Annotated in this window: 56 protein-coding genes, 1 tRNA gene and 4 pseudogenes (2 of these 61 running past the window's edge); 24 read left to right on the forward strand and 37 right to left on the reverse strand. The window is 63.2% G+C overall.

Annotated elements, in window-relative coordinates; all coding sequences use genetic code 11:
- On the forward strand, positions 1-286 hold the 3' end of the coding sequence (locus tag FJ953_RS22840; protein ID WP_181173473.1) for a TetR/AcrR family transcriptional regulator C-terminal domain-containing protein. 392 nt of this gene lie to the left of the window's left edge; 286 of the gene's 678 nt are visible here — the last part of the coding sequence; the start codon falls outside the window, past its left edge; it ends in the stop codon at positions 284-286.
- On the forward strand, positions 283-1,530 hold the full coding sequence (kynU, locus tag FJ953_RS22845) for a kynureninase (protein WP_140525230.1): 1,248 nt from the start codon (positions 283-285) through the stop codon (positions 1,528-1,530). Before FJ953_RS22840 ends, kynU begins: the two co-directional genes overlap by 4 nt.
- A 63-nt stretch (positions 1,531-1,593) precedes the next feature.
- On the opposite strand, the gene kynA is transcribed toward kynU, so the two are convergent.
- Together kynA and FJ953_RS22855 are read right to left on the reverse strand one after the other, a co-directional pair.
- Positions 1,594-2,430: a tryptophan 2,3-dioxygenase gene (kynA, locus tag FJ953_RS22850; protein WP_140498668.1), complete on the reverse strand. Its 837-nt coding sequence runs from the start codon at positions 2,428-2,430 to the stop codon at positions 1,594-1,596.
- Positions 2,427-4,052: an AMP-binding protein gene (locus FJ953_RS22855; RefSeq protein WP_140515363.1), complete on the reverse strand. Its 1,626-nt coding sequence runs from the start codon at positions 4,050-4,052 to the stop codon at positions 2,427-2,429. The genes kynA and FJ953_RS22855 overlap by 4 nt, the downstream gene beginning before the upstream one ends.
- Positions 4,053-4,218: 166 nt before the next feature.
- Here FJ953_RS22855 and FJ953_RS22860 point away from each other — a divergent pair, with 166 nt between their 5' ends.
- Complete coding sequence (locus FJ953_RS22860; RefSeq protein ID WP_140625115.1) at positions 4,219-5,049, forward strand: alpha/beta hydrolase; 831 nt, start codon at positions 4,219-4,221, stop codon at positions 5,047-5,049.
- 15 nt (positions 5,050-5,064) lie between these two features.
- On the opposite strand, the gene glp is transcribed toward FJ953_RS22860, so the two are convergent.
- Genes glp through FJ953_RS22885 form a run of 5 tightly spaced genes read right to left on the reverse strand, consistent with a single transcriptional unit; the run spans position 5,065 to position 10,489 of the window.
- Complete coding sequence (glp, locus tag FJ953_RS22865) at positions 5,065-6,270, reverse strand: gephyrin-like molybdotransferase Glp (protein WP_140498662.1); 1,206 nt, start codon at positions 6,268-6,270, stop codon at positions 5,065-5,067.
- Positions 6,270-6,770, reverse strand: coding sequence for a cyclic pyranopterin monophosphate synthase MoaC (gene moaC, locus FJ953_RS22870; protein WP_140498660.1), 501 nt, complete (start codon positions 6,768-6,770; stop codon positions 6,270-6,272). The genes glp and moaC overlap by 1 nt, the downstream gene beginning before the upstream one ends.
- A 2-nt stretch (positions 6,771-6,772) precedes the next feature.
- Positions 6,773-7,585, reverse strand: a complete 813-nt coding sequence (gene trpC / locus FJ953_RS22875; protein WP_140498658.1) for an indole-3-glycerol phosphate synthase TrpC — start codon at positions 7,583-7,585, stop codon at positions 6,773-6,775.
- A gap of 4 nt (positions 7,586-7,589) precedes the next feature.
- The gene (gene trpD, locus FJ953_RS22880; protein WP_140625116.1) at positions 7,590-8,600 is read right to left on the reverse strand and encodes an anthranilate phosphoribosyltransferase; all 1,011 of its coding nucleotides are present in this window, start codon (positions 8,598-8,600) and stop codon (positions 7,590-7,592) included.
- A complete protein-coding gene (locus FJ953_RS22885; RefSeq protein WP_140625117.1) occupies positions 8,597-10,489 on the reverse strand; it encodes a SurA N-terminal domain-containing protein in 1,893 nt (630 codons plus the stop codon). The genes trpD and FJ953_RS22885 overlap by 4 nt, the downstream gene beginning before the upstream one ends.
- A gap of 143 nt (positions 10,490-10,632) precedes the next feature.
- Here FJ953_RS22885 and tpiA point away from each other — a divergent pair, with 143 nt between their 5' ends.
- The 5 genes from tpiA to FJ953_RS22910 all read left to right on the forward strand — a co-directional run bounded on the left by tpiA (position 10,633) and on the right by FJ953_RS22910 (position 15,927).
- A complete protein-coding gene (tpiA, locus tag FJ953_RS22890) occupies positions 10,633-11,400 on the forward strand; it encodes a triose-phosphate isomerase (protein WP_140498652.1) in 768 nt (255 codons plus the stop codon).
- A gap of 171 nt (positions 11,401-11,571) precedes the next feature.
- Positions 11,572-12,048, forward strand: a complete 477-nt coding sequence (gene secG / locus FJ953_RS22895; protein ID WP_140525224.1) for a preprotein translocase subunit SecG — start codon at positions 11,572-11,574, stop codon at positions 12,046-12,048.
- Between the two features lie 330 nt (positions 12,049-12,378).
- Entirely contained in the window at positions 12,379-13,503 is a 1,125-nt protein-coding gene (locus FJ953_RS22900) for a L,D-transpeptidase (RefSeq protein WP_140560957.1), read from the forward strand.
- A gap of 208 nt (positions 13,504-13,711) precedes the next feature.
- Complete coding sequence (locus tag FJ953_RS22905; RefSeq protein ID WP_140625118.1) at positions 13,712-15,349, forward strand: CTP synthase; 1,638 nt, start codon at positions 13,712-13,714, stop codon at positions 15,347-15,349.
- A 26-nt stretch (positions 15,350-15,375) separates the two neighbouring features.
- Positions 15,376-15,927: a DUF1697 domain-containing protein gene (locus FJ953_RS22910; RefSeq protein WP_140625119.1), complete on the forward strand. Its 552-nt coding sequence runs from the start codon at positions 15,376-15,378 to the stop codon at positions 15,925-15,927.
- A 60-nt stretch (positions 15,928-15,987) separates the two neighbouring features.
- Here FJ953_RS22910 and FJ953_RS22915 read toward each other — a convergent pair whose 3' ends face one another.
- Entirely contained in the window at positions 15,988-17,445 is a 1,458-nt protein-coding gene (locus FJ953_RS22915) for an NCS1 family nucleobase:cation symporter-1 (RefSeq protein ID WP_140498646.1), read from the reverse strand.
- A 328-nt stretch (positions 17,446-17,773) separates the two neighbouring features.
- On the opposite strand from FJ953_RS22915, the gene FJ953_RS22920 reads away from it, so the two are divergent.
- Together FJ953_RS22920 and dusA are read left to right on the forward strand one after the other, a co-directional pair.
- On the forward strand, positions 17,774-18,076 hold the full coding sequence (locus FJ953_RS22920; protein ID WP_140625120.1) for a DUF982 domain-containing protein: 303 nt from the start codon (positions 17,774-17,776) through the stop codon (positions 18,074-18,076).
- A gap of 455 nt (positions 18,077-18,531) precedes the next feature.
- The gene (gene dusA / locus FJ953_RS22925; RefSeq protein WP_140625121.1) at positions 18,532-19,530 is read left to right on the forward strand and encodes a tRNA dihydrouridine(20/20a) synthase DusA; all 999 of its coding nucleotides are present in this window, start codon (positions 18,532-18,534) and stop codon (positions 19,528-19,530) included.
- A gap of 17 nt (positions 19,531-19,547) precedes the next feature.
- Here dusA and FJ953_RS22930 read toward each other — a convergent pair whose 3' ends face one another.
- The gene (locus FJ953_RS22930; protein WP_140625122.1) at positions 19,548-20,252 is read right to left on the reverse strand and encodes a TIGR02281 family clan AA aspartic protease; all 705 of its coding nucleotides are present in this window, start codon (positions 20,250-20,252) and stop codon (positions 19,548-19,550) included.
- 13 nt (positions 20,253-20,265) lie between these two features.
- A complete protein-coding gene (locus FJ953_RS22935) occupies positions 20,266-20,499 on the reverse strand; it encodes a DUF1289 domain-containing protein (RefSeq protein WP_140515375.1) in 234 nt (77 codons plus the stop codon).
- A 160-nt stretch (positions 20,500-20,659) separates the two neighbouring features.
- Here FJ953_RS22935 and FJ953_RS22940 point away from each other — a divergent pair, with 160 nt between their 5' ends.
- A complete protein-coding gene (locus tag FJ953_RS22940; protein ID WP_140625177.1) occupies positions 20,660-21,658 on the forward strand; it encodes a nicotinate-nucleotide--dimethylbenzimidazole phosphoribosyltransferase in 999 nt (332 codons plus the stop codon).
- A 37-nt stretch (positions 21,659-21,695) separates the two neighbouring features.
- Here the strand turns inward: FJ953_RS22940 and FJ953_RS22945 are convergent, their stop codons facing one another.
- Positions 21,696-23,216, reverse strand: a complete 1,521-nt coding sequence (locus tag FJ953_RS22945) for a HAMP domain-containing sensor histidine kinase (RefSeq protein ID WP_140625123.1) — start codon at positions 23,214-23,216, stop codon at positions 21,696-21,698.
- A gap of 74 nt (positions 23,217-23,290) precedes the next feature.
- On the opposite strand from FJ953_RS22945, the gene FJ953_RS22950 reads away from it, so the two are divergent.
- The 4 genes from FJ953_RS22950 (at position 23,291) to FJ953_RS22965 (ending at position 25,795) form a co-directional block, all read left to right on the forward strand.
- Positions 23,291-23,914, forward strand: coding sequence for a thermonuclease family protein (locus tag FJ953_RS22950; RefSeq protein WP_140625124.1), 624 nt, complete (start codon positions 23,291-23,293; stop codon positions 23,912-23,914).
- Positions 23,915-23,963: 49 nt separating this feature from the next.
- Complete coding sequence (locus FJ953_RS22955; protein WP_140625125.1) at positions 23,964-24,575, forward strand: glutathione S-transferase; 612 nt, start codon at positions 23,964-23,966, stop codon at positions 24,573-24,575.
- A 2-nt stretch (positions 24,576-24,577) separates the two neighbouring features.
- The gene (locus FJ953_RS22960) at positions 24,578-25,195 is read left to right on the forward strand and encodes a uracil-DNA glycosylase family protein (RefSeq protein WP_246674873.1); all 618 of its coding nucleotides are present in this window, start codon (positions 24,578-24,580) and stop codon (positions 25,193-25,195) included.
- A gap of 108 nt (positions 25,196-25,303) precedes the next feature.
- A complete protein-coding gene (locus tag FJ953_RS22965; RefSeq protein WP_006205209.1) occupies positions 25,304-25,795 on the forward strand; it encodes an Lrp/AsnC family transcriptional regulator in 492 nt (163 codons plus the stop codon).
- Positions 25,796-25,841: 46 nt separating this feature from the next.
- On the opposite strand, the gene FJ953_RS22970 is transcribed toward FJ953_RS22965, so the two are convergent.
- From FJ953_RS22970 to moaA, 13 genes and pseudogenes are all read right to left on the reverse strand, one after another.
- Positions 25,842-26,411: a DUF3299 domain-containing protein gene (locus FJ953_RS22970; RefSeq protein WP_140625127.1), complete on the reverse strand. Its 570-nt coding sequence runs from the start codon at positions 26,409-26,411 to the stop codon at positions 25,842-25,844.
- A 47-nt stretch (positions 26,412-26,458) separates the two neighbouring features.
- Positions 26,459-26,899 (reverse strand): GNAT family N-acetyltransferase, encoded by a 441-nt coding sequence (locus FJ953_RS22975; protein WP_246674875.1) that lies wholly within the window; start codon positions 26,897-26,899, stop codon positions 26,459-26,461.
- A 97-nt stretch (positions 26,900-26,996) separates the two neighbouring features.
- On the reverse strand, positions 26,997-27,701 hold the full coding sequence (locus FJ953_RS22980; RefSeq protein WP_140625129.1) for a DNA alkylation repair protein: 705 nt from the start codon (positions 27,699-27,701) through the stop codon (positions 26,997-26,999).
- A 7-nt stretch (positions 27,702-27,708) separates the two neighbouring features.
- Complete coding sequence (locus FJ953_RS22985) at positions 27,709-28,578, reverse strand: NAD(P)-dependent oxidoreductase (RefSeq protein ID WP_140498634.1); 870 nt, start codon at positions 28,576-28,578, stop codon at positions 27,709-27,711.
- 110 nt (positions 28,579-28,688) lie between these two features.
- Positions 28,689-29,513, reverse strand: a complete 825-nt coding sequence (locus FJ953_RS22990) for an ABC transporter permease (RefSeq protein WP_140498633.1) — start codon at positions 29,511-29,513, stop codon at positions 28,689-28,691.
- Positions 29,510-30,226, reverse strand: a complete 717-nt coding sequence (locus FJ953_RS22995; RefSeq protein ID WP_140498632.1) for an ABC transporter permease — start codon at positions 30,224-30,226, stop codon at positions 29,510-29,512. Before FJ953_RS22995 ends, FJ953_RS22990 begins: the two co-directional genes overlap by 4 nt.
- Positions 30,227-30,300: 74 nt before the next feature.
- The gene (locus tag FJ953_RS23000) at positions 30,301-31,086 is read right to left on the reverse strand and encodes an ABC transporter substrate-binding protein (protein WP_140498631.1); all 786 of its coding nucleotides are present in this window, start codon (positions 31,084-31,086) and stop codon (positions 30,301-30,303) included.
- 159 nt (positions 31,087-31,245) lie between these two features.
- Positions 31,246-31,755: a molybdopterin-guanine dinucleotide biosynthesis protein B gene (mobB, locus tag FJ953_RS23005; RefSeq protein ID WP_140498630.1), complete on the reverse strand. Its 510-nt coding sequence runs from the start codon at positions 31,753-31,755 to the stop codon at positions 31,246-31,248.
- Between the two features lie 50 nt (positions 31,756-31,805).
- Positions 31,806-31,895, reverse strand: a pseudogene (locus FJ953_RS31210) (molybdenum cofactor guanylyltransferase MobA); the annotation flags it as partial.
- Positions 31,896-31,945: 50 nt separating this feature from the next.
- Positions 31,946-32,866: a DMT family transporter gene (locus FJ953_RS23015; RefSeq protein ID WP_140625130.1), complete on the reverse strand. Its 921-nt coding sequence runs from the start codon at positions 32,864-32,866 to the stop codon at positions 31,946-31,948.
- Positions 32,867-32,985: 119 nt separating this feature from the next.
- Positions 32,986-33,346 (reverse strand): annotated as a pseudogene (locus tag FJ953_RS23020) (hypothetical protein).
- Positions 33,347-33,465: 119 nt separating this feature from the next.
- On the reverse strand, positions 33,466-33,939 hold the full coding sequence (locus tag FJ953_RS23025) for a hypothetical protein (protein ID WP_140625131.1): 474 nt from the start codon (positions 33,937-33,939) through the stop codon (positions 33,466-33,468).
- Between the two features lie 54 nt (positions 33,940-33,993).
- Complete coding sequence (gene moaA / locus FJ953_RS23030) at positions 33,994-34,989, reverse strand: GTP 3',8-cyclase MoaA (RefSeq protein WP_140515385.1); 996 nt, start codon at positions 34,987-34,989, stop codon at positions 33,994-33,996.
- A gap of 197 nt (positions 34,990-35,186) precedes the next feature.
- Here moaA and FJ953_RS23035 point away from each other — a divergent pair, with 197 nt between their 5' ends.
- Together FJ953_RS23035 and FJ953_RS23040 are read left to right on the forward strand one after the other, a co-directional pair.
- Complete coding sequence (locus tag FJ953_RS23035) at positions 35,187-35,540, forward strand: DUF971 domain-containing protein (protein WP_140498625.1); 354 nt, start codon at positions 35,187-35,189, stop codon at positions 35,538-35,540.
- A gap of 63 nt (positions 35,541-35,603) precedes the next feature.
- Positions 35,604-36,185: a pyridoxamine 5'-phosphate oxidase family protein gene (locus FJ953_RS23040; RefSeq protein WP_140625132.1), complete on the forward strand. Its 582-nt coding sequence runs from the start codon at positions 35,604-35,606 to the stop codon at positions 36,183-36,185.
- Between the two features lie 51 nt (positions 36,186-36,236).
- Here FJ953_RS23040 and FJ953_RS23045 read toward each other — a convergent pair whose 3' ends face one another.
- Positions 36,237-36,689, reverse strand: coding sequence for a MarR family transcriptional regulator (locus FJ953_RS23045; RefSeq protein WP_140515387.1), 453 nt, complete (start codon positions 36,687-36,689; stop codon positions 36,237-36,239).
- Between the two features lie 47 nt (positions 36,690-36,736).
- Between FJ953_RS23045 and FJ953_RS23050 the strand changes: the two genes are divergently transcribed.
- Positions 36,737-37,648, forward strand: coding sequence for an alpha/beta fold hydrolase (locus FJ953_RS23050; RefSeq protein ID WP_140498622.1), 912 nt, complete (start codon positions 36,737-36,739; stop codon positions 37,646-37,648).
- 7 nt (positions 37,649-37,655) lie between these two features.
- Here the strand turns inward: FJ953_RS23050 and FJ953_RS23055 are convergent, their stop codons facing one another.
- Complete coding sequence (locus FJ953_RS23055) at positions 37,656-38,057, reverse strand: rhodanese-like domain-containing protein (RefSeq protein ID WP_140498621.1); 402 nt, start codon at positions 38,055-38,057, stop codon at positions 37,656-37,658.
- Between the two features lie 72 nt (positions 38,058-38,129).
- Positions 38,130-38,309 (reverse strand): annotated as a pseudogene (locus FJ953_RS23060) (TetR/AcrR family transcriptional regulator); the annotation flags it as partial.
- 224 nt (positions 38,310-38,533) lie between these two features.
- On the opposite strand from FJ953_RS23060, the gene FJ953_RS23065 reads away from it, so the two are divergent.
- The gene (locus tag FJ953_RS23065) at positions 38,534-40,429 is read left to right on the forward strand and encodes a murein L,D-transpeptidase (protein ID WP_140625133.1); all 1,896 of its coding nucleotides are present in this window, start codon (positions 38,534-38,536) and stop codon (positions 40,427-40,429) included.
- A 4-nt stretch (positions 40,430-40,433) separates the two neighbouring features.
- Here FJ953_RS23065 and FJ953_RS23070 read toward each other — a convergent pair whose 3' ends face one another.
- Together FJ953_RS23070 and FJ953_RS23075 are read right to left on the reverse strand one after the other, a co-directional pair.
- On the reverse strand, positions 40,434-40,910 hold the full coding sequence (locus tag FJ953_RS23070; protein ID WP_140625134.1) for a hypothetical protein: 477 nt from the start codon (positions 40,908-40,910) through the stop codon (positions 40,434-40,436).
- 166 nt (positions 40,911-41,076) lie between these two features.
- Positions 41,077-41,334: a PepSY domain-containing protein gene (locus FJ953_RS23075; RefSeq protein ID WP_140515390.1), complete on the reverse strand. Its 258-nt coding sequence runs from the start codon at positions 41,332-41,334 to the stop codon at positions 41,077-41,079.
- A 114-nt stretch (positions 41,335-41,448) separates the two neighbouring features.
- Between FJ953_RS23075 and FJ953_RS23080 the strand changes: the two are divergent.
- Positions 41,449-41,609 (forward strand): annotated as a pseudogene (locus FJ953_RS23080) (glutathione S-transferase N-terminal domain-containing protein); the annotation flags it as partial.
- Positions 41,610-41,639: 30 nt separating this feature from the next.
- On the opposite strand, the gene FJ953_RS30600 reads toward FJ953_RS23080, so the two are convergent.
- The 3 genes from FJ953_RS30600 to FJ953_RS23090 form a co-directional block, all read right to left on the reverse strand.
- Positions 41,640-41,813 (reverse strand): hypothetical protein, encoded by a 174-nt coding sequence (locus tag FJ953_RS30600; protein ID WP_181165341.1) that lies wholly within the window; start codon positions 41,811-41,813, stop codon positions 41,640-41,642.
- A 196-nt stretch (positions 41,814-42,009) separates the two neighbouring features.
- Positions 42,010-42,084, reverse strand: a tRNA-Val gene (locus FJ953_RS23085).
- Between the two features lie 374 nt (positions 42,085-42,458).
- A complete protein-coding gene (locus FJ953_RS23090; RefSeq protein ID WP_140498617.1) occupies positions 42,459-43,142 on the reverse strand; it encodes a phosphoglycolate phosphatase in 684 nt (227 codons plus the stop codon).
- A gap of 387 nt (positions 43,143-43,529) precedes the next feature.
- On the opposite strand from FJ953_RS23090, the gene rpiA reads away from it, so the two are divergent.
- The 3 genes from rpiA to gor all read left to right on the forward strand — a co-directional run bounded on the left by rpiA (position 43,530) and on the right by gor (position 46,354).
- Complete coding sequence (gene rpiA / locus FJ953_RS23095) at positions 43,530-44,225, forward strand: ribose-5-phosphate isomerase RpiA (RefSeq protein ID WP_140625135.1); 696 nt, start codon at positions 43,530-43,532, stop codon at positions 44,223-44,225.
- A gap of 22 nt (positions 44,226-44,247) precedes the next feature.
- Positions 44,248-44,844 carry a DUF2059 domain-containing protein gene (locus tag FJ953_RS23100; protein WP_140625136.1) on the forward strand — a complete coding sequence of 199 codons (597 nt, stop codon included), beginning with the start codon at positions 44,248-44,250 and terminating at the stop codon, positions 44,842-44,844.
- A 118-nt stretch (positions 44,845-44,962) separates the two neighbouring features.
- A complete protein-coding gene (gor, locus tag FJ953_RS23105) occupies positions 44,963-46,354 on the forward strand; it encodes a glutathione-disulfide reductase (RefSeq protein ID WP_140625137.1) in 1,392 nt (463 codons plus the stop codon).
- Between the two features lie 52 nt (positions 46,355-46,406).
- On the opposite strand, the gene mgtE is transcribed toward gor, so the two are convergent.
- The 5 genes from mgtE to FJ953_RS23130 all read right to left on the reverse strand — a co-directional run bounded on the left by mgtE (position 46,407) and on the right by FJ953_RS23130 (position 53,145).
- A complete protein-coding gene (gene mgtE, locus FJ953_RS23110) occupies positions 46,407-47,771 on the reverse strand; it encodes a magnesium transporter (RefSeq protein ID WP_140625138.1) in 1,365 nt (454 codons plus the stop codon).
- A 290-nt stretch (positions 47,772-48,061) separates the two neighbouring features.
- Positions 48,062-49,966, reverse strand: a complete 1,905-nt coding sequence (locus FJ953_RS23115) for an ABC transporter ATP-binding protein/permease (protein WP_181170926.1) — start codon at positions 49,964-49,966, stop codon at positions 48,062-48,064.
- Positions 49,967-50,338: 372 nt separating this feature from the next.
- Positions 50,339-50,608, reverse strand: a complete 270-nt coding sequence (locus tag FJ953_RS23120) for a hypothetical protein (RefSeq protein WP_140498611.1) — start codon at positions 50,606-50,608, stop codon at positions 50,339-50,341.
- Positions 50,583-51,263, reverse strand: a complete 681-nt coding sequence (locus tag FJ953_RS23125; RefSeq protein WP_140498610.1) for a DsbA family protein — start codon at positions 51,261-51,263, stop codon at positions 50,583-50,585. Before FJ953_RS23125 ends, FJ953_RS23120 begins: the two co-directional genes overlap by 26 nt.
- A gap of 61 nt (positions 51,264-51,324) precedes the next feature.
- Positions 51,325-53,145 (reverse strand): extracellular solute-binding protein, encoded by a 1,821-nt coding sequence (locus FJ953_RS23130; protein ID WP_140625139.1) that lies wholly within the window; start codon positions 53,143-53,145, stop codon positions 51,325-51,327.
- A gap of 225 nt (positions 53,146-53,370) precedes the next feature.
- On the opposite strand from FJ953_RS23130, the gene FJ953_RS23135 reads away from it, so the two are divergent.
- On the forward strand, positions 53,371-53,967 hold the 5' portion of the coding sequence (locus FJ953_RS23135; RefSeq protein ID WP_140498608.1) for an invasion associated locus B family protein. 33 nt of this gene lie beyond the right edge of the window; the window shows 597 of its 630 coding nt (coding positions 1-597); it begins with the start codon at positions 53,371-53,373; its stop codon lies off the right edge, out of view.

The raw sequence follows: 53,967 nt of genomic DNA on the forward strand, positions 1-53,967 counted from the left end.
GCCGCTTGTTGGTGACCTGCTTCGAACCGCAAGTCGGGCCGGCCTGATCGCCTGTGACGATCCTGCCGAAGCCGCCGACATCTACATCAGTCTTTTGATCGGCGATCTCCAGGTTCGCCGGATCGTTGGGGTGCTCGAGGAATTGCCTCGGGCGGAAATCGAGCAAAGATCGAACCGGGCGTTCACCCTGTTCTTGCGCCTCTATGCGGCCAGCCCTTGCCCGGGCGGCAAAACAGCCGGCCCGTTTCCAGGGCGCTCTTCTCACCGAGGAACATCGCGACCATGAGCAAAATTCCCGATCTCGCAGCGATCGAGGCAATGGACACCGCGGATCCGCTGCGTGCCATGCGTGACCGCTTCACCTTGCCCCAGGGGGTGATCTATCTCGACGGCAATTCGCTGGGCGCCGCTTCGCCCGCCGTGTTCGGCGAGCTGCAGAAGGCCGCCACGCAGGAGTGGGCGCAGGATCTCATCCGCGCCTGGAACACCGCCGGCTGGTTCGACATGCCGGTCGAACTCGGCGACCAACTCGGGCGCCTGATCGGGGCCGCCGCCGGCCAGACGGTGGTCTGCGATACCACCTCGATCAACATCTACAAGGTGCTGCATGCGGCACTCGGGATGCGGCCGGACAGGTCAGTCATCGTCGCCGAGGGGGACAGCTTTCCGACCGATCTCTATATGGCCGAAGGCGTTGCCTCGACGCGGCCGGGCACGGTGCTGCGGCTCGAGGGTGTCGATGCGCCGACCATAGAAGAACTGATCGACGAGCGGGTCGCGGTCATCCTGGTCAACCACGTCAACTACAAATCCGGGCAGTTGCGCGACATGGCCGCGCTGACGCGGACGGCACATGATGCCGGCGCGCTGATCGTCTGGGATCTCTGCCATACCGCCGGCGCCTTGCCGGTCGAGCTCGACCGTTCGAACGCCGATTTCGCCGTCGGCTGCACCTACAAATATCTCAATGGAGGCCCAGGTGCCCCGGCCTTCATCTACGCGGCCGAGCGCCACCATGGCGATGTCCGCCAGCCGCTCAGCGGCTGGTGGGGCCATGCGCGGCCTTTCGCCTTCGAACAGGGTTTTGCTGCCGGCACAGGCATCCGCCGGTTTCTCTGCGGCACGCAGCCTGTGCTGTCGATGCGCGCGCTCAAAGGGGCCCTCGATGTCTGGAACGACGTCGACATGGCAGAGGTGCGCAGGAAGAGCATCGCATTGACCGATCTGTTCATCCAGCTCGTCGAGGCAAAATGCGGCGCCTACGGCCTCGAACTCGAAGGCCCGCGCGACGGCAATGAGCGCGGTAGCCAGGTGTCGTTCCTCCACCCGCATGGCTATCAGGTGATGCGGGCCTTGATCGAGCGCGGCGTGATCGGCGATTTCCGCGCGCCATCCACGATTCGCTTCGGCTTTACGCCGCTTTATGTCGGCTATGTCGATGTCTGGCAGGCTGTCGAGGTGCTGGAAGACATTTTGCGCACGGACGCGTGGCAGGAGGCGCGTTTCGCCGTCAAGGCGGCGGTGACTTAAGAGCCTGTCGCTCAGAAAAGCGCAGTGGGTTCGGGATAACGATATGCAGTCGGCAAAGCTACGTCAGAGCCGGGTGCGGACCTTCCACAGCTCCGGGAACAACTCCACCTCCAGCATCTTCTTCAGGTAGGACGCGCCCGATGTGCCGCCGGTGCCGCGCTTCATACCGATGATGCGCTCGACCGTGGTGACGTGGTTGAAGCGCCAACGGCGGAAATAATCCTCGAAATCGACCAGCTTCTCGGCGAGTTCGTAGAACATCCAGTAGCGCTGCGGGTCGCGGTAGATGATCTGCCAGGCGACAAGGACCTCTTCGTTCTCGGTCCGCGTTTCGCGCCAGTCCGTACGCCTTGCGTCGGCACCGATGTCGAAGCCGTTACGGGCGAGCAGCAGCAGCGCCTCGTCGTAGAGCGACGGTTGCGCCAGGATCGCCTCCAGTTTCTCGCTGAGGTCCGGCCGGTGCTTGTGCGGTCCGAGCATTGCGAGATTGCGGTTGCCGGCCATGAACTCGATGGCACGGTACTGCCACGACTGGAAGCCCGAGGACTGGCCAAGCGCGTCGCGGAACTCGGTGTATTCGCTGGGCGTCATCGTGCGCAGCACGTCCCAGGCATTGTTGAGCTGCTCGAAGATGCGGGCGACGCGCGAAAGCATCTTGAAGCTCGGTTCGAGACGGTCGGCGCGGATGGAGCGGATTGCGGCGCCGATTTCGTGCAGCGCGAGCTTCATCCAGAGTTCCGATGTCTGGTGCTGGATGATGAACAGCATCTCGTCATGGGCTGACGAAAGCGGCTCCTGCGCCTCGAGCACCTTTTCCAGATGCAGATAGTCGCTGTAGGACATGCGCTCCTTGAACGACATTTCCGCGCCCTCGGCGGACGGGTCGTAGGGCTTGCTCAATTGATCTTCTCCGCGCGCAGCCGGAAGCGCTGGATCTTGCCGGTCTGCGTCTTGGGCAAAGCGGCGATGAATTTTACCGAGCGCGGATATTTGTAGGGCGCGATCGTGGCCTTGACGTGATCCTGCAGACGCTTGACGGTCATTGCGTCTGGCGCCACGCCTTGCACGAGCACCACATGAGCCTCGACGATCTGGCCGCGCTCGGCATCCTCGGCGCCGACCACCGCGCATTCGGCGACATCGGCATGCGCCAGCAGCGCCGCTTCGACCTCTGGGCCGGCGATGTTGTAGCCGGCACTGACGATCATGTCGTCGGAGCGCGCTGCGAAGTGGAAAAAACCGTCCTCGTCCTGCCAGAACGTGTCGCCGGTGAGGTTCCACCCGTCGCGGACATAGTCGCTCTGCCTGGCATCGGCCATGTAGCGGCAGCCGGTCGGTCCCCGCACCGCGAGCCTGCCCGCGGTGCCGCGCGGCACTTCACGCATTTCGTCGTCGACGACGCGCGCCTGATAGCCGCCAACGGCCTTGCCGGTGGAGGCAGGCTTCATGTCATCGAAGCGGTTGGAGATGAAAATATGCAGCATTTCCGTGGCGCCGATGCCGTCAAGGATCGGCTTTCCGGTTTTCTCAGTCCATTCCTCGAACACCGGCGCCGGCAAGGTTTCGCCGGCCGAAACGGCGACGCGCAGCGACGATAAATCGGCCCCTTCGTCCATGGCCTTGAGCATTGCGCGATAGGCGGTGGGCGCGGTGAAGGAGATCGTCGCTTTGTAGGTTTCGATGATGTGGACCATGTTGGGCGGCGTTGCCTGTTCCAGCAGCGTCGCCGCGGCGCCGAAACGCAGCGGGAAGATGGCGAGCCCGCCAAGGCCAAAGGTGAAGGCCAGGGGCGGCGAGCCGACGAAGATGTCGTCAGGCGTCACCTGCAGGATCTCGCGGGCGTAGGCGTCGGCGATGATCAGGAGGTCGCGGTGAAAATGCATCGTCGCCTTCGGCACGCCTGTCGTGCCTGAGGTGAAGCCGAGCAGGGCGACGTCGTCACGCCCGGTCTGCACCGCGGTAAACGTCACGGGCTTGTCGAGGGCGGCGCGATCGAGTTCGGCGTCGTGGTTGGCGGTGCCGTCGAAGCCGATGACCTGCTTGAGGAACGCGCTGTCCTTGGCGCAGGCGGTCATCTCGTCCATCAGCCTGGTGTCGCACAGCGCTGTGGTGATTTCGGCCTTGTCGACGATCTTGGCGAGTTCGCCGGCGCGCAGCATCGGCATCGTGTTGACCACGACGGCGCCGACCTTGGTGGCGGCCAGCCAGCAGGCCACCATTGCGGGGTTGTTGGCCGAGCGGATCAGCACCCGGTTGCCTGGCTTGACGCCGTAATTCTCGACCAGCGCATGCGCCAGCCTGTTCGTCCAGTCGGATAATTCCTTGTAGGTGCGGCGGCGGCCGTTGCCGATCAGCGCGGTGTGGTCGCCCAACCCTTTCTCGACCAGCCTGTCGGTCAGTTCGACGCCGGCATTGAGCCGTTCGGGATAGTCGAAGCCGTCGAGCAGGAAGTCCGGCCATTGATCCGGCGGCGGCAGGTTATCGCGCGTGAACGTGTCGATATGCGCTGATGGCCCAAGCATTTTCGGCTGCCCCTGTCTGCCTCACGCCCATCGCTGAACAAAGCACAGGATCGCACCAGTCGAAATTTGTTTCAAGCCTAAAATGTTTTGCCTTGGAGCATTGACGTTGCCGCTGTCGATCGCCATTGCTAGCGGCTGAAACGATGCCGTCCGGGGGAGGGTGCCGATGCTCGAACATCGCATTGCCGATTGGGACAATGCCTACGCCAACGGCGCCAACATCGCCGGCAGCGATCGCTGGCCGGCCGCATGGGTCGAACCGGCGCAGGCATTTCGCGATGCGCTTGCGGCAAAGGGCAGGGCTCAGCTCGACATCGCCTATGGCGACAGGCCGCGCAACCGGCTCGATCTCTTCCTTCCCGCCGCCAAGCCCAAAGGGCTCGTCGTGTTCATCCATGGCGGCTACTGGCTGGAGTCCGACAAGGATAGCTGGTCGCATCTCGCCAAGGGCTCGGTTGACAGCGGCTTTGCCGTGGCGATGCCGTCCTATACGCTCTGCCCCGCCATACGCATCGCCGGCATCTCCCACGAGATCGGCGCGGCGATCGGCAAGGCGGCGGCGATGGTCGGGGGACCGCTTATGCTGACCGGGCATTCGGCCGGCGGCCATCTCGCCAGCCGCATGGCGACGACATCAACGCCCCTGGCGGCCGGCGTGGCAAGGCGCGTACGCCACGTCGTTTCGATTTCGGGCCTGCATGACCTGCGTCCGCTTATGCGCACCGGCATGAACGCGGCGCTGAAAATCGATGAAGCCGAGGCGCTGACGGAAAGCCCGGCGCTGCTGCGGCCCATGGATGGCGCTCGCGTCACGTGCTGGGCCGGAGGCGGCGAGCGGTCCGAGTTCTTGCGCCAGAACGCCTTGCTGGCCAATATCTGGACAGGGCTTGGTGCCGTCACGAGCGCGGTGGTCGAGCCGGACCGACATCATTACGACATTGTCGAAGGCCTGGCTGATCCGGTCCATCCGCTGACACGAACTTTGCTTGCGGAGTAGAAAAACGGCGAAACTTCACCTCAGCATTATAACGCTGCAGGCATTTCCTACAGCCGCGGCGGACGCAGACGGTTCGCGCACGATCAGTCCGTTGGCGTCGGCCAGTATCCTCAGCATCGAGGAATCCTGGATGCTGAAAGGGGTTGCCACCAGCATGCCGGCCTCTTGCCTGACCACCGCCCGCACATAGTCCTGGCGCAGATCATTGGCCTGCATGGCGGCGCCCAGCCTTGCCTGACGAATATCTTGCCGGAAATCGCGGCCGCCGAGGCGTGCCAGGAGCGGTTTCAGGAACAGTTGCGAGCAGACGAGGCTCGCCACCGGATTGCCGGGCAGGCCGATGCACCTGATGTCGCCGAGGCGGCCGAACATCAGCGGCTTGCCGGGACGCATGGCGATCTTCCAGAAACCGAGCGTCATGCCTTCGCCGGTCAGCACGTCATGGATCAGATCGTGGTCGCCGACCGAGGCGCCGCCAAGCGTGACGACGACATCAGCGCCGGCCGCGACCGCTTTCCTGACCAGCGCCGCGATGGCTTCCTCGCGATCAGCGGCAATGCCGAGATCAAGCGCATGCGCGCCGACCGATTGCGCGGCGGCGGCGACGCCATAGGCGTTTGACGAAATGATCTGGTCGGGGCCGAGTTCGCTGCCGGGCGGCAGCAGCTCGTCGCCGGTGGCGATGATGGCAACCAGCGGCCGCTTTACGACGCCCACCCGGGGATGGTTGGCCGAGGCGACAAGCGACAGTGCTGCCGGATCGAGCACGCGGCCTTTTTCCAGCAGGATGTCGCCCTCGGAGAAATCGAGCCCGAAGCGGCGGATGTTGCGCCCCTCGGCCGTCGGTTCGACCACCTCGATGCTGCCGCCGCCGAGGTCACGAACGTTTTCCTGGATGACGATGGTGTCTGCGCCTTGCGGCAGCGGAGCACCGGTGAAGATGCGCACGGCCTGCGCCTTGCCGACGGCGCCGTCAAAGCCGCGCCCGGCCGCCGCCACGCCCATCACCGAAAGCCGGGACGGCACGGACGCGACATCGACAGCGCGGACCGCGTATCCGTCCATGGCAGAGGCGTTGAAGGGCGGTTGGGTGCGCAACGCCACCACCGGTTCCGCGAGAACGCGATCCACGGCCTCGAGGAGCGAAACGCTTTCGCTCGCAAGCGGCGCAGCACCCTCCAGCAGGCGTTCGAGCGCTGCTGCGACCGGAAGCAGCGCCATCAGGCGACCGCCCCATCTTCGCCAGCGGCTTTGTAGTCGCCCGACTTGCCGCCGGTCTTTTCGACCAACCGGATGCCGGTGATGACCATGGCACGGTCGACCGCCTTGGCCATGTCGTAAATGGTCAGGCAGGCAACCGAAGCCGCGGTGAGCGCTTCCATCTCGACGCCGGTCTTGCCGGTGACGCGCGCCAGCGCAACGATCTTCAGTCCGGGCAGGGCAGGATCGGGCTCAATGTCGACGGAGACCTTGGTCAAGAGCAGCGGATGGCAGAGCGGGATCAGCTCATGCGTCTTCTTCGCTGCCATGATGCCGGCTATGCGCGCGGTGCCCAGCACATCGCCTTTCTTGGCATTGCCGGCCAGGATCATCTTCAGCGTCTCGGGCCGCATCGAGACGAAACCCTCGGCGACAGCGGTGCGCGTCGTTTCGTCCTTGCCGCCGACATCGACCATGTTGGCCTGGCCCTGCGGGCCGAGATGGGTGAGGGCGGCCGTCATCGTCAGACGGCCTCGGCCGCTGCCTTGCCGGTGAGCAGCGCGCGCGTTGCCGCGGTCACATCCTGCTGGCGCATCAAACTTTCGCCGACCAGGAAGGTGCCGATGTCACTCTTCTGCAATCTGAGGCAGTCGTCATGAGAGAAGATGCCGCTTTCGCTGACCAGCAAGTAACCGCCCGGAATCATCGCCCGCAGTCGTTCCGAGGTTTCGAGACGGGTCTCGAATGTCCGCAGATTACGGTTGTTGATGCCGATTAATTGCGACGACAGCTTCAGTGCGCGCTCCGTCTCGGCCTCGTCGTGGACCTCGATCAGCGCATCCATGCCGAGTTCGAATGCCGTCGCTTCAAGCTCGCTCGCCAAATGGTCATCGACGCTGGCCATGATGATCAGGATGGCGTCCGCCCCCCAGGCGCGAGCTTCATGGACCTGATAAGGATCGAACAGAAAATCCTTGCGCAGCGCGGGCAGGGTGACGGCGGCTCTTGCCTTGGTGAGAAATTCCGGCGCGCCTTGGAAAGACGGTGCGTCGGTCAGCACCGAAAGACAGGCGGCGCCGCCTTTTGCATAGGCCCGCGCGAGCGCTGGCGGATCGAAGTCGGCGCGGATCAAGCCCTTGGACGGGCTTGCCTTCTTGATCTCGGCGATCAGAGCGAAGCCGCCGGATCTGCGCTTCGCCTCAAGTGCTGTGAGAAAGCCGCGCGGCGCGTCAGTGTCTTTCGCCCGCGCCTTGATCTCGGCCAGCGGCACGCGCGCCTTGGCCGTCGCGATCTCGTCGCGCTTGTAGGCCTCGATCTTGCGCAGGATGTCCGACATCTGTCTAACCGTTCGAAATCTCGACCAGCCGGTCGAGCACCTGCAGCGCCCGGCCGCTGTCGATGGCTTGCACCGCCGTCGCCATGCCGTCGGCGAGCGTCGTCGCCTTGCCAGCCACCACCAAGCCGCCACCGGCGTTCATCAGCACGGTGTCGCGAAAAGCGCCCACGGCGCCACCCAGCATAGCGCGCAACGCCTCGGCGTTGTAGGCAGCGTCGCCGCCGCGCAGTTCTTCCTTGGTGTGACGGGCCAGGCCGACCGCTTCGGGCGTCAAGGTGAAGGTGCGGATCTCGTCGCCGACCAGTTCGGCGACATGCGTTTCGCCCGTGGTGGTGATCTCGTCGTAGCCGTCACCATGAACGACCCAGGCATGCTCGGTGCCCAGCGCCTTCAGCGTCTCGGCCACCGGTATGATCCATTCCGGCATGAACACGCCGACCATCTGCCGGCGCACGTCGGCCGGGTTGGAGAGCGGACCGAGCAAGTTGAAGATGGTCCTGGTGCCGAGCTCCACGCGGGTCGGGCCGACATGCTTCATCGCCGGGTGATGTGCCGGCGCGAACATGAATCCGACGCCAGCCTCGTGGATGCAGCGGCCGATGGCCTGCGGCGTGAGATCGATCTTGACGCCGAGCGCGGTCAGGACGTCGGCCGCACCGGTCAGCGAAGACAACCCGCGATTGCCATGCTTGGCGACCGGAACCCCGCTGGCGGCGATGACGAAAGCGGATGCCGTCGAGATGTTGACGGAGTGCGAATTGTCGCCGCCGGTGCCAACGATGTCGATGGCGCCGACAGGTGCGTCGACGCGAAGCATCTTGGCGCGCATGGTGGCGACGGCGCCCGAAATCTCGTCCACCGTCTCGCCGCGCACACGCAACGCCATCAGGAAGCCGCCGATCTGGCCGGGCGTAGCATCGCCCGACATGATGATGTCGAAGGCCTCGCGCGCCTCGTCGAAGGACAGGGCGGTGCCGGTCGCGACCTTGGCGATATGGGTTTTCAGCGCGCTCATCTTGTCGAGGCTTGGGCAACGGCAGCCTGGTCGACGCGGACGCCGTACTGCGTCTGCAACTGCGCCACCAACTGGTCGAGCAGATCGTCCGACATGCCGGCGGTGAAGGACTTGCGCGCGTCCTCGGGCACCGAACTGGCATCGGCCCCGGCGGGTTCGAACACCTCGGCGACCTTGAACAGGATTTGCGCGTCGCTGGTGGGAGAGGGGATCAGGCCGGTGCCGCCTTCGCCGACGCCGAACATCACCGCTGCACCTTCCTTGCCGAAATCGGCGTCGTCGGCTTCGCGCTTCAGGCCACGCTTGGTCTGCTTTTCCAGCTTGAGCTCGCCGGCAATGACGTCGAGCGTTGCGCCGGCCTTGAGCCGCTTTTCCAGCTCCTGCGCCTTGGCGGTCAGCCGCTTGGCCGTCTCGGCCGCGGTCCAGTCGGCAACGACCTTCTGGCGAACTTCGTCCAGCGTGCGGTCGCGGGCCGGCGTGATCGAAGCCACTTCATAGAAAATGAAGCCGTTATCGGCCGTGGTCAGCGCCTCGTTTTCAGTATTCGGTTCGGCATCGAAGGCAGCCTTGATCAGGGCCGGCGATTCCGGCAGATCCTTGACGATGGAGCCATCGGGCCGCAGGCCACTGCGATCGATCGCGTCGACAGTGACGACCTTCAGCTTCAGCTTGGCGGCGGCGTCGGCCAGCGAACTGCCGGCGGCGCGACTGTCCTCGTAATTATCATGCACGTCCAGAAGGATGCGGTTTGCCTCGCCCAGCGCCAGGTCCTTGCGGATCTGGTCCGACACTTCGGCCAGCGGCTTCACGACTTCGGGCTTGATCTCGGTGACGCGCAGCAGCACGGGACCAAAGGCACCCTGCACGACAGGGCTGACCTCATTGACGTTGAGCGCAAAAGCAGCGTCGGCGACCGCCTTGTCGGCGATCTTGTCCTTGGCGAGCGTTCCGAGCAGCGTGTCGGCCGGGGTCTTGCCTTCCGCAGTGACGAGCTTGTCGAAGGTTGCGCCGGACTTCAACGAATCGAGCGCGGCCTTGGCCTCGTCCGGTGTCTTGAACACAAGCTGCTCTATGGTGCGCATCTCGGGAGTGGTGTAGCGCGCCTTGTTCTTGTTGTAGTCGTCGCTGACCTGGGCGTCGGTCACCGAGCTCGTATCCATGATGTCCTGCGGCTCGAGCCTGACATAGGAAAACTTGCGGTATTCGGGCGCGGCATAGGTCTTCTTGTTGGCCTCGAAATAGGCCTGCAGCGCGCTGTCGCTCGGCGCCTCGATGGGTTCGACCAGCGCCTTCGGCAAGGTCAGATAGTCGACCGTACGATCCTCGCCACGGTACAGGGCCACCGCCTTGAAGAAGGTGTCAGGCGCCTTGAGGCCGTCCGAAACCGCCTCGACGATCTGCTGGCGCACCGCGACCTGGGCACGATTCTTCAAATAATCCTCCGGGCGCATGCCGACCTCACGCAGCCTGTATTCGAAGGCTCTCCGGTCGAACTGTCCGCCGGGGCCCTTGAACGCCGGATCCTCGCGGGTGAGTTCGGCCAGCCGGTCCTTGGACAGGCCAAGGCCGAGCTTGCGAGCCTGTTCGTCGAGGACCGCGCCCGAAACAAGCTGCGCCAACACCTGGTTGTCGACGCCGAGCGCCTTTGCCTGTTCGTGGGTGAGGCGCTGACCGAACTGCTGCGACATGACGGCGAGCTGGCGGTCATAGGCGAGGCGGTATTCGTTGATCGACACCTTGGTGCCGCCAGCCGTGATGACGGAATCGTGGCCGGCAAGGCCACCCATCAGCCGTCCCGATACGCCCCAGACCGCAAAACTGACCACCAGCAGCGAAAGCAGTAACTTCGCGACCCAGGTGCCCGCCGCGCTTCTCAATATACCAAGCATCGTTACTTCCGATTTATGCGCATTTTCGGATGCGCCGAGTCTGAAACAAGCGCAATAGCGCCCTTCCGGTCCACTGTCGATTGCTTTGTGGCTTGATTTTGGTAGTGAGAACGCCAGCCGAATGTCACCCGGAGAAGTAAACGATGACGCCAGGAATTCGCCCGCTCGTCGCAGGCAACTGGAAAATGAACGGTACCAGCGCCTCGCTCAACGAACTCAGGATGATCGGCAACGGTTTCATGAGCGGGCTCGACGCAGACACCGAGGCGCTGGTCTGCGTTCCCGCGACCTTGCTCGCCCATGCCGCCGAGATTCTGTCGCGTACGCCGGTTCATGCCGGCGGTGAGGATTGCCACGCCAAGGAGAGCGGCGCCTACACCGGGTGCATCTCCGCGGAGATGCTGAAGGATGCGGGCGCGACCCACGTCATCGTCGGCCATTCCGAATGCCGCGAACAGCGCGGCGAGGATGATGCGACAGTTCAGGCCAAGGCCTCCGCAGCCTGGCGCGCCGGGCTTGTGGCCATTGTCTGCATCGGCGAGACGCGGCAGGAGCGCGAAGCGGGCGCGACGCTGGACGTGCTGTCACGCCAAGTTGCCGGTTCGGTGCCGGCAAGCGCTACCGCGTCCAACACGATCGTTGCCTATGAGCCGGTGTGGGCGATCGGCACCGGCCTGACCCCGACCGTCGCCGATGTAGCCGAAGCGCATGCGCATATTCGCGAAAAACTGTCGGAGAAGCTCGGCGCCGCCGCGGGCAAGATGCGCATTCTCTATGGCGGTTCGGTCAAGCCGTCCAATGCAGTGGAACTGCTTGGGGTCAGGAATGTCGACGGCGCGCTGGTTGGCGGGGCCAGCCTGAAAGCGGCCGACTTCCTGGGCATCGCGGAAGCCTATCGCAGCATCTCCTGATGACTTCGCGCGGCGCCGAAGCGGGCGCGGCGCACGGGAAATCGTTGTAAAGGACGCCTTGCTTCCCATATTCCGGCCACGGGCTTGGAAATGCCGTGAAAGCATTGTATTGAGCCGCCTCCAATTCCCCGGTCGTGTCCGCGGCCGGGCAGGGCATTGCCAGGATAAACTATGCAAACCGTACTGATCGTCATCCATCTCATGGTCGTTCTGGCCCTTGTCGGCGTTGTGCTGCTGCAGCGCTCCGAAGGCGGCGGCCTTGGCATTGGTGGCGGATCTGGCTTCATGACGGCGCGCGGCGCCGCCAATGCGCTGACCCGGGCGACGGCGATTCTGGCGGCCGCTTTCTTCGTGACGTCGCTGACCTTGTCGATCATTGCCCGCTACGGCGAGAAGCCGATCGACATTCTCGACCGCGTTCCCGCAACATCGGACGGCGCCGGCAAGGGCGTACTCAACCAATTGCCTGGCACGACCACCCCGACGCCGCCTTCAGGCAACGCGGCGCCGACGCCGCCTTCCGGCAACGGAGCCGCGACAACGCCGCCAGCCAATGCTCCGGCCGCGCCGCCCGCCGCCGGCTCGACGTCGCCGGCGACCAACGGCGCCAGCACCGCGCCCGCGGCCCCGCAGGTGCCGAACCAGTAATCCGGGTTCGTTCAAGGGCTATCTGACAGGGAGCGCCGGCATGCGAACGCCGGCATTCTGCGTCGTTACAACCGAACTGCGCTCGGTTCCGGCTCTCGCTGCCGGGCCCTCGGCCCGCTCTGATCTCTTACACTCAGCCGATCTGTTGTCGTTTGACCACAGTCGCGGCAAATGCGGCGGCATCACGAAGATTCGACGGGAAGTGCAGCGGCCTCGCGCTTGAGGCGCCCGCGCTTATTCGACTATAGATTGCGCGCGGCATTTTCGGTGTCCTTGGGGGACGCCGGGCGACGCCGTGGGCAACAAATATTGAACGATCGGATCTTCGCCATGCAGCTTCGCAGCTTCATCTTCCTGGGACTTTGCGCCGCACTCGGCATGAGCTCCCCGGCTTTCGCCGGCGTGCCAGCCAATTTGGCCGCCAATCAGTCGGTCGGCAAGACCGACGCCATCAACGTCGCAGCCAAGAGCGATGCGGCGCAGTTGAGGCTTCTCAAGAAGAAGAAAAATCCGACACCGGACGATCTCGCCCAGATCAAAAAGATCGAGGCCAAGATCGTTGCCGACAAGGAAGCCGCCAAGGCCAAGGCGCTGGAAGCCAGGAAGATGGCGATGCGCGAAGCGGCGAAAGCGAAGGCCGAGGCGGAACGGCAGGCGTTCCTGGCCAAGAGAGGCAAGACTGCCCCGGCGACCGAAGTGGCCGCGGCCAAGCCGGCCAAGAATGTCACGAAGATCATCGAGCCGTTGACGCCGATCGAGCCGATTCCTTCGGCCGAACCGGAATCGGCCGAGGTGATGAACGTTGCGCTGACCGGCAATAATGGCGAATTGCGCAGCGAGCTGCCTGGCCAGAAGCAGCGCACCGGCGGCGGCCTGTTCGCCGGACTGTTTGGCGGCCAGATGGCATCGTCCTCGATCAACTATCTGCCTGAGACCCGTGCGCTGGATTCGGCGCTCGCCAGGAAAAACGCCAAGAAGCCGTTCAAGGTAAAGCCGGAGTTCGTGCCACAGGACGTGGAATTCACCGGTTACGAGGCCGGCACGATCGTCATCGATACCAGTGCCCGCCGGCTCTATCTGGTGGAATCATCGTCCACCGCCCGCCGCTACGCCATCGCGGTCGGCCGCGAAGGATTGCAGTTCAAGGGCACCGTGGCGGTCGGCGACAAGCAGGAGTGGCCACGCTGGATCCCGACGCTGGACATGCAGAAGCGCGAGCCCAAGCATTATGCCCAGTACAAGGACGGCATGCCCGGCGGCGGCCAGAATCCGCTCGGCGCCCGCGCCATCTACCTCTATGACGGCAAGAAGGACACGCATCTGCGCATCCACGGCACCATCGCGCCGCAGTCGATCGGAACCAGCGCTTCCAATGGCTGTTTCCGCATGATGAACGAGCACGTCATGGACCTCTACAGCCGCGTCAAGGTCGGCACCAAGGTCGTCATCATCTGACGTTTGCAGCAGCTTGCCAAAAGGGCCGGTTCAGCCGGCCCTTTTGTTTTGCCTCGCGGTCGCGTTCCAGTGGAACGGGCCAGCCCGTTCGACATGGGCCTATCCGAAAACCGGATCCCATTTTCGGATCACGGTTCGAGCGCCTTGTTGGGAAAAAGCCTTAGCGGCGGTTTTTTCTCTGGCGGAATCAATCCGGCCGCGTTAAGCGATGACTCCCATGGCGCGATATGTATTCATCACAGGCGGCGTGGTTTCCTCACTTGGAAAAGGCATTGCCGCAGCGGCCCTCGGGGCTCTCTTGCAGGCGCGGGGCTATCGCGCACGCATAAAAAAACTCGATCCCTACCTCAATGTCGATCCAGGCACGATGTCGCCGTATCAGCATGGCGAGGTGTTCGTCACAGATGACGGCGCGGAGACCGATCTCGATCTTGGCCATTACGAGCGGTTCACTGGCCGTTCCGCCAACCAGCAGGACAACATCACCACCGGCCGCATCTACAAGAACATCATCGAGCGCGAGCGGCGCGGCGACTACCTCGGCGCCACCGTGCAGGTCATCCCGCACGTCACCGACGAGATCAAGAATTTCGTCCTCGACGGCAATGACGACTATGATTTCGTGCTGTGCGAAATCGGCGGCACCGTGGGCGACATCGAGGCGATGCCGTTCCTGGAGGCAATCCGCCAGCTCGGCAACGACCTGCCGCGCAACAACGCCGTCTATGTGCATCTGACGCTGATGCCCTATATCCCGACCGCGGGCGAATTGAAGACCAAGCCGACCCAGCATTCGGTCAAGGAGCTGCGCGGCATCGGCATCGCGCCCGACATCCTGCTCGTCCGCGCCGACCGGGCCATTCCCAAGGAGGAGCGCAGAAAACTGTCGCTGTTCTGCAATGTCAGGGAAAGCGCGGTCATCCAGGCGCTCGACGTGCCGCACATCTACGACGTGCCGATGGCTTACCACAAGGAAGGGCTCGATTCGGAAGTGCTGGCCGCGTTCGGCATCGACCCGGCGCCGAAGCCGCGCATGGAGCCGTGGCAGGCCGTGTCCAACCGCATCCACAATCCGGAAGGCGAGGTGACCATCGCCATCGTCGGCAAATATACCGGCCTTAAGGACGCCTACAAATCGCTGATCGAGGCGCTGTCGCATGGCGGTCTGGCCAACCACGTCAAGGTCAAGCTCGACTGGATCGAATCGGAAATCTTCGAGAAGGAGGATCCGACGCCCTGGCTGGAAAAGGTGCATGGCATCCTTGTGCCCGGCGGTTTCGGCGAGCGCGGCTCGGAAGGCAAGATCCTGGCGGCGAAGTTCGCGCGTGAGCGCAAGGTGCCGTATTTCGGCATCTGCTTCGGCATGCAGATGGCCTGTATCGAGGCGGCGCGGTCCCTGGCCGGAGTCGATGAGGCCTCCTCGACCGAGTTCGGCCCGACCCAGGAGCCGGTCGTCGGCCTGATGACGGAGTGGCTGAAGGGCAACATGCTGGAGAAGCGCCGGGCAACCGGCGATCTCGGCGGCACGATGCGGCTCGGCGCCTATCAGGCCGAGCTCGCCAAGGGTTCCAAGATCGCCGACATCTATGGCGACACGCAGATTTCCGAGCGTCACCGCCACCGCTACGAGGTCAATATCGACTATAAGCAGCGGCTGGAGGATTGCGGCCTGGTGTTTGCCGGCATGTCGCCCGACGGCGTGCTGCCCGAAACGATCGAATACCCCGACCATCCCTGGTTCATCGGCGTGCAATACCACCCCGAGCTGAAGAGCCGGCCGCTCGACCCGCATCCGCTGTTCGCCAGCTTCATCGAGGCGGCGGTCGAACAATCGCGCCTGGTATAGGCGCGCCAGGCGGGGTTCGGCATCCGATGCAGACCTACGTCGCCCTTCTCTACAGCATCGTCCTGGGAGAAGGGCGCCGGGTCGTGATGTCCGACCTGAAGGCGATGGCGGAAGGCCTCGGGCTGAAGAATGTCCGTACGCTCGTGGCGACGGGCAATCTTGTCTTCGAGGCGCCGGCGACGGACGTCGCTGGTCTCGAGCAGCGTCTGGAGGCCGCCTTCAAAAAAGCTTTCGGCCGACATGTCGATATCATCGTGCGCGCTGCCGAAGATTGGCTGAGGCTCGCGGCCGGCAATCCGTTTCCGGCTGAATCCGCCGAGACCGGTGACCAGGTGGCGGTCCGGATAATGCGCAAGCCCGTGCCCGATGATGCGGCGGCGGCGCTCGAGACCTATGCCGCCGCCGATGAGAAGGTGATGTCACGCGGCGGCGACATCTGGGTCGTCTTTTCGCGGGAACGACCGAGTTCACGGCTGCTCGCGGCCGCCAATCACAAACGCCTGGGCGTCGGCACGTCGCGCAACTGGAACACGGTGCGCCGGTTGGCCGAGATGGTAGGAGTAGGCAGTAGGCAGTAGGCAGTAGGCAGTAGGGGGAAGCCGTCTGCTTTCCCTACCTTTCCTGCCTACTGCCCCATTTCAGGCCTTCGCCGTCTTGGCGCCGGCACCCACGGCGGCGGTGCGCAGCACGTAGTAGATGATGCCGGCAATCCCGACGCCGAAGAACCAGCCATAGACGCCCCACCAGGATGGCAGCCAGTTGGTGAAGTTCGGCAGGATCGAGGAGAAGACGGCGCCAATGCCGGCAGCGATGAAGGCATTGACATGCCAGCCGCCCTGGAAGCGGAACTCGCCGTCCTCGCGATAAAGCGCTTCGACGTCGACCTCGCCCTTCCGGATCAGGTAGTAGTCGACCATCATGACGCCGAAGATCGGCCCCATCGTCGCACCGATGATGTTGACGAAGGACGCAGCGCTGCCTTCCCAAGGCGCGAAGGGATAGAGCACGAGCGCGATCAGTGCCGCGATGTAGCCGCCCTTCTTGAAGTCGATCTGGCGCGGGAAGACGTTAGAGAAGTCGAAGGCCGGCGAGACGAAGTTGGCCACGACATTGATGCCGAGCGTCGCCACCGCGAAGGTCAAGGCGGCGAGCGCGGCCAGGAACCAGCTGCCGAATTTCGCCGATATCTGGTCGGGGTGCAGCAGCACCTCGTGATAGACGTCGTAAGCGGCAATGGTGGTGACGCCAGCGACCAGCGAGAACAGGATGAGATTGATCGGCAGGCCCCAGATATTGCCCTTGCGCAGCGATGCCTTGTCCGGTGCATAGCGGGCGAAATCGCAGAAGTTGAGATAGAGGGCCGAAAAATAGGTCACCCAGATCGCGGCGACGGCGAACAGCGACGTCCACGATCCCGGCGTACCTGGCACGCCCGCATCCTTGGTCTTTTCGAGCAGCACCTCCATCGGAATGTCACTGGTGAAGGCGAAGGTCCCGGCTTTGACACAGAGATAGACGGCCAGGATCAGCATCATCACCCACACGGCTGGCCCGGCCCAATCCTGGAAGCGGCGCACCGTCTCCATGCCGTTCTGGATAATCAGCAGCTGCAGCGCCCAGATGACCACGAAGCAGATCACTTCCAGCCCGGAGTGGCCGAGGAAATGGGTGTTGGCGTTGAAATCGGCGAACCATTGCGAGCGGATCAGCAGCGCGACAATGGCGCCGGAAGCGGCCGCCGTCTGTGCGCCGTACCAGAAGCAGGCGACGATGGCGCGCACCAGCGCCGGTATGTTGGCGCCCCATATGCCGAACGAGGCGCGGGCGAGCACTGGGTAAGGCACGCCGGTCTTCACGCCGGCATAGCCCACCATGTTCATCAGCGCGTAGATGACGAGCGAGCCGATGCCGATGGCGATGATGAAGTTGACGAAACCGCCGCAGAACAGGAAAAGGCTGGCGGCGAGATAGTAACCCCAGAGGCTGTGCACGTCCGACGTCCAGACGTTGAAGATCGAGAATGGTCCCCAGTTTCGTATCTTGGCCGGTGCGAGATCTTCGTTATATAGATCCGGCGATGCGCCTTGTATCGTCATTGCAATTGTCCCCTTCTTGCAGCACGCGCCCTCACGCGTTGACCGTCAAGGTTACGCCTGACGCGAGGGAAGGGGCAATCGGCTGATTTGCCGGCTTTGGCCTTAAAGATATTCAATGGGGATCGCCATTGTCGCGCGGCATGATGCTTGCCCTCTGATCGGCGAGTCGGGTTCGTGGCGCTTTCAAGCGCTGGCGCGACGACATCGGAGCCGCGGCGGGCAAACCTACCTTTTTTTTGCCAAGCGTACGTTTTTTATGGAACCAAGTGGATGATGGCGCGTTTAATGGGGTTCGGTCGAACACGTCGCGACCGAGCGGGAGGATACGATGAATTATTTGCATTTTTTTTCGCCCGTGCGGATCTCACGCGGGCAGGGACACCCTGTCGAGGAAATCGACAGTGTTGCCGAGGCCATGATGTTTTTGCGTAAATGGCCGACCGGGCGACGTGGCCCTGTCTATCAATGCGCGCTGAACTGCTGCGCGGCCGCCCTGTCGGGGCAGATGTCGGCTGAAGAAGCCAGGAAGGCGTTCACCGGCTTCGCCCGGATCACGCGGCTTCTGGATGACGACATGGCCTTGTCGGTGGGCAGCGAGCCAGCTGGGCGCGTGTACGCGCTGCGGCGGTAACGTTCTGAACCGGCTGTAGTCGAAAATCGGCGCCGACCCCCGGCGCCGATCGACTGTTTGTCCGTTTGCCATGGCGTCGGCGAACGCCTAATGCGGCGCGGCCCAGGATGGCCACCATCTGCTTGTGGTCGGCAACTTCGGAAAGCAGCCAATCCTGGAAAGGCGGTCCCCCGTCTTGTTCGCCGCAGTTGAAAGACTATCGACCAGGTCGCAAAACGGCGTGCCGCTCTCCTGCGGTGTAGCAAGGGGGTGCAAGCTTCCGATTTCTTGGAGCGATTTCGCCCAGCACTCGAAAAAACGAGAAGACAGCACTTCAGGCCATAGGATTTGGCAGGCGCAGAAGGACCGCCTTCAGACTTACTGCTCGAGCGAGGGGCTTGCCTACTTCGCATATGTCGCCGATATGAGGATTGGTGGCCATACCGCCCGCATCAACCAACCAATTGACGCAAAAAATGTCGAGATACCAAGAGCATAAGGTGGCAATCGCCCCGATGATGGATTGGACGGACCGCCATTGCCGGTTCTTCCATCGCCAGCTGACTCGCCGTGCGTTGCTCTACACCGAGATGGTGGTGGCGGACGCGGTCATCCAGGGCGCGCGCGAGCGCCTGCTCGGTTTCGACGATGCGGAACATCCGGTCGCGCTGCAGCTCGGCGGCTCTGATCCGGGGAAGCTGGCCGAGGCGGCGCGCATCGGCCAGGCTTTCGGCTATGAGGAAATCAACCTCAATGTCGGCTGCCCGTCTGACCGCGTCCAGTCCGGTACGTTCGGCGCCTGCCTGATGAAGGCGCCTGACCTCGTCGCCGACTGCGTCGCGGCGATGAAGGCGGCTGTGGCCATTCCCGTAACCGTCAAATGCCGCATCGGCGTCGACGAGCAGGATCCCGAGCCGGCGCTGGATGCACTTGCAGACGGCGTTTTTGCTGCCGGGGCCGATGCCCTTTGGGTGCATGCGCGCAAGGCATGGCTAGAGGGGCTGAGCCCCAAGGAAAACCGCGACATCCCGCCGCTCGACTATGGCCGCGTCTATCGGTTGAAGGCGAGAAAACCGAGCGAATTCATCGGCATCAATGGCGGTATTCAATCGCTTGAAGAGGCGCGGACGCATCTCCAGCACCTCGACGGCGCCATGCTCGGCCGCGCCGCCTACCATACTCCAGGCATTCTGACCGGCGTCGATTCCATGTTTTATGGAGAGCGGACCGTTCCCTTCGATTTCGCCGCGCTGATCGACGTCATGGCCGGCTACGCCGCACGCCATGTCGAACAGGGCGGGCGGCTCGGTCATGTCACCCGCCACATGGTCGGGCTATTCCATGGATTGCCTGGTGCCCGCCGCTACCGCCAGATCCTCTCCACGGATGCAACGCGCCCCGGCGCTGGGCCGCAGGTGCTGAAGACGGCGTTCGCTGCGGTCGACCTCAGCGGGGCGGTCGACAAGGCCGCCTGAACCGCTTTTGCCGAACGTCAATCCCGGAGGGTCATCCGGTCGCCGCGCACGTCGAAGCCGGACAGCGAACTGATGAAGTTCATGCCGAGCAGGCTCTGGCCAAGCATACCGGGTGCCGCGACCATCACCGGCATATTCTTTCGCACGATGCCGCCGATGGCCAGTTCGTTGGTTTTCACAGCCGCGGCGCGCGCCGTGCCGTTGGCGGTCGAGACCGGTATGGTGAAATCGAGAGCGGCGGGATTGATCCCGGCTGCCTGGGCGTCCTGCGACGTCAACACGGTGCTGGTCGCTCCTGTGTCGACCACCGTGCGCACTGGCGCGCCGTTGATCAGGATGCGCGCCTCGAAATGGCCATTGTCGGCCTTGTCGAGCGTCACGGTGGCATGGCCGTCCTCGATGCCCAACGCCAGCGGGCTGCCGGGAACAAGGCCAGCGGTTACCCGGCTGGCGAAGTCCTGCAATTCGTAGCGATATTGATAGCCGGCGATCACCGCGAGCGCGATCGCCGCCCACGCGCCGAGATTGCGCGCCATGGCCCCGAGCGGGCGGCCCGACCTTAGCAGGCCGGCGCCGATGAGCGCACCGAAGGCGCCAAGCCAGATCAGCCGGCCGAAATCATCGTTCTCTACGCCGAGCGTATTGCCGGCGGAATCGTTGAACATCAGCAGCACCGCGCCGACGCCGATGACGAGCATCAGGATCCAGAACAGGCGGCTCATGTCGGCAATCCGTTCACGAGAGCGCGTCGCGTTCCCGTGCCATACGGGTGCGGCGGGTTTCGCGGCGCGGCCGGCGCTCTACCGTCTCCAGCCTTGCAGGCAGTTGGGCCATGACGTCACGGCGCGCCTGCGCCGTCATGTCGATCCAAGCGCCGATCTCGTCCCGGGTGCGGCCGCACCCGAAACAGAAACCGGTCTTCATATCGATCGAACAGACCAGAATGCATGGGGATTCGATGGCCGTCATGAATGTTTCCTTGGCTGACTTCCACATGGTGCAACGGCATGGCCTTTGCAAGCCCTCGGGAATGCGTCGCCCACGGCCGCTTTTACATCAGGCGCGGGAGGTTGTGCCGGCGCACGAGGGCGGCTATGCCGCTGCCATCTGCAAGGACGATTTCCACGACATGACCAGAGCACAGCCCTTCGACGATTTCCGTAACCTGCTGGCCAACCTGCCGGCGGCCGACACGACAGCCGAGGCCCGTGTGCGAACGCTGTTCGCCAAGGCGGACAAGCCAAGGAACTCGCTTGGTCGCATCGAGGATATCGCTGCCTGGCTGGCAGCATGGAGTGGCCGTGCGCCGCCGGCAGTGACGCGGCCTCTGGTCGCGGTCTTTGCCGGCAACCATGGTGTTGTCAGGCACGGCGTCTCGCCGAGAGCCGTGGCGGCGACCGCAAACGCCGTCGAACTGTGTGCGGCCGGCGGTGCAGCGATCAACCAGGTCTGCGTCGCCAACGACCTCGGGCTGAAGGTTTTCGATCTCGCCTTGCATATTCCGACAGCCGACATCACGCAGGATGCCGCACTCGACGAGCGGGGTTGCGCCGCGACCATGGCCTTTGGCATGGAGGCGATCGCCGGCGGCGCCGACCTGCTTTGCCTCGGCGATCTGGGCGTCGGCAATTCCACCGTCGCCGCGGCCCTGTTCGCGGCCGTGTTGGGCGGCAAGGGCACCGATTGGGTCGGCCCGGGCTCTGGCGCCGATGCGGCGATGCAGGCGCGCAAGGCGGAGGTGGTCGATGCGGCGCTGGCTTTCCACACCGGCCATCTCGATGAACCGTTGGAGGTGCTGCGCCGGCTCGGTGGCCGTGAGTTCGCGGCGATAGCCGGCGCCATCCTTGCGGCACGGATGCAAAAGATCCCCGTGCTGCTCGACGGAGTTGCGGCAACGGCAGCCGCAGCGGTCCTGCATGCCGCCAATCCTGCCGCGCTGGATCATTGCCTTCTCGCCGGCCTGTCGCCGGAGCCCGCGCATGCGCAGGCCGCCGAGCGCCTTGGCCTTCGCCCCTTGCTTGACCTCGGCGTCGGCCACGGCGAGGGAGTAGGCGCGGCACTTGCCGCCGGCCTAATCAAGGCAGCGGCACTGACCAGTTCGGGCATGGCCGCGGCCGTTCGCGGCTAGGCCGAGCATTCGTCGCTCATTCCACGCATGAGGCGCGTCAACGCCGACGCGCCGCGACCGCCGCGGTCGGCAGGGCCGGGAGTTCCTCCATTACCCGGCTCAGCGGGAAGATGGCAATTGCCTCTGTGCCTTCGCGCAGCTTGGAATGAAGTTGGAATTCGCCGCCATGCATGGCGAGCAGGCCCTGCACGATCGGCAGACCAAGTCCGGTGCCCTGTTCGGCGCTCTTGATGGCGATCGAACCCTGGCCGAAGGCCGAAAGCACTACCGGGATCTCGTCTTCCGGTATGCCGGGGCCGTTGTCCCTGACCGAGATGTATTGTCCGCCGCCGGCCGTCCAGCCGACGCGCACGCGGATTTCGCCGCCGGTAGCGGTGAACTTGATCGCGTTGGACAAGAGGTTGAGGGTGATCTGGCGCACCGCGCGCTCGTCGGCGAACAGGCGCGGCAAGGCATGTTCGAAATCCTGAATGACGCGGATATCCTTGTTGCGCGCCTTCAACTCCATCATGTGGCAGCAATCCTCGACAATGCCGAGCAGCATCACCGGCTCTTCATTGAGCTGGTACCGGCCGGCCTCGATGCGCGACAGGTCGAGGATCTCGTTGATGAGGTCGAGAAGATGCTGGCCGGATTCGTGCACGTCATGGGCATAGTCGCGATAAGTGGGATTGCTCATCGGCCCCAGCACTTCGTTCGACATCACTTCGGAAAAACCGAGAATTGCGTTGAGCGGCGTGCGCAATTCATGGCTCATCGAGGCAAGAAAGCGCGATTTGGCCAGATTGGCATCTTCCGCGCGCCGCCGCGCCTCGTCCGACATCGATTTCGCGGTCTCGACTTCGGCGATCAGCGCGTCCTTTTCGGAGCGGAATGACAAAAGCATCAGGGAGGAGCGGTTGAGGTTCCGCGCGATATAGGCAAAGAAAGGCAGCGAAAGGACGAGCAGTACGGCCATGATCGCCCCGACCGGCATCCGCAGCCTTATTTCGGCGTAGGCGTAAAGCGCCACCGGAACAGCGAAAGTCGCCAGCAACGCCCCGCGCAGGGATGAGGCCATGATAGCGGTTCCGGCCATGGCAAGCAGCAGCACCACGGCCTTGACCACCTGAAACTGGTCGACCGCGCAGGCACCGCAGCCGAGCCAGACGAACCAGCCCCAGCCGAGGCCGCACAGGAAATGTGCGAACAGGAATTCTCTCTGGGTTTGCAACGGGTTAAGATCGGACGCTTCCACGCGTTCGACGCGGCGCGCCATGAAAGCCAACATCGTGTAGCAGGTCAGGGTGAACAGCGCCCAGAGAATGATCTCATTGCCGATGCCGGCCAGCCGGCCAAGCGCGGCGATCGCCAGGACAAGCAGCGGAATGGCAATGGCCCCGCTGGTCATCGCGCGCGCATGGAGTTTCAATAGTTCGCGATCGAAATCCGGATTGCCGGCCTGTTGCGAAAGACGGTCGCGCGTCTTGCGCACCGCGCGCGCGACATCGCTGTTGCGATGGCGTTTCCTGCGGTCCACAATGAATTTGTCCGCTGTGTTCGAGCGTTGCAAAGGCATGAAGACTTCAATTTATGCGGGCGGCATTTCAAGGTGTTAAGCTACGTTCGAATGATTAACCAACCGTTTGCCATATGAGCCGTTCCTGGTCGCAAGGACCGCGCCGGCGGTACGCTGCGCCGCGTCCGCGGAGCCTGTGGCGCAAATTGCTGGACTACGGGCTGACCGTCATTATTCTGGGGTTGCTGATCGTGCTTGCGGCGCGCCTCGATCGCGTGGAGACGCGAAAGACACAGGGCGTCGCCATCATCAATGATGGCGACTCGATCACGCTCGGCGCCGAACGCATCCGCATGTGCGGCATCGACGCGCCGGAATACACCCAGACCTGCCGCAAGAACGGCGCCGACTATTCTTGTGGCGCGCTTGCGCGCCAATCTCTGGTGCGCCTGATCGCCGGCAGGCCCGTCATCTGCAGCGGCTGGCAGCGCGATCGTTACGGCCGGCTGCTCGGCGATTGCAGGGCCGGGGACACCGATCTCAACCGCGCACAGGTCGAGGCAGGCTGGGCGGTCGCTTTCGGCGGTTACGAGAGCGAGGAAGCGATCGCGCGCGCGGCAAAGGCCGGTATCTGGGCAGGTACGTTCGACCAGCCGCAGGATTGGCGCGACAGCCACCATGGCGAGTCCGTCGAGAGAAAACATGGCACGCTCGCCTCCATCGGCGATGCCGTGCGAGAGATCTTCCGCTTCTGGTAAGCCGGCGGAAACTGAACCCTGCCGTCACCGGCAAGAACTGGAGGATCGAATGAAGCTCTTCGACGGCGGCCGAGCGCCCAACCCAAGACGGGTTCGCATTTTTCTGGCCGAGAAGGGAATCGCGGTTCCGCTGGTGTCCGTCGACATGGGCGCGCTGGAACACAGGCAACAGGCGGTCAGCTCGCGCAATCCACTGCGGCGACTGCCGGTGCTGGAGCTTGACGATGGCACCGTCGTCACCGAGTCCGTCGCCATCTGCCGCTATTTCGAGGAACTCAATCCCGAGCCCGCATTGTTCGGGCGCGGGGCGCTCGGCAAGGCGCAGGTCGAGATGTGGCAAAGGCGGATGGAATTCAACCTGCTGACCTGCGTCGCGCAGGCTTTCCGCCACACCCATCCGGCCATGAAGGAATGGGAGATCCCGCAGATTCCCGAATGGGGCGAGGCCAACAAGCCGAAGGCAATCGAATTCCTGAGACTTCTCGACGGCGAGCTGGGAACCCGTGAATTCGCCGCCGGCGACGCCTATTCGATCGCCGATATCACCGGGATGATCGCCATCGATTTTATGAAACCGGCGCGCATCAAGGTGCCGGACGAGTGCAGCAATGTGTTGCGCTGGTATCGGATGGTTTCGAGCCGGCCGAGTGCCGCGGCCTGAGGATGACTGCGGAACTCGAAAGCTTCGCCGCGACGGTTCGCTCCTGCCGCATCTGCGTCGACAATCCGATCGGCCGGCCACTGCCGCACGAACCGCGCCCGGTGCTGCGACCCTCGTCGAATGCCCACATCCTGATTGCCAGCCAGGCGCCGGGAACCAAGGTGCATCTGTCGGGCATGCCGTTCACCGATGCTTCGGGCGACCGGCTGCGAGACTGGCTCGGCGTCACCAGCGAGGAGTTCTACGACACCGGGAAGTTCGCTATCGTGCCGATGGGCTTCTGTTTCCCCGGCCAGGACGCCAAGGGCAGCGACTTGCCGCCAAGGCGTGAATGCGCGCCGGCCTGGCGCGCGCCATTGATGGGGCTCATGCCGCAGATCGACTTGGTGCTGACGATCGGCATCTACGCGCAGTCCTGGCACATGGGTGCCGCGCGGCGCCCGTCCCTGACGGAAACGGTGAGGGACTGGCGCTCCATCTGGGAGAAATCCGCTGGCCAGAAGGTGCTGCCGCTGCCGCATCCGTCCTGGCGCAACACCGGCTGGCTGAAGCGGAATCCCTGGTTTGAAATGGATTTGCTGCCTTTCCTCAGGTCGGAAATCCGCTATCGTCTCGGTTAGACGTTCAGCAAGAAACCACCGGCTTTTCCGCCAATCAGCAGAATTTTTTTCTTGTGAAAGGCTATAATAACGCCGATTATGGCCAATCCATTCCTTCAGGAGCTTTCAATGGACCGCCTTGACCGAAAAATTCTCCGCCTCCTGCAGGAGGACGCGACGCTCGCGGTCGCCGATGTCGCAAAGAAAGTGGGACTGTCGACGACCCCTTGCTGGCGGCGCATCCAGAAGCTCGAGGAAGAGGGCGTCATCAAGCGGCGTGTCGCCATTCTCGATCATGAAAAGGTCAATGTGCGGGTCACCGTCTTCGTCTCGATCCGCACCAATTCGCACAGCCATGAATGGCTGCGGCGCTTTTCCGAAGTCATCCAGGAATTCCCCGAGGTGGTCGAGTTCTACCGCATGAGCGGCGATGTCGACTACCTCCTGCGTGTCGTGGTGCCCGACATTGCAGCCTATGATGCCTTCTATAAGCGGCTGATCGCCAAGATCGAGATTCGCGACGTCTCGTCCTCCTTCGCCATGGAGCAGATCAAGTACACGACCGAAATCCCACTCGATTACATGGTGCTGGACAAGGAATCGGGCGCGAACGCGGCCTGAGCGCGCGTGGCCTTGGTGCATGCAAGGTCACGCAAGCTCGCCTTGCTTAGTTCTTCTTTTTGTTGAGGAAAGTCCAAGGCGAGTTGACCGGTAGGGTTATTGTGTCCGGCACGGTGTCGACGCCGGTCACGTCTGCCTTGCGCACGGTATAGCCCGACTGGATGACCGAGACTCCGTCCAGGATGAAAAGCTGGCTCTTCTCCATGCCTGGTTTCAGCGCGCCGGTTACAGAAACCGGCTGGTAGGCCCGCGATATTTTGTAGGGCTGAGCCGGGGTGACCAGGACGATCTGGTTGGGTGGTGGTGTCGGCATGTGGCTGCAGGCGCCGGTCCACGGCACCAGTAGGAATTGATAGACAAGATCGCCTTCGCGATCGACCGGCAACGCATAGCCGGCTATTTGTATGGTCTTGTCCTGCAGGCCGAGGGATAACGTCTCGCCGCGATCGGGAAATTTTGCCGCGATCATCGGCAGGCCAGCTTCTTCGGCAACCGCCTGGGTCGCCGGGCGCAAATCCTTCCAGAATATGTGTGTGGTCTCGGCCGAAGCGAGGGCGGCGGTAAAAGCCGACATCGCGCCCGCGAACGCTGCCATGGCTATCAGACGTTTGGTCATCGGACGTTTTCCTTTGCGTTCGAGTAAAGACACCGCCGCCGGCGACGTCAACGCTCGAGCCGTATTACATGCCGGCGAGAACCGGTCATGCCGGCGTCGTGAAAGCCGCGCGCCGCAAACATGTCGCGAAACCCCATGAAACGGTAGCTCGGCGATGCCTCGCCCACCGGATAGGCCTCAATGATATGCGCCCCCTTGGCGAACGCGTGGTCAATGGCCGCATCGAGCAATGCGCAAGCAAGACCGCGGCCGCGCAAAGCCCTTGGCACATAAAAGCAGACGATTGACCATACCCCCGTCTCGCTGTCGTCCTGCCGCTTTGAAAGCCTTCGGTAGGTTTCGCGCGGCGCGACCGAACACCAAGCAACGGTCTTGCCGTCGATCTGGGCGAGGATGCCGACCGGCCTGCCGGCATCGATAAGTGCCATCATCTGGCGCTTTTTCTCATCATTCGGGATGTGCTCGCGGACGGACTGCCGCCACGCCATGCACCAGCAATATCTTGGCGCACCCGGCTGCTCGAACAATATCTCGAAGTCGCCGCGTGTTGCCGGCGTCACCTCCGTGAACCGGATATCGGCAAGATCAGCTTTTTCTGGCGGTGAGCCGTTCCAGCCTTTTGGCATCCGTTAACTCCTTCACGGCGTCCCGGCCGATCCAGCGCGCCGTCTTGTCGGATGATCCGGCCAACTTTTGCGCGAGCGCAAGGGCAGGGGCATGCAGCGCCGCCGAGCGTTTGCCAATCTGTCGCAGCGCCCAGCTGACCGCCTTCCTGACGAAATTGCGCGGATCGCCGGCATGCGCCTCGATCAACGGCAGATCGGCGAGAAACGTCGCGTCCGGCTCCTGCTTCAGATGCACTGCGCTCCACGCCACCATGGCAAAGCCGGCGCGGCGCACGAACTCGCGTTCGTCGGCAGCAAACTCCTCGATCAACTCACGCCGGAACGGCGTTTCAGCAAAGAGATCCGAAACGCTGTCTACGATCTCCCAGGAATCGAAATCGCCGGCCCAGCGGCGGCACTGCTCGGCCGTGATCCTTTTCGGCTCCCCGGTGAACGCCGCCACCAGCCGCGCCTCGCGAACACCGCTGTCCCACAGGGCAAGCGCCCGCTCGTGATTGCGCTTCAGCTTGCGCGCCAGCGGCCGCAAATCCGAATTGCCTACACCAAGCGCCGTCGCGGTGTTGATGCCGAACCGGGCCATGCCGGCGCGGTTTTCCTGCGTGCCGATCGAGCGCAGGTGAGCGACGATGTCGTCCGCGCTCCAGCTCGGGCAGGGCAGGGACATCTGCGTTCTACTTTTCCAGCCTCGCCAGCAGTGAGGATGTGTCCCAGCGCCTGCCGCCCATCGCCTGGACGTCCTTATAGAACTGGTCGACGAGCGCCGTCACGGGCAGTCTGGCCCCGTTGCGGTCGGCTTCATCAAGGCAGATGCCGAGATCCTTGCGCATCCAGTCGACCGCGAAGCCGAAGTCGTATTTGCCTGCATTCATCGTCTTGTGCCGGTTCTCCATCTGCCACGAGCCCGCTGCGCCCTTGGAGATCACATCGATGACCTTCTCGATGTCGAGCCCGGCTTTCCTGCCGAAATGGATGCCTTCGGACAGTCCCTGCACCAGCCCGGCGATGCAGATTTGGTTGATCATCTTGGTGAGCTGGCCGGCGCCTGCCGGTCCCATAAGCCCGACCATCCGGGCATAGGCGTCGATGACGGGCCTGGCTTTGTCGAAGGCTGCCTGGTCGCCGCCGACCATGACGGTCAGAATGCCGTTTTCGGCGCCGGCCTGGCCGCCGGAGACCGGCGCGTCGAGGAACGAGAAGCCGCGCTCCTGTGCGGTCTCGGCCAATTCGCGCGCGACCTCGGCCGATGCCGTGGTGTTGTCGATGTAGACGGCGCCCTTTTTCATGGCCTGAAAGGCACCGTCCTTTGCCGTCGTCACCGAACGCAGATCGTCGTCATTGCCCACGCACGAGAAAACAAAGTCCTTGCCTTCGGCAGCCTGCGCCGGCGTCAGGGCGAGAGCGCCGCCGTGCTGGGCGACCCATTGCTCCGCCTTTGCCCCGGTGCGGTTGTAGACGGTGACGTCATGGCCGCCCTTGTTCTTCAGATGCGCGGCCATGGGGTAGCCCATGACGCCAAGACCGAGAAATGCCACCGATGCCATGGCTTGTTCCTTCCGACGGGAGCAAAGATTGCAGTTGCGGAAGGTCTAGGCCATGCGGCGGATTCGTCAAGGCGCGCGCCGCGCCATCGACTGGCACAGATCAGGTAGGCTTACCGTTTCAGGTGAATGGTAATCCGGCGCTCGATCCATTCGACCCCGTGGCGCAGGATCTCGACCATCACCAGATAGACGATTGCCACCCAGACATAGGCCTGGAAGTCGAAGGACTTGGCGTAGGCGAGTTTCGCATTGCCCATCAGGTCGTAGACGGTGATGATGGCGACGATCGCGGAGGCCTTGATCATCAGAACGAGTTCATTGCCGTAGGGTCGCAAGGCCACGATGATCGCCTGGGGCAGTATGACCTTGCGCAGCGTCTGCAACTTGTGCAGGCCGAGCGAAGCGGCGCCTTCCCACTGGCCCCTTGGAACGCTCTCTATGGCGCCGCGCAAGATTTCGGCCTGATAGGCGGCCGTGTTGAGCGCAAAGGCGAACACGCCGCAGTTGAAGGCGTCGCGGAAGAACCACCATAGCCCAACCGATTCGAGCTGCACGCGGAAAGAACCGACCCCGTAATAGACCAGATAGACCTGGACCAGCAGCGGCGTGCCGCGGAAGAAATAGACGTAGCAATAGGCGGGCCACGACAGCAACCGGTTGTTCGACATGCGGCCATAGGTGACGGGCAGCGACAGGATGGCGCCGGCCACCATCGACACCGCCACCAGCGACAGGGTGGTTCCAAGTCCCTGCAGATAGGCCGGCGCATATCGTGCGAAGAACTCACCGTTCCACGCGGAGACCAGATAGGCCAGTATGCCGAAGCCGAAGAGGATCCAGAGGCCGACGAGTGCGTATCCCACGATACGGGCACGCGGCCAGCCGCGCGCCGGCGGCGGCGGCCGATCGACGGCAATGGTGTCGGTGACGCTCATCGCGCTTCCTTCTGCCCGAGCGACCGCAAGATGAAGCCGGTGGCGATCGAAGACAGGATTGCCAGGATGAGAAAGACCAGCGCCGCGACGCTGTAGAACAGGAACGAATGTTTGGTGACGCGCGCCGCGACGCCCGCATTGCGCAAGGTCTCGGCGAGGTTGACGACCGAGACCAGGGCTGTGTCCTTGAGCAGGCTGAGCCAGCAATTCTCGAGACCGGGGAAGGCGATGCGCAGCAATTGAGGCAGGATCACCTTGCGCATGGTCAGCCACTTCGACAGACCGATCGCATAGCCGCCCTCATACTGGCCCTTCGGAATGGCGCGAAAGGCCGAAAGGAATACCTCGCTGGCATAGGAAGAGAAGATCAGCGAGAGCACGATCATGCCGGCGATGAAGCTGTCGACATCGATCGTCGCCTCGGGCCTGAAGAAGCGGATGATGTATTGCAGCAGGATGGGCATGCCGAAGAAGAACAGGAAGAGCGTCACCAGCTCCGGAAGGCCGCGAAACATGGTGGTGTAAATGTTCGCGGCCAGCCGCAGCGAAGGCTCTTCGGATTGCTTTGCCCAGGCAATGAAAAAGCCGATCGTCAGGCCGATCGGAAGCGTGGCGAGCGCCAGCGCGATGGTGACCACCGCGCCATAGGCGATATCGTCAAGCCAGCCATTGGGTCCCCAACTGAGAAGTGTCCATATGCTTTGGGCTGGCATCGAGTGGTGTTATCTCCAGAGCTCCCAGATCGGGTAAAGCGGCAGGGAGACCCTGCCGCCCTTGGAGGTGATTATCAGGACTCGGCGCCGTAGACGTCGAACTTGAAGTACTTGTCGTTGATTTCCTTGTATTTTCCGTTGGCCCTGATGGCGTCGATGGCGGAATTCAGCTTGTTGACCAGATCGGTCTCGCCCTTGCGCACGGCAATGCCGGCGCCAGGTCCGAAAATCTCGACCGGCTGCGGCGAGGGCTGGCCGAGGATCTTGCAGCAGGCACCGTCAGGCGAATCCAGCCACTGCTGCAGCACCACGATATCATCCTCGATGGCGTCGAGGCGGCCGTTGGCCAGGTCCGCCTGTTCCTCGGGGCTGCTCGGATAACCCTTGATCGTGCTGTCGGTGTAGGTCTTCGAGGCATAGTTGAAATGCGTCGTCGTGGTGGCCACGCCGATACTCTTGCCGGCGAGGTCCTCCTTGGTCACGCCCTTCAGCGTCGAATCCTTCGGGACGGCGAGCGCCGAGGGCGTGTTGTAGTATTTGTGAGTGAAGTCTACCTTCTCGGCACGCTCCGGCGTGATCGACATCGAGGCCACGATGGCGTCGAACTTGCCCGCCTGCAGCGCCGGGATGATGCCGTCCCAATCCTGGGCAACGAAGGTGCACTTGACCTTCATCTCATCGCAGAGCGCCTGGGCGATGTCGATGTCGAAACCGACGAGCTTGCCATCGGAAGTCAGGTTGTTGAAGGGCGGATAAGCGCCCTCGGTGCCGATCCTCAGGGTCTTTTCCTGGGCCTGGGCTACGCCGAGCGTCAGCAGCGCGGCCGAAGCGGCGAGCGCGATACGCAGTGCAATACGCATAATGATCCTCTCTTTATGGTCCCGGCCGTCGTTCCGAAACGGCTCTGTGGGGGCGGTGCTTTTGACCGCCCGCTGGCCCGATACTCCCACTCTTTCCAAGAAAAAAGCAACTGCAAAACCACGAAAATCGGCAATGTCCTTCTGCCGTTACGTTACTTCTCAAGCAACGAGGCCGGTCGCGCGCTCGACGAAGTCGGCTATCGATTTCACGTCGTCGAGGTCGAACACCGGCAGGCTTTTGTCCTCGATGACGAAGTCGGCCGCAATGGCAACGATCCCGGGGTCACCCGCCGAAAGCGGCGTCCGGTCCTTCGCCTCCAGGCGCCGGGTTTCGATCTTGCGGTGGGCTTCGCGCTTGTAGCCTTCGACCAGCACGATGTCGGACGGCGCAAGCCGCGACAGGATCGCTTCCAGCGCCGGCTCATCCTCGCCGCGCAATTCGTGCATCAGTGCCCAGCGATTGGCGGAGACGATGGCGACTTCCATGGCTCCTGCCTGGCGGTGGCGAAAGCTGTCCGCGCCCGGCTTGTCGATGTCGAAATCATGATGGGCGTGCTTTACGGTCGAAACCGTCCAGCCGCGCCCAACGAGTTCCGCGACCAGTTTCTCAGTCAGGGTCGTCTTGCCGGAGTTCTTCCAGCCGGTGATGCCGAAGAGGCGCTTGTTCATCTCAGATGCTCTGCAGCAACCGCGCCGCCTTGGCAAGATCGCCGGGGGGCGCTTTCGAGCCGCAGCAAGGTCTTGTCGCCGCCGCCCCTGCGTCTGGATTGAACGCCGGCCAGCATCAATCCCGCAATATCCATCACCATCATCGAGCCCGTGCGCCGTCGCGAAAATCACGGGATTCTCCCCGAGCCTCTTATATGCCGTCCGGGGCCATGGCAGGACCAGTGCTTTCCGCGACGATCCTGCGCCGGCCGACGACCCGCTCACGATAAAGCGCGTAAAGGCCGGAGCCCACGATTGTGCTGGCGCCGATGATCATCGTCATATCGGGGACATCGCCGAAGACCAGCAGGCCGAGCACAATGGACCAGAGCAGCGCCGTATAGCGGAACGGCGCTATGAAGGAAATCTCGCCCGAGCGCATCGCCATGATGATGAATTGGTAGCCGATGAGCACCAGCACTGCTGCGAGCGCCAGCAGTGCAGTGGCTTTGCCCGTCATCGGTGTCCAGCCGCCCATCGGCGACAGCAGCAGCGCGCCGACCACCGTCATGGCCAATGCCGTTGCGGTGGAGACCAGCAGCGTCGGGATAGCCTGCGGAATCCGCTTGGTGGCGAGATCGCGCACCGCGCAGCAGGCGACGCTGGCCAGCGCCACGAGCGAAAACATGCTGAACCCCTCGAAGCCCGGGCGCACCACGACCAGCACGCCGCCAAATCCAACGGCGATCGCCAGCCAGCGGCGCCAGCCGACCGCCTCGCCGAAGACAAGGGCCGCGCCCATTGTCACGGCCAGCGGCAGTGCCTGCAGGACGGCCGAGACGCTGGCGATCGGCAAATGGGCAAGCGCGACCAGGAAGGTCACCGTCGCGCCGGCCTCGGCAAGGACGCGCAGCGCCACCAGTGGCTGCAGCATCGAGCGCGGCCGGACCAGCGCGCCGCGCTGCCAGGCAAGCAGGCCGACGAAGAGCGAGGCAAATGCGCCTCTGATCAGCATGACCTGCGCCATGTTCATCGACTGCGACGAATATTTGGTGATCGCGTCATTGAGGGTGAAGCCGGCCATCGCCACCACCATGAACAACGCACCGCGAAGATTGGGAGAAAGGGGCAAGATCTCTACCGGTTCTGCTTTGAAAAAAGCCTGTAGCAGCCGGGACCGAAACAGCAACGACAAAGGGCTGGGCCACGGCCTTGATCGCGGCCCAGAATTTCAACCGCGGATGGCCGGCCTTACTTCTTCGGCGTCAGCACCTCGGTGCCGCTGCCGTCTTTGCCGGCGATCGTCCACAGGCCGTGCAGCGAGCCGTCGTCATCCATCTTGTAGACGACAAGGCCGATCTCCTTGCCCAGGGACATAGCCGGCCGAGAAGGCGTTGTCGTTGCGCATGCAGATGCCGTCCGAGGACGAGCCGCCGGTTTCCCAATGGATCGTGCAGGTCGTGCCGCTTGTCAGCGTGATGGTTGCTTCGCCGCCATAGGCCGAACCATCGAAATTGGTGCCGGCGACATCGTAAGTGCCGCCGATGGATTGCGCCGCCGCCGGCATGGCGGCGAGGCCGAGCAAGGCAACAGAAAAGATGAACTTGCGCATAATGTTTTCCCCCAACGGAGCGAAAGCCGCTACCGGATGGAAGGCTAGGCGCGAAAACGGCTGGGGTAAATCAGGCGGGCATCCGCCGGCGGAGATTTATTGCGGCATGGCCGCAATAGTCACGGTCCCTCGAGGCTGGCGGCGATGGCGCCGACCAGCGGGTCGTATTTCGGCTTCACGGCCGGCGGATATTCGATCCAGACGGTGCGGATGACGCCGTCCTTGCCGAACAGGCGGCGCTCATAAAAGATGTTCCCGGCCTTCAGCCGCGAAAGCACGGCCCAGTCCTTTCCCGTCCTGCTGTAGGTGACCTTGTAACCCGCCTCCGTGCTGGCTTTCTCGGTCGCGACGAAGTGCCTCGGCGTGTCGTTGTCGATATTCAGGATGCCGGAACAGATCAGGCTGGCGCCGTCGGGCGCGAGCCATTGCTGGCCGTCACCGTTGTCCGGTTCGGGCTGGCGGTCGGTGAAAACATCATCGGGAAAGGTGCAGACCGTGCCGAATCGCTCGTTGGTGTAGGTGAAAGGAGCGGCGGCCGAGGGGATTGCGGCGATCGCCGCAACGAATGCCAATACCGAGCGCGCGCACTTCATTCCATTCCTCCAGCAGTCAGCCGGAAGCGATCCTGCACCAGATCCGTGGGAAAATCAGCCGCCGGTGACGCTCATATGCCGCGACACGGAGGGGCGGCTGGTGCGACGGTCGATGATGAAATCATGCCCTTTCGGCTTGCGCCCGATCGCCTCGTCGATCGCCGCGCCGACCAGATCGTTGCCTTCGGACGCACGCAACGGCTCCCTGAGATCGGCGGCATCCTCCTGGCCCAGGCACATATAGAGCGTGCCGGTGCAGGTCAGCCGGACGCGGTTGCAGCTCTCGCAAAAATTATGGGTCATCGGCGTGATGAAGCCGAGCCGGCCACCGGTTTCCGCGACATGGACATAGCGGGCCGGACCGCCGGTCTTGAACGGGACGTCTGTCAGCGTGAACTGGCGCTCCAGCGAGGCGCGCAGCAGCGACAGCGGCAGGTACTGGTCGGTGCGGTCGGCGTCGATCTCGCCCATCGGCATGGTTTCGATGACGGTCAGGTCCATGCCGCGGCCATGCGCCCAGCGCATCATCTCAGGCAATTCGGCGTCGTTGAAATCCTTCAGCGCCACGGCGTTGAGCTTTATCTTCAGCCCCGCCGCCTGCGCCGCATCGATGCCGGCCATGACCTTGCCGAGATGGCCCCAGCGGGTGATTGCGTGGAACTTGTCGGCATCAAGCGTGTCGAGCGAAACATTGATGCGCTTGACGCCGCAATCGGCGAGCTCGGCAGCAAAACGCGAAAGCTGCGAGCCGTTGGTGGTCAGCGTCAGTTCTTCCAGCGCGCCGCTTTCGAGATGACGCGACAGTTGACGGACCAGGTGCATGATGTTCTTGCGCACCAGCGGCTCGCCGCCGGTGAGACGCAATTTGCGCACGCCTTTTGCGATGAAGACGCTGCACAGCCGGTCGAGTTCCTCGAGCGACAGCAGGTCCTTCTTGGGCAGGAAAGCCATGTCCTCGGCCATGCAATAGGTGCAGCGGAAATCGCAGCGGTCGGTGACCGACACGCGCAGGTAGCTGATCGTGCGGCCGAAAGGATCGATCATGTCCATGCGTGAAGCGTTTCCCGTGGCTGTGAACGACGGCGTTATATATCGCTATGTGATACGATCCGGCCTGTCGTTCAAGATAGCCGCTCTCGATCTTTGGTAACATTCCCCGACCGACACCGGATGTCGGCTGCCTGGTACGGGCTTTTCCAATCCGGCGAAGCGGCGTAGGGAAGGGCGGTTCGAAACGGAAAAACACCATGACGGCGCCGAAGGAACTGCGGGTCTCCAAAGACCGCAAACTGCTCTCCGTGACCTTTCCCGGCCACCAGCCATTCGAGCTGCCGGCCGAGCTGCTGCGCGTCGCCTCGCCGTCGGCCGAGGTGCAGGGCCATTCGCCGGACCAGCGGGTGACCGTTCCCGGCAAACGCGATGTCGCCATCCTCAAAATTGAACCGGTCGGCAACTACGCGGTGCGCATCACCTTCGACGATTTCCACGACACCGGGATCTTCACCTGGAATTACCTGCACACGCTAGGCCACGAGAAGGACGCGCGCTGGAACGCCTACCTTGCCGAGCTTGCGCAAAAGGGTCTCAGCCGCGACCGTTAGCCGGCGGGCGTCGTCAAGATGTCATGGAGCGGGAGTAGGGGCGGCGGATCGGAAGACGAGACAATGTCCATCATAACCACAGTCGAACAGCTTGAAACGCTCTATGGCCTGCCCGGCGAAGCCTCGGTGGTCAAGGAACTCGACCACGTCATTCCCGAATACGCCGCCTTCATCGAGGCCTCGCCCTTCGTCGCGCTGGCGACGAGCGGGCCGGAAGGGCTGGATTGCTCGCCGCGCGGCGATCTCGCCGGCTTCGTGCGCATCGTCGATCCGAAAACCCTGATGATGCCGGACCGGCGCGGCAACAACCGCGCCGATTCGCTGAGAAACATCATTCGCGATCCCCGCGTCGGGCTGCTGTTCCTGGTGCCGGGCTCCGGAACGACGCTGCGCATCAACGGCCGCGCACACATCACCACGGATGCCGCGCTTTGCGCGTCGTTCACGGTCGACAGCAGGCCGGCACGCTCGGTGAGCGTCATCGATGTCGATACGGTCTATTTCCAATGCGCCCGCGCCATCGTGCGGTCGGAACTGTGGAACCCGGAAAGGCATGTCGATCCGAAGTCCCTGCCGACACCAGGAAAGATCCTGGAGATCACCAGCCGCAGGAACATCGACGGCGCCGCCTATGACAAGGAATAGCCGGAGCGGGCGAAAAAGACGATGTGGTGATCCGCCGGACCGCAATGGCGGTCAGGCGTCCTTCAACACCTCGTGGATCTTGCGCATCTGCTCGCCGATCATGTCGCACTGCTCCGGCGTCGACTGGCTCATCGCTTTCTCGATCAGCGCCATGTGCACCTTCAGCGCCTGCATCAGCAGCGCCTCGCCGGCTTCGGTGAGGGCCAGCCGCAGGATGCGCTTGTCCTTCTCGTCGCCTTCGCGGCGCAGCAGGCCGCGAGCCTCAAGCTGAGGCAACAGCATGGTGATGTTGGAGCGACCGACGAGTAGCTTGCGGGCGAGATCGTGCTGCGACATGCCGGGATGGCGGTAGAGATTCATCAACACATCGAGCTGCGCGGGTTTCAGATCGAGCGGAGCGAGCTTCACGGCAAGCGTGCGCTCCAGCACATGGCAGGCGCGCGCAACCGCGACCCAGTTGCGAAACCGCGGGTTGTCCCAGGGCAGCTCTTGTTTATTGTTCATCTTTGAACTATTATGTTCATGCTTGAACGTATGGATGGATTCCCACTATGGCATCATTCGGACTGAAGGTCATCCGGGGTGTATTCGGGGCCGCCGAACATGTCGCCCCCCGCCTCACCGGGCGCGCCGCATTCGAGCTGTTCTGCCGTACGCCGAACGCCAGGGTGCTGAGCGAGGGCGAACGCCGTGCCGTCGACCGCGCGGCAGATTTCATGGATGAAGCGCGGCATCACCGGCTGAAAGCCGGATCCGGCTGCGTCATGGTGCATGAATTCCGTCCGGAGCCAGGCAGGGCGTCCGCCGGAACGGTTCTCGTCGTTCATGGGTGGCGCTCGCGCACCGAATATATGCGCATGCTGATCGAGGGCTACCGCGCCGCCGGCTACAGGGTCGTCTCGCTCGACCTTCCCGGCCACGGCCAATCGCATGGCCGGCGGTTGAACATGGTCAATGCCGTGGATGCGGTGCGAATCGCGGGCGAATGGTTCGGCCCGTTCGCGGCGGTGGTCGGTCATTCCTTCGGCGGCGCCGTCGCCGCCAATGCAATCGCCGGATCGATCAGGAACATTGCGCCGCTGGCGGCCGGGCGCCTGGTGCTGATCGCCGCGCCGAGTTCATTGCCGGCCATCTTCGCCGACTTCAGCCGCATGCTCAATGTCGGTCCGCGCTCGCAGGCCGCCATGGCGGACCGTGTCGAATATCTTTCCGGCCGGCCGCTGCACGAATTCACCGGCGATCGGCAGCTTGCCCAGGCGCCGGTGCCGACGTTGGTCATCCACGCACCCGACGATCGCGAAGTCTCGGCCGATCATGCCTGGCGTTATGCCGGCGCCGGTGACCATGTGTTGCTCCACTGGGCCGAAGGGCTCGGCCATCGCCGCATCCTGGCGGACAAGGGCGTGGTGGAACGCGCCGTCAGCTTCGTGGCCGCGCAACGGGAGCCGTCGCTGCTCCATTGAACCGCAATCAGGGCTGTTTCTTCTTCTCGCCGGGTTCCACCGGCAGTCCGGCCGCCTTCCAGGCGGTGTAGCCGCCAAGGATATGCTTGACCCGCGACAGCCCCATGTCCTGCGCGGTCTTGGTGGCGAGCGCCGAACGCCAGCCGCCGGCGCAGAAGAACACGAAGCTCTTTCCCGAAGCGAAGAACGGCTTGTGATAAGGGCTCTCGGGATCGATCCAGAATTCCAGCATGCCACGGGTGACATGTTTCGCGCCGGGAATCCTGCCGTCGCGTTCAATCTCGCGAGGATCTCGCAGGTCGACAAAGATGGTGCCTTCGTCCTCGATCAGGGCTGCCGCTTCCTCGGGCGAAAGCACTTCGATCTCGGCATTCGCCTCATCCAGCAGTTCGCGATAACCCTTTTTCACCGTCCGATCCTCCCGGCCCGTTTAGACTGGCGCTCCGTCCGTTCGGATTTCGAGCACAACGCCCGGCGTTTGTCATCCCGCGTCGGTACCGGCTATCATCTTCCAGGCGGCCATTGCCCCCTCCACGGTTGCCAGCAGGGCCGCATGCGAAGCACCGTCGCGCGCCTGGATCGACATGCCGTGTTGAGCCGTCGCGAAAGAGGTCGCAGCGGCTTCGCAGTCGAAACTCCTCGGCAATTCGCCCACGGCCATGCGCCGAGGTCTGACGACGCCCCTGGGCTTCGACGGCCGGAGCGGATTGTGTCCGCTCCGGCCGTCACGATGTTGTGAAACCGTTCTGCCACAGCCGCCCCAAAATTTATGAAAGCTTAACGAAATCGGTATGAATCGGTATAGTCGCGTCTTACATCCGCCATGCGGTGGGCAAGACGCACGAGCGTGCGGAACGGAGCCGGTTGCGGCTGGAGCGGGTGACCATGAAATTGCCGGGAAACAAAGCTACCGCGTTGCCGCTTGCAGCGCTCGTGGCGACGCTGGCCCTGGGAACGCCGCAAGCAGGCGCGCAGGGGCTTTTCGACATGCTTTTCGGCGGCGGCGTAAGGCACGAGCCGCGAGGTGAGTTTCCTCCTCCGCCACCAAGGCGCAAGCCGAACCCCAACGTATCCGCCGGCGGTGGTGGCGGCGGCAGCGTGAAGATCAGCAGCCCTTCCTACTACACCTACAAAGCCGACAAGCTCGTGCGCGTCGACTTCTCGGCGCTTACGGCAGCGCCGCAGCCGGCGACGCCGCAGGACGCCGCCTTCGTGCCCTCAGCCACCGGCAACGCCTTTCGCGAGGCAATCGCCGGACTGAGCGACTACGAGCTCTATGCGGAGCCGGATATCGCCAAGGCGCTGATCGCCTATTATTCGGCCAATCCGGATTTCATCTGGGTGACCGGAGCCAACGCCAACAGCCGCGCACAGGACGCGGTGCGGGTGCTTGGCGAGGCGGCGAGCTACGGCCTGGCACCGTCCGACTACACGGTCGACGTGCCGACCGCCGCTGCGTCGACTGGTGACGCCGCTGCACGTTTGAAGGAGTTCGTGCGCTTCGAAATGGCGCTGTCGGCTCGCGTGCTTCGCTATGTCCATGATGCCCAAAGCGGCCGCGTCGAACCCAACCGCATGACCGGCTACTATGATTTCCCCGCCAAGCCGCTCGACATGGAAGGCGTTTTGAAGACGCTGGCGCACACCCAGGAAGTGCGCACCTATCTCGAATCGCGGCATCCGCAGAACCCGGAGTACCAGGCGCTGCGCGTCGAGTTGGAGGCGCTGCAAGCGAGCGCCGAAAACGAGATCGTCGTCGATCCCAAGCTGTTGCTGAAGCCGGGCGAAACCAGTCCCGAGCTTCCCAAGCTGCTGAGCCTGATCGCGCGCAATCTCGACGACGAGATGGGCGGCGCCTACGGCGAAGTGCTGTCGCGGCTCGCCACCAGCGATGTCTACCTCCCTGAGCTGGTCCCGGTCATCAAGGCCGTGCAGCAAAAAGCAGGCATGAAGGGCGACGGCGTCATCGGACCGCGCACCGTCGCGTCGCTGGCCGGAACATCCAAGGCCGACCGGCTGCTCAAGGTACAGGTGGCGCTGGAAGAACTGCGCTGGCTGCCATCCGACCTCGGCAGCCCGCGTATCTTCATCAACCAGCCAGCCTTCACGGCGAGCTACATCGACAATGGTGAGGAAAAGCTGAAAACCCGTGCGGTCATCGGCAGGACCACCAACCAGACCGCCTTCTTCTACGACCAGATCAAGCAGGTCGACTTCCATCCCTATTGGGGGGTGCCGCAGTCGATCATCGTCAACGAGATGCTGCCGAGATTGCGCAGCGATCCGGGTTATCTCGACCGGGCCGGGTATGAGGTGACGGATTCGCGCGGCAAGCGCATTCCGTCCTCGGCGGTAAACTGGGGCGGCTATGGCGCGAACATCCCCTACAGCGTGCGCCAACTGCCGAGCGAGGCCAATGCGCTGGGCGAATTGAAGATCCTGTTCCCCAACAAGCACGCCATCTACATGCATGACACACCGCAGAAGTCGTTCTTCCAGCGCGACATGCGCGCGCTCAGCCATGGTTGCGTGCGGCTGCAGGATCCGCGGGGCATGGCGGCTGCGGTGCTGGGTACCTCGGTCGACGATATCGCCGAGAAGCTGAAGCACGGCCATTCGACCGAGAGCGTGACGCGCACGATTCCGGTCTATGTCGCCTACTTCACCGCATGGCCCGACATGTCCGGCAAGGTCGAATACTTCAACGACGTCTACGACCGGGACACGCGGTTGAAGCAGGCCCTGGACGCCACCGAAGCGGCGCGCTCGCCGTCGAGCTGAGAATTCAGCGGGCCGAGAGCGGTCGCCGGAAACCGGCGTCGCGCCCGGCGATCAGCCAGTAGACAAGCCCGGCGACCAGGCCGGCAGCGGCGATGATGCCTATATCGGCCCAGCGCTCCGACGCCATGTCCTCGAGCGCGCTCGGCCAGATCAGGGCAAAGCCGCCGACCGCCGCCGCCCCGCCGAAGAGCATGTGCAGCCAGAAGCCGCGCAACGAGAAGCATTCGGCGATCAATGCGAACACCAATGTCTGCACCCCGGTCAGCACGATCGTCAGGAAATAGATGAACATGCCGACCGGCGGCACCACCAGCGCCGCGATCGGCGAGACGCCCATGAGGTCGAAATACCGGGGCGCATTGGGTAGGGAGCTCAGCACGGCATAGATCGCGACAACGGCGATCAGGCCGACCAGCACGGCGACGAGATAGCCGGCAAGCACCATCAAGATACGTTTCAACACATGCCTGGCCGTCGCCATGCATACCCCCCGTGAAGCTCCGCTGTAATCAGCCATCAAAGGTGCATTGGCGCAAGGGCGGGCGCATCTCACGCCGCAGGCTCGGCATTTTCAGATGGGGACCGGTGATCACCGCGGGAGGGATCGTAGAACGGGTTGCCCGCCCCGCAAGTTTCTCCTGACGAAGCTATCTGGGCTCGGCCGTCACCGGATCATAGGTGATTTCGACCTTCGCCTTGTCGGCGGTGTAGTAGGTGACGGTATAGGCGCCATCATCCCAGTCGACCTCCTGGACATAGCGGAAGCCATCGCGCTGCTCGACCTTGGCGATGATGTCAGACAATTTCTTGGCATTGGGCGGCGGCAGCGGTTTTTCGTCGGCCGCCAGAACCGGGCCGGAGCCGAGAAGAACGGCGACGCTTGTCGCCACGAGAAATCTGGTCATGGTTTTCCCTCAAGTTTCGACAGGGGGAAACTCAGTGATGGGGAGGTTTGTTCCCCAGGCGGGATGGATGGCCAGGCTATGCATCGGCTTTGTGACTGCCCTCGAGCAATTCCCGATTTTCTTGCAATCAACCCCGCCGGCTTTGTCCCGGCGCTACAAGACGGCGAGATGATCATGGTCGAATCGATCGCGATTCTCGAATACCTGCTCGCCCGCACGGGCCGAGCCCGCTCGCCGTCGCCCCACATGATCCGGCTTTCGTCGCCTACCTGCAATCTTTCGGAGGGCTTCTCAACCCCCACGCGTCAGGCTGACCGCTTAAGCTCTGCCACCTGCACACCCAGCCGGAACGCCTGACCGTCGGCGTATGAGCGCGCATAACTTTCGGCTGAGAATGGGACGGTGGTGGTGACGCCATTGACGGTCACGCGAACCGACCACGACTTTTCCCTGACGATTTCAACGGCGTGTTCTGCCATGTTCTCCCCCGAGAATCTGACGTTGAGGAAGCTACCATAGCGTCGCCCAACTGATTTGCATACAAACAAACCGACAGATGGTGACGGAAACCCAAAATCAATAAGGGCGAGGCGCCAAGCTGTTTGGCCTACGCGCCAGTAGCTTTTTTGGACAAAGTGGAGGGGCCTAGTCATCCAACAAATCAGTTTAGTTGGATGGTGGGCGATGCAGGGATTGAACCTGCGACCCCACCCGTGTGAAGGGTGTGCTCTCCCGCTGAGCTAATCGCCCGCTCGTTGCCCGAAGGCCAAGCGAGCCGCGATATAAGGGAGGGCGGTGCGGGAAGTCAAGGCGGTGTCCGGCGTTCTCACAGGGGCAATCGCTTCAGGTTTCGTCATACTCTTTCAAGCGCCGGCGCCGCCCCTCACCTGCCTGCCGGCATCCTCTCCCCGTATAGACGGGGAGAGGGGGCTGTGTCGCCGTTTTCGCCAATTTTTAACGTTGCAATGGAGGCGCCAGCGTTCCGGCCAGACCCTTCTCCCCGTCTCTGTGCGGGGAGAAATGCCCGGCAGGGCGATGAGGGGCGGCGCCGACTTCGATCATTAGAGGCATCCGCCGCAAACAGGAAACTGTCATTGAACCTGTCCCGGCCGCCCGCTATCCGTTCAATGTTGCGCCGCGGCGATCAGCCGCTCAGCCAGGTCCAGCGTCAGCGCGTCGAAATGCGAGATTACCGCCGAGGGCTCGAATTCGCGCACGTGGCGGTCGGTGTAGCCGAAGTCGACGGCCACCACTGGGATGCCGGCGGCTTTCGCGGTGTCGATGTCGGTCTGCGAATCGCCGACCATCAAAGCTCGGTGCGGGTCGCCGCCGGCGCGCTTGATGGTTTCGGTGAGGTGACGCGGGTCGGGTTTGCGGAAGGCGAAGGTATCCTGTCCGGCAATCGCCGCGAAGTGTTTGGTCAGGCCGAGCGCCTCGATCAGCGCCAGCGAGTTGGCCTCGTATTTGTTGGTGCAGACGGCCAGGAGATAGCCTGCCTTCTCGAAGCGGGCGATCGCCTCGAGGACACCGGGGTAGGGGCGGGACTTGCCGGGAATGTTGAGGGTGTAGTGGTCGAGGAACAGTTTCAGCAGCCGGTCGTGTTCGGCGACATCGAGCGACCGTTGCTGCGCGGCGTGCGCCCGTTCGATCATCACGCGGCCGCCATGGCCGACGAAGCGCCTGAAGCCGGCTTCGTCGACGGCCGCGAGCGCGCTGGCGGCAAGGCTGTGGTTCAGGCTGTCGAGCAAATCCGGTGCTGTGTCGATCAGCGTACCGTCGAGGTCAAACACGATGATCGGGCGGGTCATGATCCATCCTGGGCAGTTTATGCAATGGGCAGGCGATAAAGGCTGCGGCGCGTCAAGGCAAGCGCCGGGCAGGCTCGTTCAGGCAAGCAAGCTCCCCGGACCGGGCATTCGCGACCAACCGCCAGCCATGAAAAAACCCGCCAGTGCGGCGGGTCCCGGCGCAAATCTGCACCATAGGCAAATATGTAGCATAACTGCCTTCACCCAGTCAATGGCATATAAGAAAAAATTCCTATTAACGTTACCCGCTCATCGCTGGCTGGCCGCGCGGGCACACCATTGACGGGAGGCCGAACGTCATCAACCTACACCGCTGCAAGGGCTTTGACCGGACCGGCAAAAATGGTAGGAGCCGCAAACACCAGGTTCCGGGGCGGTAAAAGCGGCATGGATGCAAGACAGTTGAAGGTCGAAGCCGCGCGGGCGGCCCTTGCCCATGTCACCGACGGCATGCGGCTCGGCATCGGCACCGGCACCACCGCCGACGAGTTCGTGCGGCTGCTTGCCGACAAGGTGGCCACGGGCCTGACCATCATCGGCGTGCCGACGTCCGAGCGCACCGCCTCGCTGTGCCGCGAGCTTGGGGTGCCGCTGTCGACACTGGAGGAGACGCCGGAACTCGATCTCACCGTGGACGGCGCCGACGAAGTCAACCCCGCACTAACGCTCATCAAGGGCGGCGGCGGCGCATTGCTGCGCGAGAAGATCGTCGCGGCGGCGTCCGCTCGCATGATCGTCATTGCCGATCGCTCCAAGATGGTCGAGACGCTCGGCCGTTTTCCGTTGCCCATCGAGGTCAACCCGTTCGGCCTGCGCGCAACCGAAATCGCGATCGGGAAGGCGGCTGCAAGGCTCGGCCTTTCCGGTCCGGTTACATTGAGGATGACGGGCGGCCAGGCTTTTGTTACAGACGGCGGCCACTTTATCCTCGATGCATCTTTTGGCCGCATTCCGGATACAAGAGCGCTATCGAATGCTCTCCACGCCATTCCCGGCGTGGTCGAGCACGGTCTTTTCATCGGGCTGGCGTCAGCGGCCATCATCGCCGGGGGCGATGGCATCCAAACCGTCCATGCCGCCTGAAAAACAGGGAGTTCTATCGACCATGATGTTGCATAACCGGGTTCGCCGCTTGTCCGTCCTTCTGGCGGCATCGGCCGTCTTCGCCTTCTCTTCGCCGGCGTTCTCGCAGGACGTCACGGAAGCGCACCTGAAGGCGGCGCGCGCCGCGGTCACCGCGATCCATGCGACCGACCCGTTCGACAACATCCTGCCGCAGGCCGCCGCCGCCCTCGAATCGCAGCTCATCCAGAAGAACCCCGACATGCAGGAGCTGATCGCCAAGACGATCAGCGAGAAGGCGCTGGCGCTGGCCTCGCGCCGGGCCGACCTGGAGAAGGAAGCGGCCCTTGCCTATGCGAAGGTGTTTTCCGAACAGGAACTCAACGACATCGCGACCTTCTACAATTCGGACTCCGGCAAGAAGCTCCTCGAGAGCGGCCCGGCCGTGACGCGCGACCTGGTGAAGGCCGCCGATATCTGGCAGAACGGGCTTGCTCGTGACCTCGCCCAGCAGGTCGGTGAAACGCTGGCCGCGGCGGCCAAGGCGAAAGCGCCGGCAGCGCCTGCTAGTGCGGCCGCGCCCGCCGATGGCGCCGCGCCCGCCGATGGATCGGCCCCTGCCGACGACACGCAGAACTGATCCTGCCATTCCAAACGGCCCTGCGGCCATCTGTGAAGCCCGGCTTGTCCGGGCTTTTCTTTTGATGGTTTGCGGCCTACCTGTCACTCACATTTTCCGAAGCTCAAGGAGCCGCGCAATGGCCGGTTACGACTACGATCTTTTCGTTATCGGCGGCGGTTCGGGCGGGGTGAGGGCGGCGCGCGTCGCCGCAGCGCTCGGCAAGCGCGTCGGCATCGCCGAGGAATATCGCTTCGGCGGCACCTGCGTCATCAGAGGCTGCGTACCGAAGAAGCTCTATGTCTATGCTTCGCAATTTCCCGAGCATTTCGCCGATGCCGCCGGCTATGGCTGGACGGTGCCGGAAGCCAGTTTCGACTGGCCCACGCTGGTCGCCAACAAGGACCGCGAGATCAGCCGTCTGGAGGCGATCTACAAGAGGAACGTCGAGGGCGCCGGCGGCGAGGCCTTTGACACGCGCGCCATGATCGTCGACCCGCATGTGGTGCATCTTCTGGACGAGGACCGTACCGTCACCGCCGACCAGATCCTGATCGCCACCGGCGGCCGTCCGGCGCCGCACCCGGCACTGCCCGGCCACGAATACTGCATCTTCTCCAACGAGGCCTTCGACCTCGAGCAGTTGCCCAAGTCGATCATGATCGAAGGCGGCGGCTATATCGCGGTCGAATTCGCCAACATCTTCCATGGCCTGGGCGTCGACACCACGCTGGTCTATCGCGGCAAGGAGATCCTCAGTCGCTTCGATATGGACCTGCGGCGCATGCTGCACGAAACGATGGAGAAGAAGGGGATCAAGATCCTTTGCCATGCCGTCTCGGAATGGATCCGCAAACGGCCGGACGGCCGGCTCGACGCGTTGCTCACCGGCGGCCAGACGCTGACGGTCGACCAGGTGATGCTCGCCATCGGCCGCATCCCCAACACCGAGAATATGGGACTGGAAGGCATCGGCATCGAGATGACCGCGACCGGCGCGATCCAGGTCGACGCGTACTCCCGCACCAACGTCGAAAACATCTGGGCGATCGGCGACGTCACCAATCGCGTGCAACTGACGCCGGTGGCGATCCACGAGGCGATGTGCTTCGTCGAGACCGCCTTCAAGGGCAACCCGACCGCGCCCGACCACGACACGATCGCCACCGCCGTGTTCTCGCAGCCGGAGATCGGCACGGTCGGCCTGTCGGAAGACGAGGCGGTCAAGCGCTTCCCCGACATCGAGATCTATCGCGCGGCATTCCGTCCGATGCGGCACACCTTGTCCGGCCGCGACGAAAAGATGCTGATGAAGCTGGTGGTCGATGGCGCGTCTAAGAAGGTACTCGGCGCGCACATATTGGGGCCGGATGCCGGCGAGATGGCGCAGCTTCTCGCCATTCCGCTGAAGGCCGGGCTGGTCAAGGATGATTTCGACCGCACCATGGCCGTGCATCCGACGGCCGCGGAAGAGCTTGTGACCATGTACAAGCCGACTTACCGAGTGAAGGATGGCGAGCGCGTAGACTGACGGACAAACGCGCCGCGGCAAGGTGCTTGCCGCGGCGCAGCTAGGAGAGCTGCTACAGCAACGTGCCGCGCAGGATCACCTGCGCCACCGAGAAATAGATGACAAGCCCGGTGACATCGACCAGCGTGGCGACAAACGGCGCCGACGCGCTGGCCGGGTCGAAGCCGACGCGTTTCAAGGCGAACGGCAACATCGAACCCGACAGCGAGCCGAAGGTGACGATGCCGACCAATGCCGCTCCGACCGTCGCGGCGATCAACGGCCAGTGCGGGCCGTAGTCGTAGAAGTCGAAATACTGCCAGAGCGCGATGCGGCAGATGCCGACGACGCCGAGTATCGCCCCGAGCAGGAGGCCGGTGGGCAATTCGCGCAACGCCACCCGCCACCAGTCGCGCAGGCCGATCTCGCGCAACGCCAGCGCGCGTATGACCAGCGAGGTCGCCTGCGAGCCGGAATTGCCGCCGGAACTCATGATCAGCGGAATGAAGAGCGTCAGCACGATCGCTTTTTCCAGCTCGCTCTCGTAGCTTTGCATCGCGTTGGCCGTCAGCATCTCGCTGATGAACAGCGCGCACAGCCAGCCGGCACGCTTCTGGATCATGGCGAGGAAGCTCATCTTCATGTAGGGCTCGTCCAGAGCCTCCATGCCGCCGAAGCGATGCACGTCCTCCGTCGTCTCCTCGATCATCGTGTCGATGATGTCGTCGATGGTGACGATGCCGAGGATCTTGCCGTGATCGACGACGGGAACGGCGAGCAAATCGTATTTGGAGATCGTCTGCGCCAGGGTTTCGCGATCGGTCAAAGGCGTGACGGTCACCGGCACGCGGTCCGGCGCCACCGACAGGATCGAATCGCCAGGCTCGCCGGTGATGAGCCGGCGCAGGCCGGTCGAGCGCATGAGCAGATGCGTCTCGGGATCGACGATGTAGATGGCGTAGACGGTTTCGCGCGTCCGCTCGACCTTGCGGATGTAGTCGAGCGTGCGGCCGACGGTCCAGTCCGAGGGCACGCTGACGAACTCCGTCGTCATGATCGAAGCGGCACTGCCTTCGGGGTAACCGAGAATCGAGAGCAGGGTTGCGCGCAGCGGCGGCGCCAGCACGCCGAGCAGCTCGGAACGGGCGGGTTCGTCAAGATCGCGCAGGATGTCGGCAGCGCGATCGACCGACATGGCGGTAAGCAGCTTGCCCGCCTTGGCGCGAGGCAAGGCCTCCGCCAGCTCTGGCGCGCCCTCGAGCTCCGGCTGGTCGAAGATATCGACCAGCCGTTCGAACGGCACTTCGCAAAGCAGCTCGGTCGCCGTTTCGCGCGACTCGCGGTTGAGCGCTTCGACCACGTCTGCGACATGGTCGTTTGCAAGGATGCGGGCGATGGCGACGGCCTCGTCGTCCGCTACGGGGGAAAAATCGTTCATGGTTCACTCCTTGCCGTCCGGCAAGACGTGAACCGTCGAGGTCACGTCAGGGCGGACGGCGGTTGCGTTCGACTGTGACTGTCGCCAGGCATGGCGCGGTGACCTTTCCGCTCGCGGGTTCGAGTTTGATGTCTGCGAGCGGGCGCAACATAGGAGCTCGCCTTGCCCTGTCAATCGAAGTGATCGAGGAAAATGCGGGCAACATGCCCCAGTCGCAAGACTGTGATCGCTGAAGCGTATCGCGCCGAAACGGTAAAATGGCTGGACGGCCTATGCCGCGGCGAGTCCGGCTACTTCTGCTTCAGCCGGCGCGGAAAACGCAGCCATTTGTCGTCGACCGGCCTTGGCACCGGCCCTGGCTGTGCGAGAATGGTGGTGAGCTCGGGAGGCAGGCTCGGCACCAGCGGCTTCTTGGTGGCGACGCCGTCCGCGATCGCGACGATCGAGTGGTAGAACTCGGCGCCGGTGACCGATCGCGGCGCCACCGCTTCATGCATGACGCTGATCACCGTTACATCCGGGCAGTTGTCCTTGATCGCCTGGTGGAAGGCAACCTTGCCCTCCGGATCGAGTGCGCCGGTCGCCTCGTCCAGGAATAGTAGCCCGGGTTGATGGAGCACGATGCGGGCCACCACCAGCTTCTGTTTCTGACCGCCGGACAGGACCTGATCCCAGCTTTTGCCTTCGCGGCTTTCGTCGCCCATATTCTCGATGAAGTCGCCCAGACCCGCCTTGTGCAGCGCGGACGCGACCTGCGCGTCGCCATGGTCGTGCTCGGAGCCCGGCAGGCAGACCAGCTGCTTCAGGGTCACCTGCTGCAGCTTGACCTCCTGGGCTGCATAGAAACTCTTTACCCCTTCGGGGAAGACGATGGTGCCGCGGCCGTAGGGCCACAGGCCGTTGATGGCCTTGATCAGCGAGGTCTTGCCGCAGCCAGATTCGCCTTTCAGGAAGGTCCATTCGCCGCGCCGGAAGCGCAGGTTCGCCGCAACGAGGAAAGGCGTTGCGTCCTCACCCTGATGCGCCAGTTCAAGCTTCTGGATGGTCAAGCCAAAAACCGGGTTCTGGCTGGCGTAGCGGAAGTCGGAACGGCCGCTCTGGCTGTAGAATTCCTGGGGATGCTGAACGTTCTCGATCGCATTGGCCAACTCGGTGACACGCTGGCTGTTGGCGCGCAGGGTGGCGATGGCGGGCATGACATGGATGAACCACGAACATTGGCCGATCAGCGAATTGACCAGTTCGGAGCCGGTTATGTAGCCCTTCAGGTCGAAGCCGTTGTGGATGAACGGCACAAGGCCCGGTCCATAGGCGACAATGCGGGCGCCGATGAAATTGTAGATCAGCTCGAACGACATGTAGACGGTGTTGACGATGTTGAGCCGCGTCCATGTGCCGTCAATATCGCCATAGAGGCGGCCATGCATGGTCCTCTGAACGCTTTCGCCCCGCGAGGCCGCGACATGGAAGCTGCGGCGCAGGAATGTCGTCAGCTCGCCACGGTAACTGCCTTCGGCCTGCTGCATCCTGACATTGAGACGCTCGAGCATGCCACCGAGCTTTACCGCGATCCAAGTGTTGAGCGGCACATAGATGGCGACGGCAAGGAGGGCGAGGATGGCGCTGCCATAGCTGCCGAGGAATTCGAGCCCCTTTACCTCGACGGAGGTCTCGAGCAGCTTCTGGCCGACGAAATAGAGCGAGGTGGCGACACCCAGCACGCCCATGGCTAGGCCGATGGCGCCGCCGGTCATGTCCTTGATCGATTCCTGGACGCGCTGATCGATGTTGTCGGGGGCCGGCGCGCCATTGCCGGTCGAGGCATGCTGGGCGTGGAAATGGGTGTGGTTGCCGTCCAGCAGCGCCTCGTTGAAACGGCTGTCGAGCCAACCGCGCCATTTGCGGTGCAAGGTTGCCGAGACAAGATTGCGGATGCCCGTGAAGCCGGCGTCCTTGAGCACGACCAGCAGCACCAAAATAGCGGCATTGGCCAAAAGCGTCTGGAGAGGGGTGGTGTTGGCGGCGTCGTGGAAGAAGGCGATCGAGTTGACCAGTTCTCCGGATGCTTCTGCGAACCAGACGCCGGCCTTGCTGGACAGAGCGGTGAGCAGCGCGATCACCAGCGTCAGCGTCCAGGCCTCCTTCCACCGGTCCGAGACCCAGTAGGCCCGCATCAGGCCCCAGAAGCTGCGCATCGAGGAAACCGGGGTCAGAAGCGACCGCCTTGCGGCATCGCTGTGTAGTCCATCTGTTCCTGACAGTTGCGGTGGTCTGTCGACCCGAATCACAATCCCGCCCAAACCTTTTTTGTATTGTTACGGATGGTAACACCAATTGATCATTTTCCATTAATTTTTATAGGGGGGCAGCGGCATTGAGGTGGATGCCGTGGCTGCAGGGCAACAGGTTGGGCTTCCCGAGCGTCGCGCCAAAGCCGACGAAAAGCCGGTTTAAGCTAGTGATGTCAGGTAATTACGCGGCATCAGAGCGCGACGTTTCTACCTTCCCCTAGGGAAGGCGTTCGCACGAATTTGTGACCCGCTTGGGCTGCCCGGCAAGCCGGCTTTTCATTGCAGGCTAATCAAAATTCCGGAAAACACGTCGCCCTGGACGCCTGATTCCTCGCCGGCATGTCCCCGCCGGAAGTCCGGAAATGACCTGAGACGCTGGGCAAGCCAGCGATCGACCGGACCGGCGGCATCAAGGCAGGCCGCGACGCCGGCAAAGCCAATGATCGCGGAACCCACCGGGGCCAGGCGTTGCCTCACGCCCGGGGAGGGCTGCTTGAAAATCCTGCGTTGAAGATCGGGTTCAGTCGACTTTTTCCAGTTCGCCACGCGCCTTGGCGGCGGCTACCTGGCGGATGGCGTCGGCGAGCGTGTCGACGTCCTGCGCGCCCATCACCGCATATTTGCCCTCCAGCAGGAAGCATGGCACGCCTGATATGCCCATGCGCGACGCGGTGGCGATCTCGGTGCGAACCGCCTCGACATCGGCATCGGTCGGCAAGAGCGTCTCGACAACGGATGCGTCCATTCCGGTCTCGCGCGCCGCCTCGACCAGCACGGCGTGATCGCCGATGTTGGCGCCTTCTTCGAAGTTCAGCTGGAACAGGCGGCGCACCAGCCGGTTCTGCACGTCTTCGCCGGCCGCACCGGCCCAGCGAATGACGCGATGGGCATCAAGCGTGTTGGGCGCGACCTTGATGGCGCCGAAAGCGAAGGAAATGCCTTCAGCTTCACCGAGCGGCTCGATACGGGCGTGGATCTGGCGAATGTGTTCGTCGCTGCCGAACTTGGCCAGCATATACTCGCGGCGATCCTTGCCTTCCGGCGGAATGGTCGGATCGAGCTGGAACGGCCGCCAGCGTATATGCACATCCACCTCGCCGGCGGCGGCGACCGCCTTATCCAGCCGCTTCTGGCCGATGAAGCACCATGGGCACACGACGTCGGACACCACGTCTATGGTGATCGTATTCGCTTGGCTCATCTCGATCTCCTGAACGTTCGGGCGCCGTGCACTTACCGGGCTTCCACTCCTGGGCCTATGCTCAGTTCGGCTTTCGCCACCAGGTCGGCAACTGGTAACCGAATATGGGCGTCTTTTGCGGATGGTCCAGATAATTCCAGTAAGCGATCCATTGCTGCGTGTTGTGCTGCATCGGCACCATGTAGTTGCCGGAGATCAGCAACCGGTCGAGAACGCGCACGGCGGCGACGTAATCCTCCTTGGTGCGGGCGCGCAACATGGCCTCGATCGCAGCGTCCACCGCGGGATCGGCGACGCCGGCGAGGTTGAACGAACCTTCAGCCTTGGCGGCGGAGGATGACCAACGCCCGATCTGCTCGATGCCGGGCGAGAGCGAATTGTTGAAGCCGCTCGAGCCGATCAGCACCTCGAAATCGAAACGCTGCTTGCGCGACTGTATCTGGTCGCCGTCGAGGCTGCGGATGGAGACATCGATGCCGATCTTTTCCAGCGTGCGCTGGTAGATGCCGGCGAGACGCTCCTCGTCCTGCGAGGCGGTCAGGATCTCGAAGCCGAAGGGCTTGCCCTCGGGGTCGAGCATCGTGCCGCCCTGCAGGTGGTAGCCGATGCTTTTCAGGAGATCGAAAGCCGCTTTCAGCACCTTTCGGTCCTGGCCCGAGCCATCGGTCACCGGCGGCCGCCAGGTTCCGTCCATGACGTCGGCCGGCACGCGGCCGGGGTAGGGCGCCAGCAACGCTTTTTCCCTGTCGTCGGCCGGATGGCCGAGCGCCGAAAGCTCGGAATTCTGCCAGTAGCTCATCGTTCGCGCGTATTTGCCGCCAAACAGGTTCTTGTTGGCCCATTCGAAGTCGTAGAGCATGCCGAGCGCCTGACGCACCACGGGGTTCGAGAATTTCGGCAGCCTCGTGTTGAACAGGAAACCGGTCACGACGGGTGGAATACCGGTGTCGAAAGTTTCGGCAACCACCTCTCCCCTATGGAAAGCGGGAAAATCCAGATCGCGTTCGCGCTTCACCGGATCGCTGTCGTCGTCGATGGCGCAAAGGCCTTTCTTGAACGCCTCGAGCTTGGCATTGGCGTTGAGGAAATATTCGATGGTGATCTGGTCGTAATTGTCGAAGCCGCGCTTGGCCGGAATATCCTTGCCCCAATAGTCCCGGTTGCGCTTGAAAACGATGCGCTGGCCGGGCGTCACCTGTGCGATCCTGTAGGGGCCGCTGCCGATCAACGGCTTCAGCGTCGTCCTGTCGAAAGTCTCGATGTCGAAGGCGTGCTTGGGGATGATCGGCGTCAGCGCGATGATCAGCGGAAATTCGCGATCGGCCTTGTCGTTGAAGGTGAACCGCACGCTGTGGTCGCCGGTCTTCTCAAGCTTGGCAATCCTGGCCATGCGGTCGCTGTAGGGCGGACGGCCTTTCTGCGTATAGGCATCGTAGGTGAACAGCACGTCCTCCGGCGTCACCGGCTGGCCGTCCGACCATTTGGCATTCGGGTTGAGATGGAATTCGATGCTCTTGCGCTCGGAATCCATGTCGGCCGACTCGGCAAGCAAGCCATAGAGCGTGAAGGCCTCGTCGGCATTGCGCTGCATCAGCGGCTCGAAGACCAGATTGCCGAAGATCGTGTCCATCATGCCGCGCGCCGTGGTGCGCAGGCTCTTCAGGATGAAGGGGTTGAGATTGTCGAAACTGCCGACGACGCAATAGGTAATGCTGCCGCCCTTCGGCGCGTCGGGATTGACGTAGTCGAAATGCGCATAGTCGGGCGGCAGGGCCGGCTCACCCTGCATGGCAATTGCATATCTGGGTTCCGACGCCGCCGGCAGGGGCGAAAGGGCGAAAAATGATGTCGCGGTGATCAGCCAAACGAGAACGCGGCCCATGACCGTCTCCTTACCGGGTCGGCTTGATGATTCGGTGCGCACACTAGCATGGGGCACCGCCAATGTTCGTTGCCAAGAATCGCAGATTGCGGGCTGGATTCGGCACCGCTTGCAGTGTAACACGCCGTCCGAAGTCATTCTGTTGCCTCATTTCGGCAACAGGTAGCTGGACCACACGGCGCGAAGAAGCGGGTCCCCGGGATCATTTGAGAGGAAGTGCACGACATGACGAGCCTGAACAGCAATGCGTACCGCCTGTCGGTCATGGCCGCTGGCGTGATCGGCTTTCTGGGCGCGGCAATTCCCGTTGCTTCCGCACAGCAGCAACAACAGATCCCGCAGGGCTGGTTCAAGGCTTGCACAAAGCAGGAAGACGTCGACATCTGCAACGTGCAGAACATCACCACCGCCGGCAACGGCCAGTTGGTCACCGGCGTGAGCCTGATCGAGCTGAAAGGCAAGGTGAACCGCAAGGTCTTCCAGGTGACGGTTCCGACCGGTCGTCTGGTTGGTGCCGGCATTGGCCTCCAGATCGATACCGGCAAAACGCAGAAGCTTGAATATGTGGTCTGCTTCCCCGACCGCTGCGTGGCGGAAGTGCCGCTGACCGACCAGCTCGTCGCCTCCTTCAAGAAGGGCCAGGCGCTCACCTTGACCTCGATCAATTTCCAGAACCAGCCCAATCCGATCAAGGTCGCGCTGCAGGGCTTCAGCGGCGCCTATGACGGCCCGCCGCTGCAGCAGTCGGACATCGAGGACCGGCAGAAGAAGCTCCAGGATTTCGTCGCCAAGAACAACCAGGACTTCGCCAAGAAGCTCAAG

It is taken from the genome of Mesorhizobium sp. B2-3-6 (genome assembly GCF_006442305.1).
Lineage (GTDB): Bacteria > Pseudomonadota > Alphaproteobacteria > Rhizobiales > Rhizobiaceae > Mesorhizobium.

What these genes read in the sequence shown, in the direction of transcription:
- FJ953_RS23065 (WP_140625133.1), top strand. Translation starts at nt 38,534, where the DNA reads ATGAAATTGCCGGGAAACAAAGCTACCGCGTTGCCGCTTGCAGCGCTC.
- moaA (WP_140515385.1), bottom strand. Translation starts at nt 34,989, where the DNA reads ATGGACATGATCGATCCTTTCGGCCGCACGATCAGCTACCTGCGCGTG.
- FJ953_RS23100 (WP_140625136.1), top strand. Translation starts at nt 44,248, where the DNA reads ATGATGTTGCATAACCGGGTTCGCCGCTTGTCCGTCCTTCTGGCGGCA.
- FJ953_RS23040 (WP_140625132.1), top strand. Translation starts at nt 35,604, where the DNA reads ATGTCCATCATAACCACAGTCGAACAGCTTGAAACGCTCTATGGCCTG.
- mgtE (WP_140625138.1), bottom strand. Translation starts at nt 47,771, where the DNA reads ATGAACGATTTTTCCCCCGTAGCGGACGACGAGGCCGTCGCCATCGCC.
- FJ953_RS22970 (WP_140625127.1), bottom strand. Translation starts at nt 26,411, where the DNA reads ATGACCAAACGTCTGATAGCCATGGCAGCGTTCGCGGGCGCGATGTCG.
- FJ953_RS22955 (WP_140625125.1), top strand. Translation starts at nt 23,964, where the DNA reads ATGAAGCTCTTCGACGGCGGCCGAGCGCCCAACCCAAGACGGGTTCGC.
- FJ953_RS23025 (WP_140625131.1), bottom strand. Translation starts at nt 33,939, where the DNA reads ATGAAGTGCGCGCGCTCGGTATTGGCATTCGTTGCGGCGATCGCCGCA.
- FJ953_RS23050 (WP_140498622.1), top strand. Translation starts at nt 36,737, where the DNA reads ATGGCATCATTCGGACTGAAGGTCATCCGGGGTGTATTCGGGGCCGCC.
- FJ953_RS22995 (WP_140498632.1), bottom strand. Translation starts at nt 30,226, where the DNA reads ATGCCAGCCCAAAGCATATGGACACTTCTCAGTTGGGGACCCAATGGC.
- FJ953_RS22980 (WP_140625129.1), bottom strand. Translation starts at nt 27,701, where the DNA reads ATGTCCCTGCCCTGCCCGAGCTGGAGCGCGGACGACATCGTCGCTCAC.
- FJ953_RS23125 (WP_140498610.1), bottom strand. Translation starts at nt 51,263, where the DNA reads ATGAGCCAAGCGAATACGATCACCATAGACGTGGTGTCCGACGTCGTG.
- FJ953_RS22940 (WP_140625177.1), top strand. Translation starts at nt 20,660, where the DNA reads ATGACCAGAGCACAGCCCTTCGACGATTTCCGTAACCTGCTGGCCAAC.
- trpD (WP_140625116.1), bottom strand. Translation starts at nt 8,600, where the DNA reads ATGAGCGCGCTGAAAACCCATATCGCCAAGGTCGCGACCGGCACCGCC.
- rpiA (WP_140625135.1), top strand. Translation starts at nt 43,530, where the DNA reads ATGGATGCAAGACAGTTGAAGGTCGAAGCCGCGCGGGCGGCCCTTGCC.
- FJ953_RS22990 (WP_140498633.1), bottom strand. Translation starts at nt 29,513, where the DNA reads ATGAGCGTCACCGACACCATTGCCGTCGATCGGCCGCCGCCGCCGGCG.
- FJ953_RS22860 (WP_140625115.1), top strand. Translation starts at nt 4,219, where the DNA reads ATGCTCGAACATCGCATTGCCGATTGGGACAATGCCTACGCCAACGGC.
- FJ953_RS23035 (WP_140498625.1), top strand. Translation starts at nt 35,187, where the DNA reads ATGACGGCGCCGAAGGAACTGCGGGTCTCCAAAGACCGCAAACTGCTC.
- secG (WP_140525224.1), top strand. Translation starts at nt 11,572, where the DNA reads ATGCAAACCGTACTGATCGTCATCCATCTCATGGTCGTTCTGGCCCTT.
- FJ953_RS22960 (WP_246674873.1), top strand. Translation starts at nt 24,578, where the DNA reads ATGACTGCGGAACTCGAAAGCTTCGCCGCGACGGTTCGCTCCTGCCGC.
- kynU (WP_140525230.1), top strand. Translation starts at nt 283, where the DNA reads ATGAGCAAAATTCCCGATCTCGCAGCGATCGAGGCAATGGACACCGCG.
- FJ953_RS22930 (WP_140625122.1), bottom strand. Translation starts at nt 20,252, where the DNA reads ATGAGCCGCCTGTTCTGGATCCTGATGCTCGTCATCGGCGTCGGCGCG.
- FJ953_RS22950 (WP_140625124.1), top strand. Translation starts at nt 23,291, where the DNA reads ATGAGCCGTTCCTGGTCGCAAGGACCGCGCCGGCGGTACGCTGCGCCG.
- FJ953_RS22935 (WP_140515375.1), bottom strand. Translation starts at nt 20,499, where the DNA reads ATGACGGCCATCGAATCCCCATGCATTCTGGTCTGTTCGATCGATATG.
- FJ953_RS22885 (WP_140625117.1), bottom strand. Translation starts at nt 10,489, where the DNA reads ATGCTTGGTATATTGAGAAGCGCGGCGGGCACCTGGGTCGCGAAGTTA.
- gor (WP_140625137.1), top strand. Translation starts at nt 44,963, where the DNA reads ATGGCCGGTTACGACTACGATCTTTTCGTTATCGGCGGCGGTTCGGGC.
- FJ953_RS23090 (WP_140498617.1), bottom strand. Translation starts at nt 43,142, where the DNA reads ATGACCCGCCCGATCATCGTGTTTGACCTCGACGGTACGCTGATCGAC.
- FJ953_RS23070 (WP_140625134.1), bottom strand. Translation starts at nt 40,910, where the DNA reads ATGGCGACGGCCAGGCATGTGTTGAAACGTATCTTGATGGTGCTTGCC.
- FJ953_RS22975 (WP_246674875.1), bottom strand. Translation starts at nt 26,899, where the DNA reads ATGGCGTGGCGGCAGTCCGTCCGCGAGCACATCCCGAATGATGAGAAA.
- FJ953_RS23045 (WP_140515387.1), bottom strand. Translation starts at nt 36,689, where the DNA reads ATGAACAATAAACAAGAGCTGCCCTGGGACAACCCGCGGTTTCGCAAC.
- FJ953_RS23075 (WP_140515390.1), bottom strand. Translation starts at nt 41,334, where the DNA reads ATGACCAGATTTCTCGTGGCGACAAGCGTCGCCGTTCTTCTCGGCTCC.
- FJ953_RS30600 (WP_181165341.1), bottom strand. Translation starts at nt 41,813, where the DNA reads ATGGCAGAACACGCCGTTGAAATCGTCAGGGAAAAGTCGTGGTCGGTT.
- glp (WP_140498662.1), bottom strand. Translation starts at nt 6,270, where the DNA reads ATGGCGCTGCTTCCGGTCGCAGCAGCGCTCGAACGCCTGCTGGAGGGT.
- tpiA (WP_140498652.1), top strand. Translation starts at nt 10,633, where the DNA reads ATGACGCCAGGAATTCGCCCGCTCGTCGCAGGCAACTGGAAAATGAAC.
- dusA (WP_140625121.1), top strand. Translation starts at nt 18,532, where the DNA reads ATGTCGAGATACCAAGAGCATAAGGTGGCAATCGCCCCGATGATGGAT.
- FJ953_RS22900 (WP_140560957.1), top strand. Translation starts at nt 12,379, where the DNA reads ATGCAGCTTCGCAGCTTCATCTTCCTGGGACTTTGCGCCGCACTCGGC.
- FJ953_RS22910 (WP_140625119.1), top strand. Translation starts at nt 15,376, where the DNA reads ATGCAGACCTACGTCGCCCTTCTCTACAGCATCGTCCTGGGAGAAGGG.
- FJ953_RS22945 (WP_140625123.1), bottom strand. Translation starts at nt 23,216, where the DNA reads ATGCCTTTGCAACGCTCGAACACAGCGGACAAATTCATTGTGGACCGC.
- trpC (WP_140498658.1), bottom strand. Translation starts at nt 7,585, where the DNA reads ATGTCGGACATCCTGCGCAAGATCGAGGCCTACAAGCGCGACGAGATC.
- moaC (WP_140498660.1), bottom strand. Translation starts at nt 6,770, where the DNA reads ATGACGGCCGCCCTCACCCATCTCGGCCCGCAGGGCCAGGCCAACATG.
- FJ953_RS22915 (WP_140498646.1), bottom strand. Translation starts at nt 17,445, where the DNA reads ATGACGATACAAGGCGCATCGCCGGATCTATATAACGAAGATCTCGCA.
- FJ953_RS22985 (WP_140498634.1), bottom strand. Translation starts at nt 28,578, where the DNA reads ATGGCATCGGTGGCATTTCTCGGTCTTGGCGTCATGGGCTACCCCATG.
- FJ953_RS23130 (WP_140625139.1), bottom strand. Translation starts at nt 53,145, where the DNA reads ATGGGCCGCGTTCTCGTTTGGCTGATCACCGCGACATCATTTTTCGCC.
- mobB (WP_140498630.1), bottom strand. Translation starts at nt 31,755, where the DNA reads ATGAACAAGCGCCTCTTCGGCATCACCGGCTGGAAGAACTCCGGCAAG.
- FJ953_RS23000 (WP_140498631.1), bottom strand. Translation starts at nt 31,086, where the DNA reads ATGCGTATTGCACTGCGTATCGCGCTCGCCGCTTCGGCCGCGCTGCTG.
- FJ953_RS22855 (WP_140515363.1), bottom strand. Translation starts at nt 4,052, where the DNA reads ATGCTTGGGCCATCAGCGCATATCGACACGTTCACGCGCGATAACCTG.
- FJ953_RS22965 (WP_006205209.1), top strand. Translation starts at nt 25,304, where the DNA reads ATGGACCGCCTTGACCGAAAAATTCTCCGCCTCCTGCAGGAGGACGCG.
- FJ953_RS22905 (WP_140625118.1), top strand. Translation starts at nt 13,712, where the DNA reads ATGACTCCCATGGCGCGATATGTATTCATCACAGGCGGCGTGGTTTCC.
- FJ953_RS22920 (WP_140625120.1), top strand. Translation starts at nt 17,774, where the DNA reads ATGAATTATTTGCATTTTTTTTCGCCCGTGCGGATCTCACGCGGGCAG.
- FJ953_RS23115 (WP_181170926.1), bottom strand. Translation starts at nt 49,966, where the DNA reads ATGCGCAGCTTCTGGGGCCTGATGCGGGCCTACTGGGTCTCGGACCGG.